The organism is Crossiella sp. SN42, from assembly GCF_023897065.1.
Classification (GTDB): Bacteria; Actinomycetota; Actinomycetes; order Mycobacteriales; family Pseudonocardiaceae; genus Crossiella.
Genome location: NZ_JAMHIV010000035.1, coordinates 1 through 55,691, shown reverse-complemented (window position 1 = coordinate 55,691; position 55,691 = coordinate 1). Strand labels below are relative to the sequence as shown.

Sequence of the window (55,691 nt, the reverse complement as noted above, 5' to 3'; positions counted from 1 at the left end):
CCAGCGCCCGCAGCACCTCCCGCTCCCGGTCGGTCAGCGTGGCCAGCTCCGGGCCGGGCGGCGCGGGGGCCAGCTCGGCGAAGCGCCGGATCAGCCCGCTGGTGACCTTCGGGTCGATCAGCCCGTGCCCGCCGTGCACGGCCCGGATCGCCGTGGTCAGCAGCTCGGGATCGTTGTCCTTCAACAAAAATCCGGCCGCGCCTGCCCGCAGCGCGCGGTAGAGGTAGTCGTCCAGGTCGAAGGTGGTGAGCACCAGGATGCGCGCCGAACTCCCGGCCAGCTCCTCGATCGCGGTCAGGCCGTCCTGGTGCGGCATCCGGATGTCCATCAGCACCACGTCCGGCCGCCGCCAGCGGGTCAGGTGCACCGCCTCCGCGCCGTTGGCCGCCTCGCCGACGACCTCGATGTCGGGCTCGGCGTCCAGCAGCAGGCGCAGCGCCGCGCGCACCGGCTGCTGGTCGTCGGCCAGCAGCACCCGGATCATCGCGGCTCCCAGGGCAATACGGCCCGCACCAGCCAGCCGTCGCCGGTCGGCCCGGCGGTGCAGGTGCCGCCGAGCAGTGCGGCCCGCTCGGTCAGCCCGCGCAGACCGTGGCCGGGCCGGGGCTCGCCCGCGCTCCGGCCGTTGTCGCGCACCGTGATCACCAGCTCCGTCCCGGTCCGGCGCAGCTCCACCTCGACCTCCGTGGCCGCGGCGTGCCGCAGCACGTTGGTCAGCGCCTCCTGCACGATCCGGTAGGCGTGCCGCCCCACCAGCTCCGGCACTCCGATCTCCAAGCCCCGCACGGTGATCCGCGGCCCGCCCCTGGCCAGCCGGGCGGCCAGCTCGGTCACCTGGCCCAGCCCCGGGTCCTCGCGCAGCTCGGCCAGCAGGCCCCTGGTCTCGGTCAGCGCGGTGGCGGACAGGTCGGTGATCAGCGTCAGCGCGGCGGGCGCGGCCTCGGGCACCCGCCGGGCCGCCATGGCCTGCAACCGGATCGCGGTCAGGTGGTGGCCGACCGCGTCGTGCACGTCCCTGGCGATGCGCAGCCGCTCGTCCGCCACCACCCTGGCCAGCTCCGCCTGCCGCAGCGCGACCGCCGAGCGCACCCGTTCCCGGTGCAGCCGCAGCGCCACCCCGGCCGCGACCGGCGCCAGGCCCAGCAGCACCGCCTCGGTGAGCACCGGTGTGCTGGGCGGCGCGGGCGCGCTGAGCCCGTAGAGCACCGTCCAGCCCACCGACAGCGCCACCACCGGCCCGAACCGCTCGCCGCGGTGGTAGACCGCCGAGCAGAACGCGGCCGCGGCCACGGTGCGTCCCGACCAGCCGGGCAGCCCGGTGCCGACGAAGGCCACCGCCGCGCAGGCCACCGCCACCGCCACCGGGTACCGGCGGCGCAGCACCAGCGGCAGGCTCAGTGCCAGGCTGAGCAGCACCGGCGGCCAGGACAGCTCGCCGCGTTCCAGCAGCACCCCGCCGAGCAGGGCGAGGAAGGCGATGCCGGCCAGCGTGGCGTCGTTCATGCGGCCAGTCTTCAGGTGTTCGCCGGACAGGTCAGGCCGGCCGGCGGCAGCGCGCCGGTGGTGAGGTAGCGGTGCACGTGCCCGCGCAGGCAGTGGTTGCCCGCGTAGAGGTAGTTGGCGTGCCCGCCCACCACCGCGATGTGCCGGGAACCGGGCAGCTGCGCGGTCACCCGCCGCCCGTAGTCCACCGTGGTCACCGAGTCGTGGATGCCGTCGGCGAGCAGCGCGGGCGGCCGGTGCGCGGGCGGGATCGGTTGCGGGGCAAAGCCGCTGACCTCGGGCAGCCCGGCGCACTTGAGCACGTTGACCCAGGCGTGCCGCCAGCCCAGCAGCGGGGCCACGGTGGCCCTGATCCCGGCCACGATCCGGCTCACCTCGCGGTAGTCGGTGGCGTAGGGGAAGTCCGCGCAGTTGATCTGCCGGTTCACATCGGTCTCCACCGGGATCTCGGGCACGCCGACCAGCTTGCTGGCATCACCGGCGTCCGCCTCGGCGATCGCCTGGGCCAGTCGCGGCCAGTCCCGCTCGAAGTCCGAGTGCGTGCTGGAGACGATCCGCGCCGCGGTGCCTGGCCCGCCGAACTTCGCGCCGGGCGCCGGGATCGGCTGCCGCTCGGCCCGCGCCACCAGGTCCGTCCACACCTTGACCAGGTCGCGCCCGTGCAGCGCGCAGTCCGGCGTGCGCGCGCACCAGTCGCCGAAGCGGTGCAGGTTCCGCTCGGCCACCTCGGCCCGCGAACTCACCCAGTCCCGCTGCGAGCGGTTGGTGTGGTCGTACACGCTGTCCAGGAAGAACCGCCCGGACCGGTGCGGGAACAGGGACAGGTAGGCCTGGCCGAACACGGTGCCGTAGGAGTTGCCCAGGTACCGCAGCTTGGACTCGCCCAGTGCGGCCCTGATCGCGTCCAGGTCGTGCGCGACCTGCCTGCTGTCCAGCTTCCCGGCCAGCGGCCCGGCGGCCTCGGCGCAGCCCGCGCCGAACTCCCGGCTGCGCGCCACCTGCGCGCGGTAGGCGGCCTCGTCCGGGAAGGCCCACTCCAGCGGGATCGGCGCGCCGGTCGGGCAGGTGATCCCGGCGCTGCGCCCCATCCCGCGCGGGTCGAACAGCACCACGTCGAACCACTGGGTCAGCTCGGCGAACTGCCCGCCCAGCTGCGGCAACAGGTGCAGGTAGGCGCCCGGTCCGCCGGGGTTGACCACGATGGAGCCGAGGCGGGTGGCCGGGTCCTTGGCGGGATAGCGGGCCAGCGCGAGGTCGAAGCGGGACCCGCGCGGGTTGGCGTGGTCAGCAGGTACGGACAGCTCGGCGCACTGGACGCCGGAGTCGCAGTCCCGCCAGGTCAGCGCGGGTGTGGCGGTCGCGGGCGGGGCGTGCAGGACGGCCACGGCCGCACCGGCCGCCACCGCGAGCAGGCGAAGTGTCTTGGTCACCGGCCCAGGCTCGCGCCGGGGACCGGCCCGCCGCGTCTGCAATCCGGCAGACGCCAAGCCGCGCCGCAGGCGCTACCGGGCCGCGTGACCGCCGGTCAGCCCGCGTTAGTCGGGCAGGACCACCGCGACGATCCCGGCCAGGTGCGCCAGCCGCGCCACCTCGGCCGCCCGGAACATCGGCCCGCCCGGCCGCCCCACCAGCAGCACCCGGTCCGGGTTGCCCAGCGGGGTGGCCGCCAGCTCGGTGCCCAGCTCCTGCCAGGTCTCGGGCACCCACGGCTCCTCGCCGTCCAGGATGGTCGCCTTGGCCAGCGGCAGCCAGGGCAGGTCGATCGCCTTGGTCTCCGGGGCCGCGCTGCTGGCGGCCAGCCGGTACGGGCCGTCGCCGTTGTTGCCGACCACCACGGCCCAGCCGGCCCGGATGATCCGCGGCACGCCCTCGGTGAAGACCTCAAGGCCCTTGCGCGGCTCGGCGGCGATCTCCTCCACCAGCTCCAGCTCGCGGTGGGTGTTGAGGATGCCGGCGTAGGGCCGCACCGCGTCCACCTCGACGCCCTCGACCGACTCGGCCGCGGTGATCAGCACGTCCGGCAACCGGCCCGAGGGCAGCTCCACCACCAGGTCGTCGATGGCCACGCCGACACCGCGTTCGACCACGTCCACGCTCAGAATGTCGGCCCCGATCTCACCGAGCGCCGACGCGACCGCCCCCAGAGTGCCGGGACGGTCGGGAAGCTGCACGCGGATCAGGAAGGACACGGCCGCCGATTGTCGCAGACCCGGCCGACAACACCGACTCCGCCGTCCACATGTCGAGAGAACCCGTCCAGTTATCCACAGCGTGACGGCCAGACCAACAACCCGTTCGGGGCCGTGACGGCCCGCGCCATAGACTCAGCCCGCAACGAAGCCCCGCATCCGGGCAGCAACTTTCAGGGAGTCCACCAGTGCCCACCATCTCGCGCGACGAGGTAGCGCACCTGGCCAGGCTGGCCAGGCTCGCCGTCACCGATGCCGAACTGGACCTGTTCGCCGGCCAGTTGGACGGCATCATCCAGGCGGTGGCCAAGGTCGGCGAGGTAGCCGCCGAGGACGTCCCGCCGACCTCGCACTCCGTGCCGCTGACCAACGTCTTCCGCGCCGACGAGATCACCCCCTCGCTGCCCAGGGAGGACGCGCTCGCCGCGGCGCCCGCGGCCGAGGACGGCCGGTTCCGCGTGCCGCGCATCCTCGGGGAGGCCTGACATGACCGACCTGACCAGGCTCACCGCGGCCGAACTGGCCGGCAAGATCCACTCGCGTGAGGTCTCCGCGGTGGAGGTCGCCAAGGCGCACCTGGACCGCGTGGCCGCGGTCGACGGCGCCGTGCACGCCTTCCTGCACGTGGACTCCGAGGGCGCGCTGGCCGCAGCCGAGGCCGTGGACAAGTCCATCGCCGCGGGTGAGGCCCCGGCCTCGCCGCTGGCCGGGGTGCCGCTGGCGCTCAAGGACGTGCTCACCACCAAGGGCGTGCCCACCACCTGCGGCTCCAAGATGCTGGAGGGCTGGATCCCGCCGTATGACGCCACCGTCACCCGGCGGCTGCGCGAGGCGGGCGTGGTCATCCTCGGCAAGACCAACATGGACGAGTTCGCGATGGGCTCCTCCACCGAGAACTCCGCCTACGGCCCCACGCACAACCCGTGGGACCTCGACCGCATCCCCGGCGGCTCCGGCGGCGGCTCCTCGGCCGCGCTGGCCGCCTTCCAGGCCCCGCTGGCCATCGGCACCGACACCGGCGGCTCGATCCGCCAGCCGGGCGCGGTCACCGGCACCGTCGGCGTCAAGCCCACCTACGGCGGCGTGTCCCGCTACGGCCTGGTCGCCTTCTCCTCCTCACTGGACCAGGCGGGGCCCTGCGCCCGCACCGTGCTGGACGCGGCGCTGCTGCACGAGGTCATCGCCGGGCACGACCCGCTCGACTCCACCTCGCTGAACGTGCCGGTCCCGCCGGTGGTCGCGGCCGCCCGCCAGGGCGCCAACGGTGACCTCAGCGGCCTGCGCATCGGCGTGGTCAGCGAGTTCAGCGGCGACGGCTACCAGCCCGGCGTGCTGCGCTCCTTCGAGGCCGCGGTGGCCACCCTGGAGAAGCTGGGCGCGGAGGTCGTGGAGGTCTCCTGCCCGAACTTCACCTACGCGCTGCCCGCCTACTACCTGATCGCGCCGAGCGAGTGCTCCTCCAACCTGGCCCGCTTCGACGCCATGCGCTACGGCCTGCGGGTCGGCGGCGAGGACCCGGCGCTGGACGCCGAGCAGGTCATGTCGCTCACCCGTGAGGCCGGCTTCGGCCCCGAGGTCAAGCGCCGGGTGATCCTGGGCACCTACGCGCTCTCCGCCGGGTACTACGACGCCTACTACGGCTCGGCGCAGAAGGTCCGCACCCTCATCTCGCGCGACTTCACCAGCGCGTTCGAGCAGGTCGACGTGCTGATCTCGCCGACGACGCCGACCACGGCGTTCCGGCTCGGCGAGCGCACCGCCGACCCGATGGCGATGTACCTGGCCGACCTGTGCACCATCCCGTCCAACCTGGCGGGCAACGCGGCGATGAGCGTGCCCAGCGGCCTCTCCGACGAGGACGGGCTGCCGGTCGGCTTGCAGATCATGGCGCCCGCGCTGGCCGACGAGCGGATGTACCGGGTGGCCGCGGCCTACGAGGTCGCGCGCAACGACGCCGAGGGCGGTGCGCAGATCCACCGGGTGCCGGACCTCGCGGCGGGCGTGCGGTGAGCGAACGCAGTGAGCGGGAGGACACCCGCCAATCGGTCGGCCAGGTGCTGCGGGGACTCGAACTGTTCCCGCTGCCCGACGGCTGGACCCCGATCGAGGCACTCGCCGTGGTGAAGTGCCTGGACGCCAGTGGCACGCCCACCTGGTGCACCCGGCGCACCGCCGGGATCAACGACGAGGAACTGCTCGGCACGATGGTGCTCCAGTCCGAGCTGCTCAAGCGGGACATCCTGTCCGACTGGGAGGACGACGGCGATGACGACTGACGTCACGGCAGAACTGCTGCCCTACTCCGACGTGGTCGAGCGCTTCGACCCGGTGCTGGGGCTGGAGGTGCACGTCGAACTGCACACCAACACCAAGATGTTCTGCGGCTGCCCCACACAGTTCGGGGCCGAGCCCAACACCCAGGTCTGCCCGACCTGCCTCGGCCTGCCCGGCGCGCTGCCGGTGGTCAACGGCAAGGCGGTCGAGTCGGCCATCCGGATCGGTCTCGCGCTCAACTGCGAGATCGCGGAGTGGTGCCGGTTCGCGCGGAAGAACTACTTCTACCCCGACATGCCGAAGAACTTCCAGACCTCGCAGTACGACGAGCCGATCGCCTTCAACGGCTACCTGGACGTGGTGCTCGACGACGGTGAGATCTTCCGGGTGGAGATCGAGCGCGCGCACATGGAGGAGGACACCGGCAAGTCGCTGCACGTGGGCGGCGCGACCGGGCGCATCCACGGCGCCGAGTTCTCCCTGCTGGACTACAACCGGGCGGGCGTGCCGCTGATCGAGATCGTCACCAAGACGATCCACGGCACCGGCGAACGCGCGCCCGAGGTGGCCCGCGCCTACGTCAGCGCGCTGCGCGACCTGCTCAAGGCGCTGGACGTCTCGGACGTGCGGATGGACCAGGGCTCGCTGCGCTGCGACGCGAACGTCTCGCTGATGCCCAAGGGCAGCAGCGTGCTCGGCACCCGCTCGGAGACCAAGAACGTCAACTCGCTGCGCAGCGTCGAGCGGGCCGTGCACTTCGAGATGCGCAGGCACGCCGCGGTGCTGACCAGCGGCGGCGAGGTCGTCCAGGAGACCAGGCACTTCGACGAGTCCACCGGCAGCACCCGGCCGGGACGGCGCAAGGAGACCAGCGAGGACTACCGGTACTTCCCGGAGCCCGACCTGGTGCCGATCGCCCCGTCCCGGGAGTGGGTGGCCGAGCTCGCGCAGACCCTGCCCGAGCTGCCCTGGCAGCGCCGCAAGCGGATCCAGGCCGAGTGGAAGCTGTCCGACCCGGAACTGCGCGACCTGGTCAACGCGGGCGCGCTGGAGCTGGTCGCGGCCACCGTCGAGGCGGGCGCCGCCCCGGACGAGGCCCGCTCCTGGTGGGTGGCCTACCTCTCCCAGCAGGCCAACACCCAGGGCGTCGAGCTGGCTGACCTGGCCATCACCCCGGCCCAGCTGGCCAGGGTGATCGCCATGGTCACCGAGGGCAAGCTGACCAACAAGCTGGCCCGCCAGGTCGTCGACGGCGTGCTGGCAGGCGAGGGCGAGCCCGACGCCGTGGTCGAGGCCCGCGGCCTGGTCGTGGTCTCCGACGACTCGGCCCTGCTCGCCGCGGTCGACGAGGCCCTGGCCGCCCAGCCCGACATCGCCGAGAAGATCCGCTCCGGCAAGGTCGCCGCGGCAGGCGCCGTGGTCGGCGCGGTCATGAAGGCCACCAAGGGCCAAGCCGACGCCAAACGCGTCCGCGAACTGGTCCTGGAACGCTGCGGGCAGTAACGCCACCAGCGACAACAGCAGCACCGCGGCCCGTGCCGCCCGGGACATCCACCCCGGGCGACACGGGCCGCGCCATACTCGCCCGCTGCCCGCTGCCCGCTGCCCGCTGCCCGCTGCCCGCTGCCCGCTGCCCGCTGCCCGCTGCCCGCTGCCCGCTGCCCGCTGCCCGCTGCCCGCTGCCCGCTGCCCGCTGCCCGCTGCCCGCTGCCCGCTCGACTCGCGCGACCGCGCGCTTGGCCGGCGCAGCCCCCGCCATACTGCACCGTATGGCCATCACCCAGCAACTGGTCCGCATCCCCGCCACGCGACTGGCCGCCTGCCGCCAGTCGGTGGCGGCGCTGGATGAGCTCTGCTCGTTCACGTCGACGCCGGATGAGGACCGCCTGGATCTGAACTGGTGGCCGGGCGCGCTGACACGAGCGTGGGCGCTGGCCGGGGTCGATGCCCGGACCCTGGCGGTTCTCCGGCGCGGGTTCGACGGTGACGGAGAAGTGAACCCGGCCTACCGGGAACATCCCGGCACGATCTGGGAACACCCGGTTGTGGCGCTGGAGGCATCGAGGGTTGGCGAGGTTGCCGAGGCGTTGCGCGCCGTGCCACCCACGACGGTCCAGGCCGCGGTGCCGTCGAACGCGGAGGAGGCCGAAGCCGCGCTGGGTGGGATCGCGCGCGAAGCAGTCGGCGATCTGGCTGGACAACTGGCCAGGCAGCACGCCATCCTGCGCGACTTCTACGGCGAGGCCGCACGTCGCGGACTTGCCGTCGTGCTGTGGTGGGACTGACCCGGCTAGTCGTTCCCGCCGGTGCCACCGCCCTGCGGCGGCAGCACGAACACCCGGTCGTCGCTGCTCACCGGCTTGCCGCCGGCCTTGTTCAGCGTGCCCACCCAGGCGTTGCCGTCCGGGCCCAGGTCCACGCCGCCGAGTTGGCCGTAGGTGCCCTTCAGGGTGGTTTCCGGGCGGCCGGTGAAGGCGCCGGTGTTGCTCACGGCCAGGTTGAACATGCCGGCGCCGGTGGTCAGCGCGACTGACAGGCGGTCGCTGTAGGCGGCGCAGCCTGCCACGCCGGGGCGGTCCGGCCAGGTCCAGGCCGGGGTGCCCAGGGGCTTGCCCAGGGCGAACTTGTAGACCACGTCCTGCTTGTCCGTACGGTCGGTGACCCAGGTGGTGCGGTGGTCGGTGGTGCTGCAGATGCCGCCGGGGCTGGTCAGGCCGGTGGCCACCACCGTGCTGCCGGCGTTGGGGTTGCCGTCGGCGGGCTTGCCGGAGGTGGTGATCCGCAGGACCTTCCCGGCCAGGGAGTTCGGATCGCTCGCCGCGCCGCCGTTGCCCGCGTTGCCGGTGGCCACCAGCAGCGCCCCGGTCCGGTCCCTGGCCAGCGCGCCGCCGTTGTTGCGGCCGCCGCGCGGGATGCCGGTGAGCACCGGCTTGGGGCCGTCGCCCTTGGCGATGCGCACCACCCGGTTGTCCGAGCCGGTGGTGACGTAGGCGAAGACCAGCCCGTCCTCGGCGTAGCTGGGCGAGAGCGCGAGCCCGGTCAGCCCGCCGCCGCCGGCCCCGTCCACCGGGATCCGGGCGAACTCCTCCGGCGACTTGCCCGGCTGCACCTTCAGGATCTTCCCGCTGACCCGCTCGGCGGCCAGCGCGGACTGCCCGTCTGGCAGCACCGCGACCGCGGCCACCTGGTCCAGGCAGGTCGCGACCACCGAGGGGTCGAAGTCCTTGCAGCCGTCCGGCGGCGGCACCGGGGTGTTCGGCCGGGTCGGGGGCTGCTGGCCGCCGCCCCCACCGCCGCCACCGCCACCGGGTGGCGGCGCGCCCTGGGGCTGTAGCCGGGGCTGCTCGGTCCAGTCGGCCTGCCGCACCTCGGGGAAGCTGGCGCACCCGGAGACCAGCAGGGCGAGCGCCACCATCCCGATGAGGGACGTCCGTCGCTTCGAACCCGGGGCTGGCATGGGCTCCAGGGTAGGTGGCCGCAGGTGAACCCGAGGTTAGAGTGCCGATGTGAGCCTGACTGTGCTGCTGCCCGACTACCCAGGGGCCGCCGACCTGGTGTCCGCGATCGAAGGTGTGCGGGTGGTCACCTACGACCCGCACGACCAGCTCAACATGCCGGCCGAGGCGGTGGAGGCCGAGGTGTTCGTGCCGCCGTTCCTGGCCTCTCGGGACCTGGTGCCGCTGGCCGAGTCGCTGCCAAGGCTCCAGCTGGTGCAGCTGCTCAGCGCGGGCGCGGAGGCCTGGATCGGCGCGCTGCCCGAGCGGGTCAAGCTGTCCAACTGCCGGGGCGCGCACGGCGGCAGCACCGCGGAGTGGGTGGTCGGCGCGCTGCTGTCGATCTACCGCGACTTCCGCGAGTTCGACGCCGCCCAGCGCGCCGGGAAGTGGGCCTACCACCAGACCGACACCCTCCAGGGCAAGCGGATCCTCGTGGTCGGCGCCGGTGACCTGGGCAGGCAGCTGGAGCGCAGGCTCATCCCGTTCGACACCGAGGTCACCCTGGTCGGGCGCAGCGCGCGGGAGGGGGTGCGCGGCGAGGAGGAGCTGCCCGAGCTGCTCGGCGAGTACGACGCGGTGGTCGTGGTGGTGCCGATGACCGAGGACACCCGGCACCTGGTGGACGCTAAGTTCCTGGCCCGGATGGCCGACGGCGCGATCTTCGTCAACGGCGCCCGCGGCCCGGTGGTGGACACCGACGCGCTGCTGGCCGAGCTGACCAGCGGCAGGCTGCGCGCCGCGCTGGATGTCACCGACCCGGAACCGCTGCCCGAGGGCCATCCGCTGTGGCGCGCGCCGAACCTGCTGCTGACTCCGCACGTGGCAGGCAGCGTGGCTGGTCAGCACCAGCGCGCCTTCCGCATCGTGGCCAGGCAGATCGCCCAGTTCGCCGCCGGCAAGGACCCGGAGAACCTGATCCGCGGCAGCTACTGACCGCCGGGAAAGGCGCGCCGCCACGCCGCCCGGGTCGCCGAAGTGGCTCGGATCACCTAGCCTGCGTGGGCGTGAGCACTCACGACAGCGGCCCCGGCACCAGCGGGGGCGCGCACCACTTCGACGACGCGGGGTATTCCGCCACCGGCACCACGGCGGCACTGCCCGTTGACCAGGCCGACGGTGCGGACACCGTGCGGCGCAAGCCCTTCGCCTGGAACGGTGGCACCGACCTCGGCCTGCTCGTCCTGCGGCTGGTGCTCGGTGGCACGTTCATCGCGCACGGGGCGCAGAAGCTCTTCGGTGTGTTCAACGGACCCGGCATCAACGGGTTCGCCAAGGTGCTGGAGTCCTTCGGGTTCCAGCAGACCCGGATCCTGGCCTACGTCGCCGGGATCGCCGAACTGGGCGGCGGCGTGCTGGTCGTGCTGGGCTTCCTGACCCCGCTCGGCGCGGCAGGCCTGCTCGGCGTGATGATCAACGCGGTCACGCTCAAGTGGAACAACGGTTTCTTCCTCGGCCAGAACGGCTTCGAGTTCGACCTCGTGCTCGGCGCCCTGGCGGCCGCGCTGCTGTTCCTCGGGCCCGGCCGCGCCGCCCTCGACAACAGGCGCTCCTGGGCGCGCGTCCCACTCCCGTGGGGCGTGCTCTTCCTCCTGGTCGCGGCGGGCGCCGCGGTGATCACCCTGGTGGTCCTGCGCTGACGCCACAACAACCAGCGCGGGCCCGGCTCACCACGAGCCGGGCCCGCGCTGCTGTGTCACTTGTTCGGGTCGCGGACCGCGCCGGTGGCCGCTGAGGTGGCCAGGCGGGCGTAGGCGCGCAGGGCCTTGGACACCGGGCGCTGGCGGTCCACCGGCTGCCACGGGTTCTCGCTGGCCTCCATCTTGGCCCGCCGCTCGGCCAGCACCGCCTCGTCCACCAGCAGCTCCAGCTTGCGCCGGTGCACGTCGATGACGATCTCGTCCCCGTCCTGCACCAGCCCGATCAGCCCGCCCTCGGCCGCCTCCGGCGAGATGTGCCCGACCGAGATGCCCGAGGACCCGCCGGAGAACCGGCCGTCGGTGATCAGCGCGCACACCTTGCCCAGGCCCGCGCCCTTGAGGAACGCGGTGGGGTGCAACATCTCCTGCATGCCGGGGCCGCCTGCCGGGCCCTCGTACCGGACCACCACGACCTCACCCGGCTGCACCTGCTTGCCCAGGATCGCCGAGACCGCCTGCTCCTGGCTCTCCACCACCCTGGCCGGGCCGCGGAAGACCCACAGCTCCTCGTCGATCCCGGCGGTCTTGATCACCGCGCCGTCCTCGGCCAGGTTGCCGTGCAGCACCGCCAGGCCGCCGTCAGCGGTGTAGGCGTGCGCGCGGTCCCTGATGCAGCCGCCCGCCGCGTCGGTGTCCAGCGAGGACCACCGGTTGCTGGTGGAGAAGGCCTGCGTGGTGCGCACCCCGCCGGGCGCGGCGTGGAACAGCTCGACCGCCTCCGCCGAGGGCGACTCCGCCCGGATGTCCCAGGTGCCCAGCCACTCGTCCATGCTCGCGCTGTGCACGGTGCGCACGTCCCGGTTGAGCAGCCCGGCCCGGTCCAGCTCGCCCAGGATGGCCGGGATGCCACCGGCCCGGTGCACGTCCTCCATGTGGTAGTCGGAGTTCGGGCTCACCTTGGCCAGGCAGGGCACCCGGCGGCTGACCGCGTCGATGTCGGCCATGGTGAAGTCGAGCTCCGCCTCGTGCGCGGCGGCCAGCACGTGCAGCACGGTGTTGGTCGAGCCGCCCATGGCCACGTCCAGCGCCATCGCGTTCTCGAACGCGGCCCGGTTGGCGATGTTGCGCGGCAGCGCGGACTCGTCGTCCTGCTGGTAGTAGCGCTTGGCCAGCTCCACCACGGTGGTGCCCGCCCGCTCGAACAGCGCCCGGCGGGCGGCGTGCGTGGCCAGGGTGGACCCGTTGCCCGGCAAGGAAAGCCCGAGCGCCTCGGTGAGGCAGTTCATCGAGTTCGCGGTGAACATGCCGGAACAGGAGCCACAGGTCGGGCAGGCCGAGCGCTCCACGATGGACAGGCCCTCGTCGTCGACGTCCGGGCTGGCCGAGGCGGCGATCGCGGTGATCAGGTCGGTGGGCGCCTGCGCGACCCCGTCCACCACCACGGCCTTGCCTGCCTCCATCGGCCCGCCGGAGACGAAGACCACCGGGATGTTCAGCCGCAGCGCGGCCATCAGCATGCCGGGGGTGATCTTGTCGCAGTTGGAGATGCAGACCAGCGCGTCCGCGGCGTGGCCGTTGACCATGTACTCCACCGCGTCCGCGATCAGCTCGCGGGAGGGCAGCGAGTAGAGCATCCCGCCGTGCCCCATGGCGATGCCGTCGTCCACCGCGATGGTGTGGAACTCCCGGGCCACGCCACCGGCCTCGCGCACCGACTCGGCCACGATGTCACCGAGGTCACGAAGGTGCACGTGCCCCGGCACGAACTGGGTGTAGGAGTTGGCGATGGCCACGATCGGCTTGCCGAAGTCGGAGTCGGTCATACCGGTGGCGCGCCAGAGTGAACGGGCGCCCGCGGCGTTGCGGCCGTGGGTGGTCACGCGGGAGCGGAGCGGGGGCACAGCTCCTCCTTAACGGGGTTCGTCAGTGGGGTCCGGCTTGGCGGGCCCGGTCTCGGCGGCGGCCTCGGGTTCGCCGAAGCGGCCGCCGCTGGCCCGCGCCAGCGCGTCGAGATCGCGCACCCGCACCGCGGGCAGCGTGACCTCGGAGTCGTCGGTGAGCACCGCCTTCACCCCGGAGGCCTTGGTCAGGCGCAGCGCGGCGATGTCCGACCAGGCGATGCTGCGAGCGCCGAACAGCGTGCGGATGCGCACCTGTTCGGCGTCGACCACGGTCCTGGTGCGGATCACCCACAGGACCAGTGCGAGCGGCACCAGGTAGACCACCTGGAGACCGGGCGCGCCGAAGGCGAGTGGGGTCGCGCACACGAACAGCAGCGCCGCCGGAATCATAGCCGCAGTGGGGATCCGGAAAATCAGTCCGCTCACGTCCTCGATCCTTCCACTTGCGCGAACGGGTGTTCGCGACGGTGCGGTGTCCCTCGGTCGTGTCCAACATCCGGGAGTACCGTCCCGCAGAGTTGACGCCTGTCCCGGCCAAGGGCTAGCGTCGGCAGGGTGCAGCGCAAGACTTTCCTCCTCGTACTTCCCAGGCGCGTCGACGCCTAGGAAGCACTCGTCGACGCGCAACCCTCGTACGGCCAACCTAGGCCGACGAGGGTTTTTTGTTGCCCGTAGCTTGCTCACACCGAACACGAGGCAGACCCGATGACCCAGGTGAGGCCCACGCCGCCGCCCCAGCCGTCCCAGGGGGCAAGACCCCGCCCGACCCCGCCTGCCGGCGCTCCGGTCAGGGTGACCGGCGCGCAGTCGCTCGTGCGCTCGCTCGAGTCGGTGGGCTGCGAGATCGTCTTCGGTATCCCCGGCGGGGCCATCCTGCCCGCCTACGACCCGCTGCTGGACTCCACCAAGGTGCGGCACATCCTGGTCCGGCACGAGCAGGGCGCGGGCCACGCCGCCTCCGGCTACGCGCACGCCACCGGCCGGGTCGGGGTGTGCATGGCCACCTCGGGTCCCGGCGCGACGAACCTGGTCACCCCGATCGCCGACGCCTACATGGACTCCATCCCGATGGTCGCGATCACCGGCCAGGTGGCGCGCTCCTCGATCGGCACGGATGCCTTCCAGGAAGCCGACATCTGTGGCATCACCATGCCCATCACCAAGCACAACATCCTGGTGACCGACGCCGCGGAGATCCCGCGCGCGATCGCCGAGGCCTTCCACATCGCCAGCACCGGCCGGCCCGGCCCCGTGCTGGTGGACCTGCCCAAGGACATCCTGCAGGCCACCACCTCCTTCAGCTGGCCGCCGGAGATGCGGCTGCCCGGCTACCGGCCGACCACCAAGCCGCACGGCAAGCAGGTGCGCGAGGCGGCCAAGCTGATCGCCTCGGCCAAGCGCCCGGTGCTCTACGTCGGCGGCGGCGTGGTGCGCGGCAAGGCATCCGCCGAGCTGCTGGAGCTGGCCGAGCTGACCGGCATCCCGGTGGTCACCACGCTGATGGCCCGCGGCGCCTTCCCCGACTCCCACCGCAGCCACCTGGGCATGCCGGGCATGCACGGCACGGTCGCCGCGGTGGCCGCGCTGCAGCGCTCGGACCTGCTGATCACCCTGGGCGCGCGCTTCGACGACCGGGTCACCGGCCAACTGGGCACCTTCGCGCCGGACGCCCAGGTCATCCACGCCGACATCGACCCGGCCGAGATCTCCAAGAACCGCAAGGCCGACGTGCCGATCGTGGGCGACGTCAAGGAGATCATCGCCGACCTGGTGCCCGCGGTGCGCGCGGAGTACGAGGGCGGGGTCCGCGCGGACATCTCCGCGTGGTGGACCATGCTCGACGGCATCCGCGGCTCCTTCCCGCTGGGCTACGACTGGCCCGCCGACGGCACGCTGTCCCCGCAGTACGTGATCGAGCGGATCGGCAACCTGGTCGGCCCGGAGGCGATCTACACCGCGGGCGTCGGCCAGCACCAGATGTGGGCCGCGCAGTTCGTCAAGTACGAGAAGCCTGCCACCTGGATCAACTCCGGCGGCCTGGGCACCATGGGCTTCGCCGTGCCGGCGGCCATGGGCGCCAAGGCGGGCATGCCGGACAAGCAGGTCTGGGCGATCGACGGCGACGGCTGCTTCCAGATGACCAACCAGGAGCTGGCCACCTGCGCGATCGAGGGCATCCCGATCAAGGTCGCGGTGATGAACAACGGCAACCTGGGCATGGTCCGGCAGTGGCAGAACCTCTTCTACGCCGAGCGCTACTCCAACACCGACCTGGGCACGCACAAGCACCGCATCCCGGACTTCGTGCTGCTCGGTGAGGCGCTGGGCTGCGCCGGTCTGCGCGCGGAGACCAAGGAAGAGGTCGACAAGGTCATCCAGCAGGCGATGGAGATCAACGACCGCCCGGTGGTCATCGACTTCGTGGTCGGCAAGGACGCCCAGGTGTGGCCCATGGTGGCCGCGGGCACCGGCAACGACGAGATCATGGCCGCGCGCGGCATCCGCCCGCTGTTCGACGAAGACGAGGTGTGAGGCGATGACTCGGCACACGCTGAGCGTGCTGGTGGAGAACAAGCCCGGTGTGCTCGCCAGGGTCGCGGGCCTGTTCTCCCGGCGGGGCTTCAACATCGAGAGCCTCGCGGTGGGTCCGACCGAGCACCCCGAGGTGTCCCGGATGACCATCGTGGTCGCCGTGGAGCTGCTGCCGCTGGAGCAGGTCACCAAGCAGCTCAACAAGCTCGTGCACGTGATCAAGATCGTTGAGCTGGACGCCTCGGTGTCCGTGCGCCGCGAGCTGCTGATGGTGAAGGTCCGGGCGGACGCCACCGTGCGCAGCCAGGTGCTGGAGACCGTGCAGCTCTTCCGCGCCAAGGTGGTCGACGTCTCCCCGGAGGCGCTGACCATCGAGGCCACCGGCACCACCGACAAGCTCGACGCCCTGCTGCGCATGCTGGAGCCCTACGGCATCAGGGAGATGGTCCAGTCCGGCATGGTGGCCATCGGCAGGGGCGCTCGTTCCATCACCGCGACCGCGGTTCGCTAGTACACATATAGGAGAAGCAAGAGCATGAGTGTCGAGATCTTCTACGACGACGACGCCGACATCAGTGTCATCCAGGGTCGCAAGGTCGCGGTGATCGGCTACGGCAGCCAGGGCCACGCGCACGCGCTGAGCCTGCGCGACTCGGGCGTCGACGTGCGGATCGGCCTGCCGGAGACCAGCAAGTCCCGGGCCAAGGCCGAGGAGGAGGGCCTGCGCGTCCTCACTCCCGCCGAGGCCTCCGCGGAAGCCGACCTGATCATGATCCTGGCGCCGGACACCGCGCAGCGGCACATCTACGCCCAGGACGTCGCGCCGAACCTCAACGACGGCGACGCGCTGTTCTTCGGCCACGGCTTCAACATCCGCTACGGCCTGATCACCCCGCCGTCCAATGTGGACGTCGCCATGGTCGCGCCGAAGGGCCCCGGCCACCTGGTCCGCCGCCAGTTCGTCGACGGCAAGGGCGTGCCCTGCCTGATCGCGGTGGAGCAGGACGCCTCCGGCAACGCCCAGGCGCTCGCGCTCTCCTACGCCAAGGCCATCGGCGGCAGCCGGGCCGGCGTCATCAAGACCACCTTCACCGAGGAGACCGAGACCGACCTCTTCGGCGAGCAGGCGGTGCTCTGCGGCGGCGCCAGCGCGCTGGTGCAGGCCGGCTTCGAGGTGCTGACCGAGGCGGGCTACGCCCCCGAGGTCGCCTACTTCGAGTGCCTGCACGAGCTGAAGCTGATCGTCGACCTGATGTACGAGGGCGGCATCGCCCGGATGCGCTACTCGATCTCCGACACCGCCGAGTACGGCGACCTGACCCGCGGCCCGCGCGTGATCACCGCCGCGGTCAAGGAGGAGATGAAGAAGATCCTGGGCGAGGTCCAGGACGGCACCTTCGCCCGCGAGTGGGTGGCCGAGGACGACAACGGCCGCGCCAACTACCGCAAGCTCCAGCAGGAGGGCGAAGCTCACCCGATCGAGGAGACCGGCAAGAAGCTTCGGGCGCTCATGTCCTGGGTCGACCGGCCCATCACCGAGACCGCCTGACGTCTGCAACCAGCACAGAGCGAACGCCGTCCACCCTGGAGTGGGCGGCGTTCGCGCTGTTCAGGGGGTTACGGAGGGTCATCCGTGATCCCACCCGATCGGTTCATTTCACTCAGTAATTTGCCTATTTAGCATTGACCTAACAGTGATCCGCGGTCCGCCGGCGGGGCTTGGGACCCCAGCTCGGCAGCAGGGAGACGGCGGAAGCGCCGCCTCATGACGACGCGGGGAGCGTGCAAAGCCATGACCGGCAACATGACCGGTGGGCTGGACGAGTCGGTCCGGACCCACCTGGCCAAGTTGTTCACCTTGATCCACACCCTCGACGACCTGGACGTGGCCGAACTGGCCAGGGCCGAGATGCCCCGTCTGATCTCCGCGCTGAAGCTGGTGCTGGACGCGCACGAGCCGGACGAGTACGGCCACTGCCGCCAGTGCCAGCCCGGCAAACGGCGCCACCGGCTGCCCTTCGAGCCCTGCCGCGCCTACGACAGCGCCCAGCGCTTCCTGGCGGTGGAACGCGGCCTGCCGCAGATGCTGGTGCAGGCCCAGCAGGCCGCCTTCGCCGAGCACCGCCCGAGGCACGCCCTGCACTGAGCACGGGCCGGGACAGGGGTTGGGGGCGTCCGGTCAGGCCCCCAACCCCCAGAGCCATTCCGCCAGTTCGGCCGCGCCACGCGCCGCCGCCAGCTCCGGCCGCCGCTCCAGCAGCGGGCCCAGCAGCTCGAAGTCGTGGCACAGGCTCATCCCCAGCAGGTCCTCCGGCGGCCCCAGCAGCCCTGGATCGCCGTATCCGGCCGCGAACGCCCGCAGCATCCGCACGTCGCCCTCGAACGCGCCCAGGTGCAGTGAGGCCACGTCGTAGCGGCGGTCCCCGGTCTGCGCCTCGCCGAAGTCGATCAGCCCGGTCAGCAGGCCCGCCGAGACCAACAGATGCTCGCCGCTGAGATCCCCGTGCACCAGCACCGGTTCCGGTGGCCGCCAGGACCCGACGAAGGTCGCTTGCCACTCGGTCAGCTCATCGAGCAGGCTGCGGCGCAGCGGGACCGCGGCTCGTCGTTCGCGGGGCGCCTCCGCCAGCCGCCGGTGCAGTAACCCGGTCATGGTCGATGAACTGGCCGCCAGCCGCCCTGAACTTGGTAACGCAAGTTGATGCAACCTGCACAAGACCGCTCCGACGTGTTCAGCGAACCTGGTCCGTTCGGCCGCAGAAAATTGCCACCTGTCACTCAGCGTAGTCAGCGGCAGGCCGGGCATCCGGCGGCAGACCAGGTAGCTCCAGCCGGGAGCCAGCTCGCCGTCGGCCACCAGCTCCGGCACCGGCAGCGCCGGGTCCGCGGCCAGCAGGCGGTAGGCGGCTCGCTCGGCCTCGATGCTGTCCGGGCCGTGCCAGAACGGCGTGAACAGCTTCACCACCAGGCCCGAACCGGTCAGCGCGGTGGGATAGGTGCTGCGCCCGGCCAGCCACATCCGCGCTGGTGGCGGCAGGTTAGCGGCGGCCAGCGCGGCCCGGTGCACGGGTAACCAGACCGCCGGGTCGCCCAATGCCTGGGCATATTCCTCTTCGGTGGACAGGCTAGGCAGCATGATCGGCACGGACCTGAGCGTGGTCCGTGCCGACCGTGTTCCGCCAGCGAGTTCTAGGCCACCTGGTCGGGCGCCAGCCGCAGCCGGTGGCGGGCGCGCTGCACGGGGATGTCGTCCTGGCCCGGCGGGGGGCTACCAGACCAGGACGACAGCTCAGGGGAAGGGGACGGCGCGTCCTCCACCAGGCACAGCTGGACGTAGGCGATCCGCCAGGTCGGGCAGGGCCACTCGCCGCCAAGGCCCCAGCTGGGCCTGCACAGGCGGCACCGCCTGCGCTTCTTGCGGCCCACCGAGCGGTGCTGGGCGAGCAGGAACTGCCAGCCGCGGACCGTGCGCAGCAGCGCGTTGCGGGCGGCCGGGTCGGTCTGCTCCTCGGCCAGCTCCGCCAGTTCGGCGAGGCGGGAGGCCACCGCGCGGTAGCACTCGCGGCCGCGGGTCGTGCAGCGGTCGGGCGCCTCGTGCACATCCAGGATGGGCCTGCCTGACGACCACACGGTCTCCACCGCCCCTAACGTGAGTACTGTGTCACCGATCGCTTACCGTCGGTGTCTGCGCCCGATTTCGGAGAGCGACGGCGCGGGTACCTAGCGTGCAAGACGGACCATCGAAAATGCAACGTACATACTGCGAAAGACACGATCGGGTGAGAGTGTCGTCCTGCAAACCACAAGCGATTGCAGGTAGCTAGCCTGGACGGGCACACTGCGCAAGTTCCTTCTCACTGCGTGTCACGGCGGGCGGCCGGCACCGCACCGCGGACACGCCGCGATCTCGCGAACTTGCCCGGAGGCCAGGAGATGTCCACCAGTCACAGCCCGACCGTGCGCAGAAGGCGACTGGCCTCCGAACTACGACGACTCCGTGAGAGCTCCAACCTCACCTGTGAGGAGGTGGCGGCCCATCTTGAATGCTCAGCGGCCAAGGTCAGCCGGATCGAGACCGGCCGCACCGGGGTCAACCCGAGGGACGTGCGCGACATGCTCGTTCTCTACGGCGTCGAGGGCGACCGGCAGAACGCGCTGATCGACCTGGCCCGGATGGCCAAGCTCAAGGGCTGGTGGCACAACTACGGCGACGTGCTCACCGGTGGCTTCGCCGGGATGGAGGCGGAGGCGTCCTCCATCCGCACCTTCGAGTCGCTGGTCGTGCCGGGTCTGCTGCAGACCGAGCGGTACGCGCTGGCGGTCTTCCGCGCGGTGCGGCCCAAGGCCGCGCCCAACGAGGTCGAGCGCCGGGTCTCCGCCCGGATGGCCCGCCAGGGCCTGCTCTCGGCCGACCACGGGCCCAAGTACTGGGCGGTGCTGGACGAGGGCGCGTTGCGCAGGCGGGTGGGCGACGCCGACGTGATGCGCGAACAGCTCGACCGGCTGGTGAAGATGAGCTCGCTGCCGAACGTGGAGATCCAGGTGCTCCCGTTCACCGCGGGCGCGCACGCGGCCTCCGACGGCCCGTTCGTCATCCTCGGCTTCCCCGATCCGCTGGACCCGACCGTGGTCTACGTGGAGAGCCTCACCAGCGCGCTCTACCTGGAGAAGCCGGAGGAGATCCGGTTGTACAGCACCGTTTTCGACCATGTCCGCGCCGCGGCGCTGGGCACCGAGGAGTCGGTGGCCCTGATGGCCGCCATGGCGGAGGAACTGGCATGAGCAGGAGGCAGGCCATCCGGCGCTGCGCTCAGGAATCGCACCATCTGTTATCCGGCAAGGAGCAAGTCATGTTCGCCAGCAACCACACCGAATCGCTGTCCTGGCGGGTCAGCAGCTACAGCGGCGGCGGCAACAACTGCGTCGAGGTCGCTCTACCCGCGGCCGTCGCGGCGGTCCGCGACACCAAGAACCGCGCGGGCGGCGCGCTGGTGTTCAGCCGCGCCCAGTGGCACGGTTTCCTCACCGCGGCCCCTGCCTTGCGCGGGACCGGCGAGTGACCGAGCAGCACCCCAGCACCAAGGTCCCGGTCTACGACGACAAGGCGGAGATCAGGGACACGCTCGACTTCTCCGGGGCCCGGTGGCTCTCCAGCGAGGACGACCCGGACGGCACCGGCAAGGTGGAGATCGCCTTCGTCGACTCCGGCGGCGCCACCTACATCGGGATGCGCAACAGCGCGCAGCCCGAGGGACCCATCCTGGTGTTCACCACCAGCGAGTGGGAGGCGTTCCTGGCCGGGGCCAAGGACGGGGAGTTCACCGAGCCCTGGTGAACAGCGGGTGGAGCGGGGGTGACCAAGCTCGCCCCCGCCACCTGAAACATGGCGGTAACACCGCAGCTAGACTGCGGCTTTCCCGCTCGGGGCACAACGCGGTGACCCGGACCAAGGCAATCCGTCCTCTCAGGAGCGCACCGGTGACCAACCCCAACCGCCCCGTCGTGCTGATCGCGGAGAAGCTCGCGCCCTCGGTGCTCGACGTGCTCGGCGACGACGTCGAGATCCGTCACGTCGACGGCACCGACCGCCCCGCACTGCTGTCCGCGGTCGCGGACGCCGACGCGCTGCTCGTGCGCTCGGCCACCAAGGTCGACGCCGAGGTCTTCGCCGCCGCGGGCAAGCTCAAGGTGGTCGCCAGGGCCGGTGTCGGCCTGGACAACGTCGAGGTGCCCGCCGCCACCGCGCGCGGCGTGATGGTGGTCAACGCGCCCACCTCGAACATCGTCTCCGCCGCCGAGCACGCGGTGGCCCTGCTGCTCGCGGTGGCCCGCAACATCGCCCCCGCCGACGCCAGCCTGCGCAACGGCCAGTGGAAGCGCAGCGCCTACGGCGGCGTGGAGCTCAACGGCAAGACCGTCGGCGTGGTCGGCCTCGGCAAGATCGGCCAGCTGTTCGCCCAGCGGATCGCCGCCTTCGGCACCAACCTGATCGCCTACGACCCGTACGTGGCCCCGGCCCGCGCCGCCCAGCTCGGCATCGAGCTGGTCAGCCTGGAGGAGCTGCTGGAGCGCGCCGACGCGATCTCCATCCACCTGCCCAAGACCCCGGAGACCCTCGGTCTGATCGGCAAGGAGCAGCTGGCCAGGACCAAGAAGGGCGTGCTCATCGTCAACGCCGCCCGCGGCGGGCTGATCGACGAGGCCGCGCTGGCCGACGCCATCCGGGAGGGCCAGGTCGGCGGTGCCGGCATCGACGTCTTCGTCACCGAGCCGTGCACCGAGAGCCCGCTGTTCGAGCTGCCCAAGGCCGTGGTGACCCCGCACCTGGGCGCCTCCACCGCCGAGGCGCAGGACCGCGCGGGCACCGACGTGGCCCGGTCCGTGGTGCTCGCGCTGCGCGGGGACTTCGTGCCGGACGCGGTGAACGTGCAGGGTGGCGGCGTGGTCGGCGAGGAGGTCCGCCCGTACCTGCCGCTGACCCAGAAGCTGGGCGCCGTGCTGGCCGCCTTCGGCGCCAACCGCGCGCCGGTCTCGGTCACCGTCGAGGTGCGCGGCGAACTGTCCACTGAGGACGTCCGGGTGCTGCCGCTGGCCGCGCTGCGCGGGGTGTTCGCGCACCTGGTGGACGAGCAGGTCACCTTCGTCAACGCGCCCAAGCTGGCCGCCGACCTCGGCGTGGACGTGCGCGTGGTCACCGAGTCCGAGAGCGCCAACCACCGCAGCCTGGTCACCGTGCGCACGGTCGGCGCGGACGGCACCGCGCACAGCGTCTCCGGCTCGCTCAGCGGCCGCAACCAGGTGGAGAAGCTGGTCGAGGTCAACGGCCGCAGCTTCGACCTGCGCGCCGAGGGCCACGTGCTGCTGCTGGAGTACCCGGACCGCCCCGGCGTGATGGGCACCGTCGGCACCCTGCTCGGCGAGGCCGGCGTCAACGTGGAGGCCGCGCAGATCTCCCAGACCCGCGACGGCCAGGACGCCACCATGCTGCTCCGGGTGGACCGCCCGGTCGACGCCGGCGTGCTGGAGCCCATCGGCGCCACCGTCGGCGCCCGCACGGTGAAGGCCATCGCCTTCTGAGCCGATCCTGACCACGATGCCCCGGTGCGCGAGCGCGCCGGGGCATCGTCGCGTTGGTCGATATGGGCGGGACCGACGGATGGCCGTGGAGTCCTGGGGGTTCTGGTGGCAGCATTCGGCGTATGTGGATCTCCAGGGGTCGGGATGCTCTCCGGCGCGGGTGACGGCGCCGGGGACTACGCGTGGCTGGCCGAGCTGCCGCTGGGCGCGGCGTTCGCGCTGGCCTTCGTGCGCGGGGTGGACGAGGCCGAGGTGCTGCGCCGGTTCGGGGCCGACCCGGACAGCGCGCGGGCCATGACGCTGGAGGAGATCGACCGGGCGCAACAGGACGCGCTGCCCGAGTCGCTGCTGCTGGCCGCGGTGACCAAGGTGGGGGACTGGGTGCTGGTGGTGGAGCCCAACGGGTTCCAGTCCACTTTGGACGAGGTGCTCTCGGTGGTCTCGCACGGCGGCGAGGTGCTCTCGGTCTACCGCAACCTGGACGCGGTCGGGCAGATCAGCCACGCGGTGGACGGCGCCCTGCGCACCGCCTTCGACCAGCTGGTGCCGTACCTGCGCTGGGGCAGCCTGCCGGACGCGCTGCTGCCGGTGATGCTGGCCGTCGGGCTGGATCCGGATGGTGGGACCGCGCCCGACCCGGACGCCGCCGCGCTGGCCCTGGCCGAGCGGGTCACCGGCGTCCGGCTGACCCAGGAGACCCTCTCCGGAACGCTGCCGACGGTGGTCCTCTCCGCGCGAGAACCGGAGTGAGACTTTGTCTCCGGTTCACCCGGACGGGTGGACTTTCCCCAACTTCCGGCCACGCCCCGCTGGCGGCCGGTTTGGGCCCGGTGAGCCCGGTTAGGCTGCCATCCTCCCGCCCCAGGACGGGACTTCGTCGGTTGAGACGGGCTTTCCACCCTTCGAAACGGCCAAAATCGGGCTCCCTTGACGGGGGAAACCCGATCGGGTGTCCCGCAGTACGGGAGAGATCGGTGGGAAAGCGTGTCCGGACTGCGTTTTCCGGCCCCTCAGCCGGTAACCTGCGCGCAACGGTTTGTCCCTGTAGGTGGGGCAACTAGCCAGGAGGTGTGTGCATGCGGCTCGCGGTGATCCCAGGAGATGGGATCGGCCCCGAGGTGATCGCTGAAGCGCTCAAGGTGCTCGGTGAGGTCCTTCCGACCGCGGAGATCACCCGCTTCGACCTCGGTGCGGCTCGCTGGCACGCCACGGGGGAGCTGTTGCCTGAATCCGTGCTCGGCGAACTGCGCCAGCACGACGCGATCCTGCTGGGCGCGGTGGGCGACCCGTCGGTGCCCAGCGGCATCCTCGAACGAGGGCTGTTGCTGCGCCTGCGGTTCGAGCTCGACCACCACGTCAACCTGCGGCCTGCCCGGCTCTACCCGGGCGTGCGCAGCCCGCTGGCCGACTCGCCAGAGGTCGACATGGTCGTGGTGCGCGAGGGCACCGAGGGCCTGTACGCGGGCAACGGTGGCCTGCTGCGCAAGGACACGGTGCACGAGATCGCCACCGAGGTCAGCATCAACACCCAGTTCGGGGTCAACCGGGTGGTGCGGGACGCCTTCGCCAGGGCGTCCAACCGCCCGCGCAAGCACCTGACCCTGGTGCACAAGACCAACGTCCTCACCCACGCCGGCCAGCTGTGGTCGCGGGTGGTGGAGGAGGTTTCCCTGGAGTACCCGGACGTCTCCGTGGCCTACCAGCACGTGGACGCCACCACGATCCACATGGTCACCGACCCCGGCCGGTTCGACGTGATCGTCACCGACAACCTCTTCGGCGACATCATCACCGACCTGGCGGCCGCGGTCACCGGTGGCATCGGCCTGGCGGCCAGCGGCAACCTGGACGTGACCCGGCGCAACCCGAGCATGTTCGAGCCGGTGCACGGCAGCGCGCCGGACATCGCGGGCCAGGGCGTGGCCGACCCGACCGCGGCGGTGCTCTCCGTCGCGCTCATGCTCGACCACCTCGGCGAGACCGAGTCCGCCCGCCGGATCGAGGCCTCCGTGGCCTTCGACCTGGCCACCAGGGACCACGCGGCGCCCGGCGCGACCTACGCGGTCGGCGACCGGCTGGCCGCACTGGTCAGCTCGGGCCAGCGCACCGGAGCCTGACACCACGCAACGGGCCCCGATCGTCCACTTCGGACGGTCGGGGCCCTTGCCGTGGTTGGGGTGAAGCCCCCCGCATTGACGGGCAACACGGGGGGCTCCGGGGTCGTCCGGCGGGCTGGCGGGCCGCACCGGACGACGGGCAGGCCGTCTCGAGTCCTGGGGGTGACCGTCGACGGCCGAGCTTGCCGGGCTAGAGGTCGATGCCCTTGAACTCCGCCACCCGCGCGGTGATCGCCAGCTCGGTGGGTAGTCGTTCCATCGAGGAGGCGCCGAAGAACCCGGCGACCCCCTCGGTGCGGGAGAGCACGTAGGCCGCGTCCGCGGGCTCGGCGATCGGGCCGCCGTGGCAGAGCACCAGGATCTCCGGGTTCACCGCCACCGCCGCGTCCCGCATGGCCTGCACCCGCTCGACCGCCTCGTCCAGGGACACCGCGGTGGCAGCCCCGATCGAACCCTTGGTCGTCAACCCCATGTGCGGCACCAGCACATCCGCGCCCGCCGCGGCCATCGCGGCCGCCTGGTCCGGGTCGAAGACGTACGGCGCGGTGAGTAAGTCGCGTTGCGCGGCAAGGCGGACCAGCTCGACCTCCAGGTCGTAGCCCATCCCGGTCTCCTCCAGGTTGGCCCGGAAGTTGCCGTCGATCAGGCCGACCGTGGGGAAGTTCTGCACCCCGGCGAAACCCAGCGCGGCCAGCTGGTCCAGGAAGTGCGGCATGACCCGGAACGGGTCGGTGCCGCACACACCGGCCAGCACCGGGGTGTGCCGGACCACCGGCAGCACCTCGCCCGCCATCTCCAGCACGATCGCGTTCGCGTCGCCGTAGGGCATCAGCCCGGCCAGCGAACCCCGGCCGTTCATCCGGTAGCGGCCGGAGTTGTAGATGATCAGCAGGTCCGCGCCTCCGGCCTCCGCGCACTTGGCGGAGAGGCCGTTGCCCGCGCCCGCGCCGATGACCGGCCTGCCCCGCTCCACAGTGGACCGCAAGGCGGCCAGGATCTCGTTGCGGCTCATCGGGGCGGCCCTCCCGCGAGCGCCGCGTTCCCGGACCGGGCGCCCGCTGTGATCAACTCGTGCAGCCGGTCGGCCATCGCGACGGCGAACTCCGGGTCGTTGATGTGCGCGTCGTGCTCGTGCAGCTCCACGGTGCTGCCCGCGAGCGAGGTGCGCAACACCCCGAACAGCGCGGCGTCGGCCACCCGGTCGTCGAAGGGCCCGCCCGCGGTGTCGATCGCGGACACCCCGCGCAGCGGCACGAACAGCGCGGTCGGCCCGGTGGCCGCGCGCAGCTTGGCCGCGAGCCGACGGCCCAGCTCCCGGTTCTCCGCGGGCGTGGTCCGCATCAGCGTCACGGTCGCGTTGTGCACGTACAGGTTCCGCTCGGCGAAGCGCTCCGGCACGGTCTCCCGGGGACCGAAGTTGACCATGTCCAGCGCGCCGAGGCTGACCACCTGGGGCAGTCCGGCCCGGCCCGCCGCGGACAGCCGCTGCGGCCCCGCGGAGAGCACCCCGCCGACCAGGTCGTCGGCCAGCTCGGTGGTGGTCAGGTCCAGCACCCCGGCCAGGAGTCCGCTACCGGCCAGGGCTTCCAGCGACTTGCCGCCGGAGCCGGTGGCGTGGAAGACCAGCACCTCGTAGCCCAGCTCGGTCAGCCGCTCCCGCGCCGCGTCCACCGCGGGGGTGGTGACGCCGAACATGGAGGCGGCCACCACCGGCCGGGGCGCCTCGGCCTCCGGGTCGGGGTTGTTCAGCGCGTGCTCGTACCCCTGGGCCATGCCGGCGATCCCGTTGGCCGCGTTGCGCAGGATCAGCTCGGAGACCGAGTTGAGCCCGGCGATGTCCACGACGCTGTACATCATGGTCACGTCCAGCGCGTCCACGTACGGCGAGGTGTCCCCGCTGGCCATGGTGGAGACCAGCAGCTTGGGCACGCCGACCGGCAGCGCGCGCATGGCCGCGCTGGCCACCGCCGACCCGCCGGAGCCGCCCAGCCCGACCACGCCGTGCAGCAGGTTCTGCCGGTGCAGGCAGGTCACGATCGCGGCCACCCCGCGCGCCATCACCGCCAGCGCCGCGCCCCGGTCGCCTGCCGCGCGCAGCTGGGCCAGCTCCGCCCCGGCCGCCGAGGCGACCTCTCTGGAGCTGATGTCCGCGCGGGTCAACGGATCGCCGAGCACACCGGCGTCCACCAGCAGCACCGAGCAGCCGGCGGCGGTGATCCGCTCAGCGAGCCAGGCGTACTCGGCCCCCTTGGTGTCCAGGGTTCCGACCAGCACCACGGTCGCCAAGGCAGGCGGCTCCTTCCAGGGCACAGCAGCGTGAAGTAACGTCGAAAGAGGTCTGAGCGACAACCGAGATGATCATTCCGATACGTTGCGGCCCATCAGATCAGAGACTGCTCCGGTCCGATCGGGCCTGAGCAGGCCAATTCCGCGGAGGTGGACTGCGGGTGTCCGCTCGTCTGGGCAAATCGGCGATCAGCGTCACCCGTCTGGCTGGACTACTCCAGGGCTGGACAGACGAGTCCGGTTCCCTGCACCGCAGGCTCGCCAAGGCGGTCAAGCAGTTGGTGGAAAGCGGCGAGCTGCCGGAGGGCACCCGGCTGCCCGCCGAACGGGCGATGGCGGTCGCGCTCGCGGTGAGCCGGTCCACCGTGGTCGCCGCCTACGACGACCTGCGTAGCGCGGGCTGGCTGGCCAGCCGCCGGGGCAGCGGCACCTGGGTGCGGCGGCCCGGCATCGACTACCCGGTGCCCGAGCCGAGGGCGGGCGCGCTCGGCCTCGGCCGCCGTGGCGCGGTGCCCGCCCCGCTCACCGGCGCGCACCTGCCCAACCCGCCGGACACCGTGGACCTGTCCACCGGCGCGCTGCCCGGCCTGCCGATGGTGGCCCAGGTCGCGGCCACCCTGGGCGCGGCGGACTACGCCGGGCTGCTGGACCACCACGGCTACTTCGTCGGCGGGCTGCCCGAGCTGCGGGTGGCGCTGGCCGGGCAGCTGGCCGAGCGCGGGGTGCCCGCCGCGGCCGAGGACCTGATCGTCACCAGCGGCTCGCAGCAGGCGGTGGACATGCTCGCCCAGGGCCTGCTGCAACCCGGTGATGAGGTGGTGCTGGAGGAGCCCACCTACCGCGGCGCGCTGGAGGCCTTCCGGGCCAGGGGCGCCAAGGTGCTCTCGGTGCCGGTGCGCACCGGGCGGCGCGGGCCCGGCGGGGTGGACATCGAGGTGCTGGAACGGCTGCTGGACTCCCGCCGCCCGAAGCTGCTCTACCTGCTGCCCACCGCGCACAACCCGACCGGGGCCACCCTCGGCCTGGCCGACCGGCTGCGGGTGGTGCGCGCGGCCGCGGCCACCGGGGTCGCGGTGGTGGACGACGGGTCCACTGTGGACACCTCGCTGAGCTGGCCGCCGCCCGCGCCGCTGGCCGCGGTGGCCGCCGAGCACGGCGTGGCCGCCACCGTGTTCTCCGTCGGCTCACTGTCCAAACTGTTCTGGGGCGGGCTGCGGGTCGGCTGGGTGCACGGGCCCAGCGACCAGATCACCAGGCTGAGCCGGGTGAAGAACGCGGCCGACCTGGGCAGCTCGGTGCCCAGCCAGCTGCTCGGGCTGAAGCTGCTGCCGCACAGCGACCACGCGCGGCGGCTGCGGATGGCCCAGCTGGCCGCCGGACTGGCCGCGGCCGAGCAGGCGGCGCGGGACCACCTGCCTGGCTGGGAGTTCGCCCGGCCGCTGGGCGGCGCGGCGCTGTGGCTGCGCGCGCCGGGCCGGGACGCGGTCGCGCTGGCCGCCCGCGCACGCAAGTGCGGAGTGCTGGTGGTGCCGGGGCCGGCCTACTCCGCGGCCGAGGGACTGCGCGAATGCATGCGGGTCGGTTACTCGCTGTCGCCCGATCGAGTCAGGGAAGGCATCCGGCGGCTGGCCATGGCCACGGAATGAGCTGGGGGTTCCCGGGATCTGGGAGCACTCGTCCGGGTCCTGGATATTCAGGGCCGGGTTGTGGCAGCATCGACGCCGTGACTTCACGGTTCGTGATCATTATTGACGAGCGCGTCGGGTAGTGCCTGCCTCTCCAGCACCCGGCGCGCAGACCTCTCGCATTCGCGGGGGGTCTTTTTGTTTGGCCTTCCGACTGTCGAAACCCATAGTGCGACCCGCCACATGGAGCGCCCCGTGACCCGCACCAGCCCGGCCGAGACCCCGCTCGGCGACAGCTTCCACGTCTACGACACGACGCTGCGCGACGGCGCGCAGCGCGAGGGCGTCACGTACTCGGCCACCGACAAGCTCGCGGTGGCCCGGCTGCTGGACTCGCTCGGGGTGGGTTTCATCGAGGGCGGCTGGCCGGGCGCGATGCCCAAGGACACCGAGTTCTTCGCCCGCGCCGCCGCCGGTGAGCTGGAGCTGCGGCACGCGGCGCTGGTCGCCTTCGGCGCCACCCGGCGGCCGGGCAACCGGGCCGAGTCGGACCCGCAGGTGCGCGCGTTGCTGGACTCCCAGGCCCCGGTGGTCACGCTGGTGGCCAAGTCCGACCGGCGGCACATCGAGCGCGCGCTGCGCACCAGCGTGGCGGAGGCGGCCGCGATGGTCGCCGACACGGTGTCCTTCCTCACCGGCGAGGGCCGCCGGGTGTTCCTGGACGCCGAGCACTTCTTCGACGGCTACGCCTACGACCCGGACTGCGCGCTGCGCGTGCTCGGCGCCGGGGTCGAGGCCGGGGCCGACGTGGTGGTGCTCTGCGACACCAATGGTGGCCAGCTCCCGCTGGGCATCGCCAAGACCGTCGCCGAGGTGGTGGCGCGGACCGGTTTCCGGGTCGGCATCCACTGCCAGGACGACACCGCCTGCGCGGTGGCCAACAGCGTCGCCGCGGTACAGGCAGGCGCCAGCCACGTGCAGTGCACCGCGAACGGCTACGGGGAACGGGCAGGCAACGCCGACCTGTTCGCCGTGGTGGCGAACCTGGTGACCAAGCTCGACATGCCGGTGCTACCCGCCGCAGCGCTGTCCGAGCTGACCCGCGTTTCCCATGCCCTAGCCGAGATCGCCAACATCGCACCCAACGCCCACCAGGCGTACGTAGGGACTGCGGCATTCGCTCACAAGGCGGGTCTGCACGCGAGCGCGATCAAGGTGGACCCGGATCTGTACAACCACATCGATCCGGTCACCGTCGGCAACGGCATGCGGGTCCTGGTCACCGAGATGGCCGGCCGGGCCAGTATCGAGCTCAAGGGAAAAGAGCTCGGACTGGACCTGGCCGGCCAAGGGGAAGCGGTCACCCGCGCGGTGCGCAAGGTCAAGGACCTGGAGGCCCGCGGCTGGTCCTTCGAGGCCGCGGACGCCTCGCTGGAACTGCTGCTGCGCGGCGAGATGTCCACTTCGGACGGTCCACGTGAGACGGTCTCGCCGCCGTTCACCCTTGACTCCTACCGGGTTGTGCTCGACCACCGCCCGGACGGCGTGGTGATCTCCGAGGCCACGGTGAAGGTGCACGTGTGCGGCGAGCGAGTGATCGCCACCGCGGAGGGCAACGGCCCGGTGCACGCGCTGGACGCCGCGCTGCGCAAGGCGCTGCTGCCGCACCTGCCCTGGCTGGAGTCGGTGGAGCTGATCGACTACAAGGTGCGCATCCTCACCGAGCAGCACGGCACCGACGCGGTGACCAGGGTGCTGGTGGAGTCCTCCGACGGCGAGACCGAGTGGACCACCGTGGGCGTGCACGGCAACATCGTGGAGGCCAGCTGGCTGGCCCTCTGCGACGCGCTGGCGCACAAGTCGATGCGCGTGCAGGCCCTGGCCGCACACTGATGGCCTAGCGTTCTGCCTCTAGGGAGAAGTCGGATCCCGTTGCGGGACAACGACTTCTGCCTCTGCTTAGCATTCGGCGGCGGCCCGGGGAGGGCTGGCAGTCGAGCTAGGGGAGGACAGAGTGCGCCCTCAGGACCGGAAAGACTGGCCAGTCCGGTCGCGCCGGTCACCGCGCAGGGGCCTGATGCCGAGCAAGCGTTGTACTCCACGACCAACGGCAAGCTGACCTACGACCTCTCCGACGGCAACAACGGCGCGTGCTCGGCCAGCTCGGTCAACAGCCCGAGCGGCCGGGTGGTGCTGACCGCGGCGCACTGCGTGCACCGGCTCGGCCCGCAGCCCTCGAACTTCGTCTACCACCCCGGCTACCAGCGGGGTGACCGGCTGCCCTCCTTCACCGTGCGGAACTACCAGCCCAGCGGGCTCGGTGACGTGATCAGTGTGACCAGTTCCAACGTGGAGAAGGTGAACCGCGGGCCGTACCTCGGCCCGGAGGCACGGGATCTCTGCAACTACGTCAAGGACCGGTAGCCGGACCGGCAGCGCGCGCCGCGCAGTCCACACAGGATTGTGCGGCGCGCTCGCTTTCCCGGCCCCGGTTGGCCGACACTGTCCGGATGACGGAGGGCGCGCGCATCCTGGTCGTCGACGACGAGCACTACCTGGCCGACCTGGCCGCCAACGCCTTGCGCCGGGCGGGGTTCCAGGCCGAGGTCGCGGGCACCACGGGCGCGGCGCTGGCCATGGGCCTGAGTCGGCGGCCGGACCTGCTGGTGCTCGACCTGCGGCTGTCCAGGGGACCGGGCGGGCCGGTCGGCGAGGAGCTGGCCCGGTTCGGCTGCCAGGTGCCGGTGCTGTTCCTGCTGGGCCGGGAGGACACCCAGGACAAGATCGCCGGACTGTCCGTGCCCGGCGCGGACTACCTGGGCAAACCATTCAGCCTCGGCGAGCTGGTGGCCCGCTGCCGCGCGCAGCTGCGGCGCAGCAGCGGGCACGGCTCGCCGCTGCTGTGCTGCGCCGGGCTGGAGCTGGACGAGGACGCGCACCTGGTGCACCGGGACAACACCAGGGTGGACCTGAGCCCGACCGAGTTCCGGCTGCTGCGGCACCTGCTCACCCACCAGAACCGGGTGCTCACCAAGCAGCACATCCTGGACCACGTGTGGGAGTACGACTACGCGGGCGAGGACTCGGTGGTGCCCACCTACATCAGCTACCTCCGCCGCAAGGTCGACGCCCGGCGCGAGCCGATGATCCACACCATCCCGCGCACCGGCTACGTGCTACGTCCCCCGACGGGCGCGGCGGGCTCGTCGTAGGGTTGGGGCGTGCGTATTGCTCGTATAGCCCACCCCGAGGGCATGGCCTTCGTCTCGATCGAAGGTGACCTGAACGGATCGCCCGAGTCGCTGACCGTGGCGGAGATCGCCGAACACCCCTTCGGCCAGGTCCAGCTGACCGGCCGTCGCTGGCCGCTGGCCGATGTCCGGCTGCTGGCGCCGATGCTGCCCAGCAAGGTGGTCTGCGTCGGCCGCAACTACGCCGACCACGCCAAGGAGATGGGCGGCGAGGCCCCGGCCAGCCCGATCATCTTCCTCAAGCCCTCCACCACGGTGATCGGCCCGAACGTGCCGATCAAGCTGCCGGCCAGCTCCGAGCGGGTGGACTTCGAGGGCGAGCTGGCCGTGGTCATCGGCCGCCCCTGCAAGGACGTGCCTGCCGCGCGGGCCAAGGACGTGATCCTGGGCTACACCATCGCCAACGACGTCACCGCCCGCGACCAGCAGAAGGCCGACGGCGGTTTTGGCCGGGCCAAGTCCTACGACACCTTCTGCCCGCTCGGCCCCTGGGTGGAGACCACCCTGGACTCCGCCGACGTGGAGATCCGCACCGAGCTCGACGGCGAGCTCAAGCAGGACGGCCACACCGCGCAGATGGTGCACGACGTGCCCGCGCTGATCGAGTTCATCTCGCACATCATGACCCTGCTGCCCGGCGACGTGATCCTCACCGGCACCCCCGCCGGGGTCGGCCCGATGCGTCCCGGCCAGACGGTGTCGGTCACCGTCGAGGGCCTGGGCACGCTGACCAACCCCGTGGCCGCCAGGTAAACCGCCTCAGCGCTTGGCCGGTCGGCGGGCGAAGGCCGGGGCGTGCTCGGGCAGCGGGCCGATGCCGATCAGGTAGGCCGGGATCCGCTGCAGGCGCGGGAAGCGTTGCAGCAGCCGGATCGGCTTGGGCACGGTGCCGCCGGGGTTGATCTGGCCGGCCAGCACCCGGCCCAGCAGTCGCTTGTGGATGAAGCGCTGGGCGCCCTGGATCAGCGCCGTCGGGAACCACCGGCGGCGCTGCACCTTGGCCAGGTCCGCGGTGCTGACCCGGCCGCGGCGCAGCGGGGCGGCGAGCAGCCGGGCGGTGGCCACCGCGTCCTGCACGGCCAGGTTGATGCCGACCCCGGCCACCGGCGACATGGCGTGCGCGGCGTCGCCGATGCACAGCAGGCCGTCGGTGTGCCAGCGGCGCAAGCGGTTCAGCCGGACGTCGAGCAGTTTCACGTCCTCCAGTGCGGTCAGCGTGTCCATCCGGTCGGCCAGCCAGGGCAGCAGGGCGGCGAACCGGTCCCGGAAGGCCTGCACGCCCTCGGCGCGGACCTGGGCGTCCGAGCCCTTGCGGATCAGGTAGGCGCACTGGAAGTACTCGCCGCGGTCGATGAGCACGCCGGCCTGGCCGCTGCTGAACCGGCCCATCGCCCCGGCCGGGTCGTCCTCGTGGCGGGGCAGCCGGAACCACCACACGTCCATCGGCACGCCGAACTCCCTGGTCCTCAGCCCGGCCGCGGTCCTGGCCAGGGAGTTGCGGCCGTCGCAGGCCACGGTCAGCCCGGCCCGCAACTCGCCAGCCGTGCCGCTGTCCCGGTCCCGGTAGCGCACGCCGGTGACCCGGCCGTTCTCCCGGATCAGCCCGGTGACCTCGGTGTTCATCCGCAGCTCGAACCCGGCCTCGCGGCGGCCCGCCTCGGCCATCAAGTCGAGGAAGTCCCACTGCGGCACAAACGCGATGTGCGGGTGCGGGCGCAGGTGGCGCAGGTCGCCGATGGGCACCAGCCCGGTGTCCAGCTGCACCTGCAGCCGGTCCACCAGGCGGTGCGGCACCTTGGCGAACTCCTCGCCAAGGCCCAGCTCGTCCAGCAGCGTCAGCGTGGACGGGTGCACGGTGTCGCCGCGGAAGTCCCGCAGGAAGTCGCCGTGCTTCTCCAGCACCGTCACCCGCACCCCCGCGCGGGCCAGCAGCAGCCCCAGCACCATCCCGGCCGGGCCGCCGCCGATCACGACGCAGTCCCTGGTGTCAGTCATGGTGATCACCCCTCTTTTCAACGCCTGTTGAATAAACTCAGCTTCCTCCAGGGCAACCGGTTCGTCAACCACCTATCGGATGAGTAACCTCTCCGCCGTGAGTGAGGTCCGCGTTCGCTTCTGTCCTTCCCCCACCGGCACCCCGCACGTGGGGTTGGTCCGCACCGCCCTGTTCAACTGGGCCTACGCCCGCAACCAGGGCGGCAAGCTGGTCTTCCGCATCGAGGACACCGACGCCGCGCGCGACTCCGAGGAGTCCTACGAGGCCCTGCTGGACGCGCTGCGCTGGCTCGGCCTCGACTGGGACGAGGGCCCCGAGGTGGGCGGCCCGCACGCGCCGTACCGGCAGAGCCAGCGCCGCGAGATCTACCGCGAGGTGATCGAGAAGCTGCTCGCGGCCGGCGAGCTGTACGAGTCCTTCTCCACCCCGGAGGAGGTCGAGGCGCGGCACCGCGCGGCCGGGCGCGACCCCAAGCTGGGCTACGACAACTTCGACCGGACGCTCACCGAGGAGCAGAAGGCCGCCTTCCGCGCCGAGGGCCGCGAGCCGGTGCTGCGGCTGCCCATGCCGGATGCGGACATCACCTTCACCGACCTGGTGCGCGGCGAGATCACCTTCCCCGCGGGCAGCATTCCGGACCAGGTGCTGGTGCGGGCCAACGGTGATCCTCTTTACACGTTGGTGAACCCGGTGGACGACGCGCTGATGCGGATCACGCACGTGCTGCGCGGCGAGGACCTGCTGCCGTCCACGCCCCGGCAGATCGCGTTGTACGCGGCGCTGAAGCGGATCGGGGTGGCGGAGCGGACGCCGGAGTTCGGGCACCTGCCGTTCGTCATGGGCGAGGGCAACAAGAAGCTGTCCAAGCGGGATCCCTCGTCGAACCTGTTCCACCACCGGGACCGCGGTTTCCTGCCCGAGGGGCTGCTGAACTACCTGGCGCTGCTCGGCTGGTCCATCGCCGAGGACCGGGACGTGTTCACCATGGCCGAGATGATCGAGGCCTTCGACATCGGCAAGGTCTCGGCCAACCCGGCGCGGTTCGACCTGAAGAAGGCCGAGGCGATCAACGGCAGCCACATGCGGCTGCTGGCGCCGGAGGACTTCCGGGCGCGGCTGGTGCCGTATCTCGTTGCGGCGGGCGTGCTGCCGGCGGAGCCGAGCGCGGAGCAGCTGGAGCTGCTGGCCGGCGCTGCTCCGTTGGTGCAGGAGCGGGTTGGGTTGCTGGGCGAGGCGGCCGGGATGCTGGCGTTCCTCTTTGCGGATGAAGACAGTTTCGCGGTGGAGCCGGAGTCCGCGGCCAAGGCGCTGGGCGCGGACGCCGAGCCGGTGCTGCGGGCCTCGGTCGAGGCGCTGGCCGGGGTTTCCGAGTGGCGCACCGAGGCGATCGAGGCCGCGCTCAAGGGCGCGCTGATCGACGGGCTCGGGCTCAAACCGCGCAAGGCGTTCGCGCCGGTGCGGGTGGCCGTGAGCGGTCGCACAGTGTCACCGCCGCTGTACGAGTCCCTCGAACTGCTGGGCCGGGACCGCTCGCTCGGGCGGCTGGAGCGGGCGCTGGAGGCCGTGCCGACCGCGTCCTGATTACGCAGGATTACTGACTTGACCGTGCCAGCCGGGCAAATGTCACCTCTTTAGCAGAATCGAACACGGCAGGTACGCGTCTAACCTCACCGGGTGACATCCGCCTTGGCGTTCGAACCTGCCTCACAGAAGGTTGGACAAATCCGGGCAGTGTGCTTCGACATCGACGACACACTGGTCGACTATGCGACTTCGGCCCGGCTCGGTTTGGCCGCGTTACTCGGTCACGACAACGGCTGGGCCGCTTGGGAACGCGCAACCGAATGCCAGTTGGCCCGCCTCATTGCCGGCGAGATCGACTACGACACCATGCGCAAGGAGCGTTCCCGCACCTTCTTCGCCGATCTCGGTGAGTTCATCTCCGACACCGAGGCAATTGCCCGCGAGGAACGCCGGGTGGCCGCCATGCGCCGCGCCTGGCGGCTCTTCGATGACGCCGGACCCTGCCTGGAGTGGCTGCGCGGGGCCGGGCTGCGGATGGCCGCGATCACGAATGCCAGCGGAGCCCTCCAACGGGTGAAGCTGGCCGACTGCGGGCTGGCCGAGTACTTCGAGGAAGTGGTCATCGCGGGTGAGCTCGGGGTGGCCAAGCCGGACGAGGTGATCTTCCACACGACCTGTGCCGCGCTGGGGATCGCGCCGGAACAGGCCGTCCACGTCGGGGACCGGTTGGATCTTGACGCGGTCGGCGCCAGGGATGCCGGGATGTACGGCGTGTGGCTTGATCGGAGTGGCGCCGGGGTGGCGGAGCTGCCCGAGCGGGTGTCGGTCATCGGGGGTCTGGAGGAGCTTCCGGAGCTGTTGGTGTGCGAGCTCGCCGAGGTGCCCGTAGAGGTGCGTTGAGCTGGGCAAAAGGGGGTCGCGGGGGGTCGATTAGGTATTCGCTGGGATCGTGGTCTAGTATTCATCTCAGCACGGAGGACAGCGACAGAGACCCCCGCGGGGGCCCCTGGAGTTGACCGACAGCTGATGGGGTATGGTGTAATTGGCAGCACAACGGATTCTGGTTCCGTTAGTCTAGGTTCGAGTCCTGGTACCCCAGCAGGAGGAAGCCTAACAATCGGAATCCTCTTAGCTAGGCCCCGTCGTCTAGCGGCCTAGGACGCCGCCCTCTCAAGGCGGTAGCGCGGGTTCAAATCCCGTCGGGGCTACATCGGTGGAAGCGGTCTGATCCGGAAGAACTTGGATCAGGCCGCTTTCGCATTTTCACCGGGGGGCCGAGCCCCCCGGACCCCCACGGTGCGGGTGGTGCTGAACCAGCGGGGTTCTTTTGCGCTTTCTTTCGCGTTTGTATTGGCCTCGCCCTTTGGGCTGGCCTTCGCTAATTGTTCTCCTTCCTCTTGTGGGGATGGTCACCTGTGGGCTTGCGGCCTGGGGGCCGCGTCGCTGGGGTGTTGTGGGTTTGCAACGTGGGCGTGATGTGGGTCACGGACGGCCCTGGCCCCAGCTGCTAGGGCAGCTGGGGCCAGGGGCGTGTGTTGGCCGTTGTTGGGCGGCGTGTTGGCCGCTGTGGGGTGTTTCGGGGTGGCCTGGGGTCTCTTGTTCAGAGGCGGGACTGGAGGGCTTCTGCGGCGGCTAGGAGGTCGGCGGCCCAGCGGGCGCCTGGGCGGCGGCCGATTCGGTCTACTGGGCCGGAGACTGAGACTGCTGCCACTACCTGGCCGGTGCTGTCTCTGACCGGGGCGCTGACGCTGGCTACGCCTGGCTCGCGTTCTGCGACGCTTTGGGCCCAGCCTCGGCGTCTTACGTCCAGGAGGGTTCGTTCGCCGTAGACGGCGTCGGCCAGGACTGCGCGTTGGGTGGTGGGGTCGGACCAGGCGGCTAGGACCTTGGCGCCGGAGCCTGCGGTCATGGGGAGTCTGGAGCCGATGGGGACCGTGTCGCGGAGGCCTGCGGGGGGTTCGGCGGAGGCGACGCAGACTCTTTGGGTTCCGTCTCGGCGGTAGAGCTGGACGCTTTCGCCGGTGATGTCGCGGAGGCGGGGGAGGACTGCGCTGGCGGCGTCCAGGAGGGGGTCGGTGACTCCTCCTGCTAGTTCGGCCAGGGCGGTGCCTGGGCGCCAGCGGCCGTCGGGGCCTCTCTGGAGTAGGCGGTGGACTTCCAGGCCTACGGCGAGGCGGTGGGCTGTTGCCCTTGGCAGGCCTGTTCTTTGGCACAGCTCAGCCAGGCCGCAGGGGTCGGTGGCTACTGCGTGCAGTACTGCCACTGCCTTGTCGAGTACTCCGATGCCGCTATGCTGTCCCACGAGCCGATACTAACTTCCCGGTATTTGGGAAGTCCAGGATTGTTTTCTTACCTCGACGCGGAGGAGCGATGGGACGCACGCTCGCGGAGAAGGTGTGGGACGCGCATGTTGTGCGTCGTGGCAGTGGGGCCGAGCCGGACCTGCTCTACATCGATCTCCACCTGGTGCATGAAGTGACTAGCCCGCAGGCGTTTGACGGTCTGCGGTTGGCGGGGAGGCCGGTGCGGAGGCCGGATCTCACGATCGCGACTGAAGATCACAACGTGCCGACGGTGGACATCGACAAGCCGATCGCGGACCTGGTGTCGCGGACGCAGGTGGACACGCTTCGGAAGAACTGCGCGGAGTTCGGGGTTCGGCTCCACCCCATGGGGGATCTGGATCAGGGCATCGTGCACGTGGTGGGGCCGCAGTTGGGTCTTACCCAGCCGGGGATGACTGTGGTGTGCGGGGACAGTCACACGTCTACGCACGGGGCCTTTGGCGCGCTTGCTTTTGGGATTGGCACTTCTGAGGTTGAGCATGTGCTGGCCACGCAGACGTTGCCGTTGCGGCCGTTCAAGACCATGGCCATCACGGTGGAGGGCGAGCTGGCGGAGGGGGTCACGGCGAAGGACGTGATCCTGGCTGTCATCGCGCAGATCGGTACCGGTGGGGGGCAGGGGTATGTCCTGGAGTACCGGGGGAGCGCGATCACGGCGTTGTCCATGGAAGCCCGGATGACCGTGTGCAACATGTCGATCGAGGCCGGCGCGCGGGCCGGGATGATCGCGCCGGATGAGACGACGTTTGAGTACCTGAAGGGGCGGCCGCACGCTCCGGAGGGGGCTGAGTGGGACGCGGCGGTGGAGTACTGGAAGTCGTTGCGGACTGATGACGACGCGGTTTTCGACGAGGAGATCGTGCTGGACGCGGGCTCGTTGTCGCCGTTCGTGACCTGGGGGACGAACCCGGGGCAGGGACTGCCGCTGTCGGGGTCGGTGCCGGATCCGGAGCAGATCCTCGATGAGGGGGAGCGGACCAGCGCGGAGAAGGCGTTGGCCTACATGGGGCTGACCGCGGGGCAGCCGCTGCGCGAGATCGGCGTGGACACCGTCTTCCTCGGGTCCTGCACCAACGGGCGGATCGAGGACCTGCGGGCCGCGGCGGCCGTGCTCAAGGGGCGCAAGGTGGCCCAGGGCGTGCGGATGCTGGTGGTGCCCGGCTCGATGCGGGTGCGCGCGCAGGCCGAGGCCGAGGGGCTGCACGAGGTGTTCAACGCGGCGGGCGCCGAATGGCGGCAGGCCGGGTGCTCGATGTGCCTTGGCATGAACCCGGATCAGCTCAAGCCGGGGGAGCGGTCGGCCTCGACCTCCAACCGGAACTTCGAGGGGCGGCAGGGCAAGGGCGGCCGGACGCACCTGGTGTCCCCCTTGGTGGCCGCCGCAACGGCCGTGACCGGACACCTGTCCTCGCCCGCGGATCTGGACTGAGAGGGGTTCTGACATGGGTGCGATGAAGCCGTTCACCACGCACACGGGTGTCGGGGTGCCGCTGCGACGGTCCAACGTGGACACCGACCAGATCATCCCCGCGGTGTACCTGAAGCGGGTCACCCGGACCGGGTTCGAGGACGGGCTGTTCGCCGCCTGGCGCAACGACCCGGAGTTCATCCTCAACCAGGAGCCCTACCGGAACGGGTCGGTCTTGGTGGCCGGACCCGACTTCGGCACCGGCTCCTCCCGGGAGCACGCGGTGTGGGCGCTGGGGGATTACGGCTTCCGGGCGGTCATCTCCTCCCGGTTCGCCGACATCTTCCGCGGCAACTCCGGCAAGCAGGGCCTGCTGGCCGCCCAGTGTGAGCAAAGCGACGTCGAGCAGCTGTGGAAGCTGCTGGAGGCGGAGCCGGGCACCGAGGTCACTGTGGACCTGGAGTCGAAGACGGTGCGAGCCAAGGAGTTCCAAGCGCCCTTCCAGGTGGACGACTACACCCGCTGGCGGCTGCTGGAGGGGCTCGACGACATCGGTCTGACCCTGCGACACGCCGAAAGTGTTGATGCGTTCGAAAAATCGCGGCCAAGTTGGCTGCCGAGGACTCTTCCGGCCCGCAGCGGCTGAGGAATCTCACTGCGCCCGACCTGAATCCCCTGGTAGAGAAGGGGATTCAGGTCGGGAAACGGTGGGGCCGGACCCCGCCCATTCCACCGCTCGGCGTACCTCGGACGGGCGGATCACCGCGCGTCGCAATGGATTTTCGGGCGTGGCGCGTGGAAAGTATTGGCGTTTGGCCTTACCGTTGCCTTCTAGTCGGCCTGAGTTGTAGGGCCGTAAGCGTCCTGGGAGGGACTGAAGGTGAACAAGGCCCAGCTCATCGATGCGCTCGCCGAGCGTCTTGGCGACAAGAAGACCGCCGGCACCGCAGTCGACGGCATCGTCGACGTCATCGTCCGCGCTGTCCACAAGGGTGACAAGGTCACCATCACCGGCTTCGGTGTGTTCGAGAAGCGGGCCCGCGCGGCCCGCACCGCTCGCAACCCGCGCACCGGTGAGACCGTGAAGGTCAAGAAGACCAACGTCCCCGCGTTCCGCGCCGGCACCACGTTCAAGAACGTGATCAGCGGCACCACCAAGCTGCCCAAGGCGGTGGCCCCCAAGGCTGCCCCGAAGGCCGCTGCGACCGCGAAGACCGCTGCCGCGGCCAAGACCACGGCCACGCGCACCGCGCGGGCGACCGCCGCCACCAAGGCGCCGGCCACCAAGGCCGCCGCCAAGCCGGCGACCACCCGCAAGACCGCGGCCGCGAAGCCCGCTGCTGCCAAGGCTGCCGCCCCCAAGGCCGCCGCGGCGAAGAAGCCGGCGGCCGCTGCCAAGGCCACCACGGCCAAGGCCACCACCGCCAAGGCAGCCGCCCCCAAGGCTGCCGCGGCGAAGAAGCCGGCGGCCGCGGCAAAGAAGCCCGCTGCCGCCAAGGCGCCGGCCGCCAAGAAGCCGGCCGCTCGCAAGAAGTGAAGCCACGCCTGAGGCGGCCCTGACACCCAGGCCGCTTCGGGAAGGCTGAGAAAAGGCCCCGCCGGGACGCCGGCGGGGCCTTTCTTTTTGTCTTCGCGGTCGAAACGCGGTCAGCGCAGCGGGGGCAACGGGCTTTCGCAGTAGTCGGCGGCCAGCAGGGTGGGAGCGGCCGGGTCCGCGTCGAAGGTGAGGATCCAGATGCTGCCCTTGCGGCTGGGGAACTCGGTCAGCGGCAGCCCGGCCTTGACCGCCAGCCGCTGCACGAGCTCCGGGATGACCCCGCCCTGGCTGGAGACCACCGCCACGCCCTGGCCCGCGGTGATGGCCAGGAAGCGGCGCACGCCCGCGTCCGGGTCCGGCCAGAAGCCCTCCTCGGCCAGCAGCCACTCCTCGGTGATGGCCAGCGGCAGCCGGGCGGCCAACGGCTCCAGGGTCTGCACGCAACGCACCCTGGGCGCCGCGTAGAGCCGCGCCGGGGCGAACGGTGGCAGCCAGGCGGCCAGGCAGCGTGCCTGGTGCAGTCCGGAGGCGGTGAGCGGGCGCAGCTCGTCGGGGCCGTCCCACTTGCCGCGCTTGCCCGCCTTGGCGTGCCGCACCAGCAGCACCGTCCTGGTGCGGGCGGGCAGCTCGGTGAAGGCGTCCAGCACGGTGCGGTCGTGCGGGTAGGAGAGCAGCTCGCGGGCCTGCGCGGGCGGCAGCCAGCGCAGCTCGTCGACCTCCTCGTTGGCGGCGAACTCGCCGGAGACGGCCTCGGCGCTGTAGTAGGTGACCGTCTTCGGCCGCCTGCCACCGTCCTCTGTGGACACCTCGTAGTGCGCGGCGGGCAGCAGCCTGCCCAGCACCGCGCGGTAGCCGGTCTCCTCGGCGATCTCCCGGACCGCGGTCTCCGGCAACGGCTCGCCGGGGTCGACCTTGCCCTTGGGCAGCGACCAGTCGTCGTAGCGCGGCCGGTGCGTGACGGCCACCTCCACCCCCGCGGCGGTCTCCCGCCACAGTGCCGCGCCCGCGGCGTGGATCCGGGTCATGCCTTGGCCCCGTGCCGCCGCAGCATCTCCTCCTGGTGGTCCAGCACCCTGCTGCCGGCCTGCGGCGAGGGACTCCAGTGCCCGTTGGGTTCCAGCTCCCAGCAGCGGGTGGCCGGGTCCATGCAGGAGTCGAACATCACGTCCAGGTCGTGGGTGAGCTTGGGATCGGCCACCCGGACCATCACCTCGATCCGGCGGTCCAGGTTGCGGTGCATCATGTCCGCGCTGCCCACCCAGTGCTCGTCGGCGCCCCGGAAGTGCACCAGCCGCGAGTGCTCCAGGAAGCGGCCGAGGATCGAGCGCACGGTGATGTTCTCGCTCAGGCCGGGCACCTTCGGCTTCAGCGCGCAGATGCCGCGCACCACCACCTCCACCGGCACCCCCGCCTGGGAGGCGCGGTAGAAGGAGTCGATGACCTGTTCGTCCACCAGTGAGTTGACCTTCAGCCGGATCCCGGTCGGCTTGCCCTGGCGGGCCAGCGCGATCTCCCGCTCCACCCGCTCCACGATGCCCCGCCGCACGCCGTAGGGCGCGACCAGCAGGCTGCGGTAGGTGTGCTGGCGGGAGTAGCCAGTGAGCACGTTGAACAGGTCGGTGAGGTCCTGGCCGATCGAGGGTTCGGCGGTGAGCAGGCCGATGTCCTCGTACAGCCTGGCCGTCTTCGGGTTGTAGTTGCCGGTGCCGATGTGGCAGTAGCGGCGGATGGTGGCGCCCTCCTGCCGCACCACCAGCGCGGTCTTGCAGTGCGTCTTCAGGCCCACCAGGCCGTAGACCACGTGCACGCCGGCGCGTTCCAGCTGCCGGGCCCACTTGATGTTGGCCTGCTCGTCGAAGCGGGCCTTCAGCTCCACCAGCGCCACCACCTGTTTGCCCGCCTCGGCCGCGGTGATGAGCGCGTCCACGATCGGCGAGTCACCCGAGGTGCGGTACAGGGTCTGCTTGATGGCCAGCACGTGCGGGTCGGCCGCGGCCTGCTCGATGAAGCGCTGCACGCTGGTGGAGAAGGAGTCGTAAGGGTGGTGCACCAGCACGTCGCCCTCGCGCAGGGTGGCGAACACGCTCTTGGGCGTCTCCCCCTCGCTGAAGGCCGGGTGCGTGGCGGGCACGAAGGGCTTGTCCTTCAGCTCGGGGCGGGCCAAGGCGTAGAGCTGCCACAGGCAGGACAGGTCCAGCAGGCCGGGCACCTCGACCACGTCGTGCGGGTCCACCTCCAGCTCGCGCAGCAGCAGCTCCAGCATGTGCTCGCTCATGGTGTCGGCCACCTCCAGCCGCACCGGCGGGCCGAAGCGGCGGCGGGCCAGTTCCCGTTCCAGCGCCTGCAGCAGGTCCTCGTCCCGGTCCTCCTCGACCTCCAGGTCGGCGTTGCGGGTCACCCGGAACACGTGGTGCTCCAGCACCTCCATGCCCGCGAACAGGTCTGTCAGATGCGCGGAGATGAGCTCTTCCAGCGGCAGGTAGGTCGCGGTGTCGGCGTCCCGGTCCAGCTCCACCCGCACCAGCCTTGGCACGTTGTCCGGCACCTTGACCCTGGCGAAGCGCTCCTGCCCGCCCTGCGGATCCCGCACCGTGACGGCCAGGTTCAGGGACAGGCCGGAGATGTAGGGGAAGGGGTGCGCCGGGTCCACCGCGAGCGGGGTGAGCACCGGGAAGATGTGGTCGCTGAAGTAGTTGGTCAGCCGCAACCGGTCCGGGTCGTCCAGGTCGTCCCAGGCCACGATGCGCACCTGGTACTTCTCCAACTCCGGCTGGATCTGGTCCAGGAAGGTGCGCGAGTGCAGCTCCACCAGGTCCTGCGCGCGGGTGGTGATCCGGGCCAGTTGCTCGCGCGGGGACAGGCCGTCGGCGCTGCGCACGGACAGCCCGGTCTCCTCGCGGCGCTTCAGCCCGGCCACCCGGACCATGTAGAACTCGTCCAGGTTCGAGGCGAAGATGGCCAGGAACTTGGCCCGTTCCAGCAGCGGCTCGGAGACGTCCTCGGCCAGGGCGAGCACCCTGGCGTTGAAGTCCAGCCAGGACAGTTCCCGGTTGAAGTAGCGGTCGTCCGGCAGGTCGGTGATCGTGGGTGGCGCGGTCACCGCGGGCGGCGCGGCCGGGGAAGCCTTGGGCGGCGCGGGCTCGGCGCGCCGGGTGGGTGGGGCAGGCGGTTCGGTGGGCGTGGCCTGGCCCTCGGCCGGGACCGCGGTCTCCGCGGGCGGCTGCGGCGCCGCCTCGGCCGGGGTCGCCGCGGCGGTGGCGCTGGGGGTGCGGCGCTGGGCGGCGGCGGTGCGGCGGGCCGTGGTGGGCTTGGCGGCCGCGGCCTTGGCCGGGGTCTTGGCCGGTGTGGCCGGGGTCTTGCGGGGCGGGGACGGCGTGCGGCGCGTGGTGACCGGTTTGGCCGGGGGCGGCGGCGCGGGCTCGGCCTGCGGGGCGCTCACGGCCGGCTCGGCGGGCGCGGGCTGCTTGCGCCTCCTGGGCTGGCTGGCCGGTGGTGGCTCGGCCGCCTCGGCCGGCTTGCGGGTGCGCCGGGCCGCCGGGGCGGCGGTCTCGGGCGCAGGCGAGTCGGGGGGCGTGGCGGGGGTGGCCCTGCGCCGGGAGGTGGCGGCCTTCGCGGTGGTGTTCCGAGTGGACGGTCGGGGGCGACCCGCCCGTGCCGTCGGTTCGGTCGGCTTGTCCTCACTGCGGTCCGTGCTCACCCAGCCATTGTCGCTGACCGGGACGGTTGTCGCGCCCCGCACGTGGCGGGATCGCCCGCTACGGCGTGAACTTCCGATTAAGCCGGCGGAACCGGTGGGCGTACCGCGACGACCTGGCCGTCCACCCGTTCCAGGGTCACCCGCTGCCCAGGGCGCGGGGCGAGCCAGCCGCCGGCCAGCACCGCGGCGGCCGGGGCGTCCACCAGCAGGCCGTCATCGCGCAGCACGGTGAGCGAGCCGTCGGCGTGCCTGGTGTGCACGGTGGCCTGTTCCGCCATGCCGAACAGCCTACGACTAACGGCTGTTGCCGCTGGCCTGGGCCACTGCGAGGGTGCGAGGACAGCTGTTCAGGAAGAGGGGTTCCGCACGATGAAGACACTCGTGGTGCTGACCGCCGCGCTCGCGACCGCGCTGACCGGGGGTGGATTCGCCGCCGCGAACCCGGCTTCGCCGGTCGCGCCGCCGTCCGCCGCGCAGTCCGCCGCCGAAGACCTGCCAGAGCTGCCCGCCGCCTCGGCCAACGTCGAGGTGGTCGACCGCCTGCCCGAGACCAAGGGCGCGATCTCCATCAACTACTCCACCTACCGCACCGGCTGGCGGCAGCGGGAGGTGATGTTCGTCAGTGGTGAGTTCGGTCTCAAGTCCTACGATGTGTCCAATCCGGACAAGCCGGTGTTCCTGGACCACCTGGAGAACTCGGCGCTGGCGCTGCCCGGCGACGACGTGAGCAAGCGGTTCTGGGAGAACGAGGACGTCGACGTCGACCACAAGCGCAAGCTGGTCTTCATGGCCCGTGAGCGCACCGCGTTCGGGCGCCAGCCCAGCGGGCCGCGGCCGACCGGGGTCTACATCCTGGATGCCAAGGACCCGGCCGACCTCAAGCTGGTCAGCTTCGCCGAGATGGGCACCGGGCACACCACGACCTGCATCAATGACTGCCAGTACCTGTGGACCGCGGGCTACGACGGCACGCCCCCGACCGATCCCGACCTGTACAAGCGGTCCGGGAAGATCTTCGTCACCGACATCAGGGATCCGCGCAACCCCAAGACCGCGACCACCTACGTCGACCTGAACCGCAACCAGGGCAAGACGCACATGACCCACGACGTCCAGGTGGACGCCGCGGGCATCGCCTGGGTCGCGGGCACCGGTGGCACCCGCGGCTACCGCACCTCCGGCTGGCACTTCGACCCGCTGACCAAGAAGTTCCGCGAGGCGACCGCGGTCAACCCGATCCCGTACGCCGGTGGCGGCGTGCCCAGCAAGGACATGCCGACCGCGTTCAGCCACAACTCGATCCGCCCGGTCGGCTCGCGGCTGGCCGACGGCCCCAAGCCCTCGGCCAAGCACCCGGCGGGCAGCCTGCTGCTGCACACCGAGGAGGCCTTCGGCTCGCCGACCTGCGCCAACCAGGGCCGGTTCGTGATCTCCTCGCTGAAGGGCTCCGGCAAGGGCGAGTCCTGGCAGGCCAGTGAGGCCAAGCCGTTCCACCTGGAGACGGTCAGCGTGTGGAGCCCGCACGACCAGGAGGGCACCATCACCGACGCGGGCTGCTCCGCGCACTACTTCGACATCCACGACCGCGTGGTGGCCTACTCCTTCTACGGCCAGGGCACCCGGTTCCTGGACGTCAGCGACCCGGCGCGGCCGTTCCAGATCGCCTACTACCGGCCGGAGGCTGCGGTCTCCTTCTCGCCGTACTGGCACAAGGGCCGGGCCTACATCGCCGACATCGCCCGCGGCGTGGAGATCGTCAAGCTGACCAAGGGCGCGGACCAAGCCCGCGAGGCCGGTCAGGAGGTGGTGCTCAAGACCACCAAGCCGGTCGACGACGCGGTGCTGACCACCACCAACCGCTCCAACCGGCTGCCGCTGGCCCCGGACCCGGACTACGGCTGGGCCTGCCCGATGGTCCTGCGCCGCGGCGGCCAGGGCTGCACCGAGGGCGCGGCCAGCTGCTGCTGAGGCGTCACCACTGACGAGGGCGGTCCCGGCCGGGGCCGCCCTCGCGGCTATGCGGCCGGGGCCAGCAGGCGGGCGGTGTGCTCGCCGAGGCCGAGCGCGGCGGCGGCGACCAGGTCCTCGGCGGTGTCCACGTCGCAGCGCAGCGAGGGCCACGGGCCGAGCAGCTCCGCCGCGCCGGAGGCCGCGTGCGCGGCGGCGGAACCGGGGCCGAAGCGCGGGTCCAGCGGGCCGAGACCGGCCAGCAGCAGCGTGGTGCCGGTGCCCTGCCGGTCCGGCACGAAGGCCCGTTCCGGGGCGGCCGCCAGCGCGGCGTCCAGCTCCTCGGGGCGCAGCGCGGGCAGGTCGGCCTGGAGCGCGCCGATCCGGGCGCCGGGGTGGTCCTGGCGGAGCAGGTCCGCGCCGTAGGCCAGCGCCGCGTTCAGGCCGCCCGGCACGTCCGGCACGGTCTCCACGCCGAGGCCGGTGAGCACCTCGGCCACGTTCGGATCCGAGGTGATGGCCAGCAGGCGGCGCACCCGCTCGGCCGCGCGGGCCGCGGTCATGGTGTCGGTGACCAGGGCAAGGGCCAGGCGTTCATGCGCGGTCCGGTCGCCTGCGCCGTTGTCAGCGGCGCCCAGCAACCTGGACTTGGCCCGGAGCAGCACCTTCACCGGGACCACGAGATCGACACGGTTGGACACCCCACCATCCTCCCAACTGGACCTTCCCCACCCTCGCGGGGAAGACTCGCGGCAGCAAGACGAGGCAACACGGCATCGGTGAGACGAAGGAGACATCAGGGTGGCCAAGAAGGAGAAGGGCGGCTTCTGGGTCGGGCTGGCCGCGGCGATCTTCTTCCCGCTGACCAGGATCCTGGCCAGGCGGAAGTTCGTCGGACTCGAGCACATCCCGTTCGACAAGCCGGTGCTGGTGGTGGCCAACCACATCTCCTACCTGGACCCGGTCTACACCGCGGTGTTCGTGCGCTGCGCCCGCCGGGTGCCCCGGTTCCTGGCCAAGGCCAGCCTGTGGAAGGTCCCGGTGCTCGGCGCGATCCTCAAGGGCTCCGGCCAGATCCCGGTGCACCGCGGCTCGGTGGACGCCCGCCGCAGCCTGCAGTCCGGACTGGAGGCCCTGGGCGAGGGCAAGGTGGTGGTGATCTACCCGGAGGGCACCATCACCCGTGACCCCGAGGTCTGGCCGATGCACTCGCACGTCGGCGTCGGGCGGCTCGCGGTGGACCGCTGCCTCAACGGCGAGGCGGTCTGCGTGCCGGTGGTGCACTGGAACACCCACCTGGTCTTCGACCGGTACAAGAAGAAGCTGAGCCTGTTCCCGCGCAAGACCGTCACGGTGAAGGCCGGTCCGCCGCTGGACCTGTCCCGTTACCAGGGCCGCGAGGTGGATGGGGACCTGCTGCGCGAGGTGACCGACCACCTGATGGGCGAGGTGCGCTCGCTGCTGGCCGAGGTGCGCGGGGAGACCGCGCCGACGGAGTTCTACACCGTGCGCAAGAAGAAGGACGACGAGCCCCAGGACGGCGAGAAGTGATGCCGCAGCGGATCGCGGTGCTCGGCGCCGGATCCTGGGGCACCACCTTCGCCAAGGTGCTCGCCGACGCCGGCCGGGACGTGGTGCTGTGGGCCCGCCGCCCCGAGGTGGCCGCGGCCATCACCGAGCGCGGTGAGAACCCCGACTACCTGCCCGGCATCCCGTTGCCCGCCACGCTGCGCTCCACTGTGGACCCGCTGGCCGCGCTGAACGGCGCGCAGGCGGTGGTGCTGGCGGTGCCCAGCCAGACCCTGCGGGAGAACCTGGCGGGCTGGCGGCCCGCGCTGCCGCCGGGCGCGACCCTGGTGAGCCTGGCCAAGGGCGTGGAACTGGGCACGCTCAAGCGGATGAGCGAGGTGGTGGCCGAGGTCGCGCAGGTGCCCGCCTCGCAGGTCGCGGTGGTGTCCGGACCGAACCTGGCCCGTGAGATCGCCGCCGAGCAGCCCACCGCGAGCGTGGTGGCCTGCCCGGACGCCGAGCGCGCGGTGGCCTTCCAGCGGGCCTGCTTCACCAACTACTTCCGCTCCTACACCAACACCGACGTGGTGGGCTGCGAGCTGGGCGGCGCGTGCAAGAACGTGATCGCGCTGGCCTGCGGCATGGCGGGCGGTCTGGGCTACGGCGACAACACGATGGCCGCGCTGATCACCCGCGGCCTGGCCGAGACCGCGCGGCTGGGCCTGGCGCTGGGCGCGGACCCGCTCACCTTCTCCGGCCTGGCCGGGCTCGGCGACCTGGTCGCCACCTGCGCCTCCCCGCTGTCCCGCAACCGTTCCTTCGGCGACCGGCTGGGCAGGGGCGAGACCCTGGTCCAGGCACAGGAGGCCACTCATGGACAGGTCGCCGAGGGCGTGAAGTCCTGCTCCTCGATCCGCGAGCTGGCCGCGCGGCACGGGGTGGACATGCCGATCACCGATGGCGTGTACCGGGTCTGCCACCAGGGCCTGGAACCGCTGAAGATGGCAGCCGAGTTGCTGGGCCGGGCGCAGAAGGACGAACGCCAGTGAATGAAGAGTGGGGGGACGGGACCCGCTGTGTGCACGCGGGTGTGCCGACGCCGGTGCCGGGTCAGCCGTTGGTGCCGGGACCGGTGTTCTCCTCGGTCTACCACCTGCCGGACACCCCGTCCGGCAACACCTACGGCCGCGCGGAGAACCCGACCTGGGAGCTGCTGGAGGAGGCCATCGGCGCGCTGGACGGCGGCCGCAGCCTGGTCTACCCCTCGGGCATGGCCGCCATCGCCGGACTGCTGCGCGCCACCCTGCGCTCGGGCGACACGGTGGTCCTGCCCGCCGACGGCTACTACGCCACCCGGCAGTTGGTGCACTCGGAGCTGGCCCAGTTCGGCGTGCGGGTGCGCGAGGTGGCCACGCCGGGACCGTGGCCGGCCGAGGTGTTCGAGGGCGTGCGGCTGGTGCTGCTGGAGACCCCGTCCAACCCGCTGCTGGACGTCTGCGACCTGCGCGTGCTCAGCGACCTGGCGCACGAGACCGGCGCGGTCGTGGCCGTGGACAACACCACCGCCACCCCGCTCGGCCAGCGCCCGCTGGAGCTGGGCGCGGACGTGGTGGTGGCCAGCGACACCAAGGCGCTGTCCGGGCACAGCGACCTGCTGCTGGGCCACCTCTCCACCAACGACCCCGAGCTGTACGCCCGGCTGGCCCAGGGCCGCAAGCTCAGCGGCGCGATCCCGGGCCCGTTCGAGACCTGGCTGGCCCACCGCGGCCTGGGCACCCTGGACCTCCGGCTGCGCAGGCAGGCCGACAACGCCCACGCGATCGCGACCGCGCTGCGCGCGCACCCGGCGATCACCGACCTGCGCTGGCCCGGACTGCCCGAGGACCCCGCGCACGAGATCGCCAAGCGGCAGATGAGCCGGTTCGGCGGCGTGCTCCGGTTCACCTTGCCGGACAAGGAGACCGTGCACCGGTTCCTGGCCGCCAGCGAGCTGGTCTCGGCCACCACCAGCTTCGGCGGCCTGCACACTACCGCGGACCGGCGCGCCCAGTGGGGCGACGCCGTGCCCGAGGGGTTCGTGCGGCTGTCCGCGGGGTGCGAGGACACCGCGGATCTGGTCACCGACATCGTGGTGGCGCTGGAGATGGCGACCAGCTAGGTCGTGTCCGCTCCGCGGACACGACCTTGATCCTTTGTGGAGGATCAGGCCAGCTTCGTGGCGAACGCCTTCGCGGTGTCCACAGTGGACTGCGGGTTCTGTCCGGTGACCAGGTTGCCGTCCACCACAACGTTGTTGCTCCACGGCTCGCCCGCCTCGACCACCGCGCCGCGCTCGCGCAGCGCGCTCTCCAGCCACCACGGGGTGCGCTCGCCGAGGACCTGCCGCTCCTCGGCGTCGGTGAACACGGTCAGCCGCCGCCCGGCGAAGGCCTCGCCCGCGCTGAGCAGTCCGGCCAGGCCGTGGCAGAGCGCGCCGATCGGCTTGTCCGCGGCCAGCGCCTGGGTCAGCAGCGCGCCAAGGTGGCTGTCGGCGGCCAGGTCGGTCATCGGGCCGTGGCCGCCGGGCAGGTAGATCGCGTCGTAGTCCGCCAGGGACACCGCGGCCAGGTCCAGTGGCTTGGTCAGCGCCTCGCCGAGGCCGTCCAGGTAGGCCACCAGCTCCTCTTGGCCGTCCTTGCTGCCGGGGTCGGCGGTCGGGGTGACGCCGCCGGGGGTGGCGATGTCCACCTCGATCCCGGCCGCGCGGAACACCCGGTGCGAGGCGGCGGCCTCCTCCACCCAGTAGCCGGTGGGGTGCGCGGAGCCGTCGGCGAGGGTGAGGGTGTCGGCGCCGGTCAGCACCATCAGGATCTTCTTCGTCATGCCCGCCAAGTTAGGCCCGGAGCGCCTGCTCGCGCATGCTGTCGCCATCACGAAACTTATGGCTGGAGGAGCCGTGCCCGAACTGGACCTGCTGGCCACCTTCCTGGAGATCCACCGCACCGGTTCGTTGACCGCGGCCGCCGCCCGGCGCGGCCTGTCCCAGCCCGCGGTCAGCGGGCAGCTGGCCCGGCTGGAGCGGCAGCTCGGCGAGCAGCTGTTCGAGCGGACCAACCAGGGCGTGCGGGCCACGGCCAGGGCGGACACCCTGGCCAGCCAGATCGCGCCGCACGTGGACAAGCTGCGCGGCGCCTTCGACCCGGCCGACGAGGCCTGCCTGGCCCGGCACGGCCTGCTCCGGCTGGGCGGACCGGCCGAGCTGACCACGTTGCGGGTGCTGCCCGCGCTGGTCCCGCTGACCACTCGCGGCCTGCGGCTGCGGGTGCAGTTCGGGCTGGCCGCCGACCTGCTCACCGCGCTGCTGGAGGAACGCCTGGACCTGGTGGTCTCGGCGGTCCGGCCGACCCAGCGCGGCCTGGCCGCGACCCCGTTCGTGGACGAGGAGTTCCTGCTGGTGGGCCCGCCCGCGCTGGCCAGGACGGTGCGCGCGGAGGCGCTGGCGCAGGACCCGGTGCGCGCGCTGGCGCACCTGCCGCTGGTCGCCTACGCCGAGGAACTGCCGATCATCCGCCGGTACTGGCGCAGTGCCTTCGGCAGGCGGCCGCCGAACGAGCTGGCCGTGGTGGTGCCCGACCTGCGCGCGGTGCTCACCGCGGTGGTCGCCGGGATGGGCGTCTCGGTGCTGCCCAGGTACGTGGCCGAGCCCGCGCTGGCCGCCGGGTCGGTGGAGCTGCTGCACGAGCCGGAGGTGCCGCCGCTGAACACCGGGTTCCTGGCCACCAGGGTGGGCGGGCTGGCCGACCCGGTGGTGGCGCTGGCCTACCGGCAGCTACTCGACCGGGCGAAACTGTGGCCCACCCTGTGAGATCCCGTCGTTCGGCTTGACCCCGCTCCGGCCCTGCTGGTTCCATTCTCCGCGTGACCAGTCGCGCATCCTCGCACCGGAGGGGTCCCATCGACCTCCTGCGGGTAGCCAGCGCGCTCTGTCCTTCCTGCTGAAAGACCCCGCCGCAGTGCACTTCTCGGCGTGATCGCGGCCGTCTGCCGCCCGCCGACCACCCTCAGCTCGAAGGATCTCGTCGTGTTCGCTGTTCCGCCCAACACCGTTGCCCTTGACGCCACCCGCGCCGCCGCGCACCCGGCCCGCATCGCCATGAACGTGGCCGCCGACCGCTCCCGCTGGGGACACCAGCTCCGCTACGACCCCATCGAGCGCTACACCGCGCTGCTGGAGCGCACCGACTACCACGAGATCTGGCTGATGAGCTGGCTGCCCGGCCAGCGCACCGAGCTGCACGACCACGGCGGCACGAGCGGCGCCTTCACCGTGGTCACCGGGGTGCTCGCGGAGCGGGTCGCCCGGCTCGGCGAGAACGGCCGCCCAGTGGAGCTGGTGCACGCCCTCACCGCCGGTCAGACCAGGGTCTTCGGCCCGCAGTACGTGCACCAGGTGATCAACGACGGGCCCGATCCCGCGGTGAGCGTCCACGTCTTCGACGGCCGGCGCCGGGACATGCCGCGCTACCGGATGGACTACGCGATCGGCCCGGTCCGGGACTGAACGTGCGCCGGGGGCACGGCATCCGGTGACAGCAGCGGGCAGGGCTCCGGCTCGCCCCAGGCGCGGCGCAGCGGCAGCACACCGGCCCACACCCCCGGCGTGCCCAGGTCGGCCTCGTCGTCGCCGGGCGGGCCGGAGCGCATCTTCACCGCGGCCTCGCCCAGGTCCAGCGCGAGCACCGTGGTGGCGGCCAGCTCCCGGCGGTTCGGCAGGCGGGCGTGGTCCCAGGAGCCGGGGGCGACCTGCTCGGTGAGCGTGCGCAGGCCGTGCAGCCGGGCCTGGTCCCCGGTCACCGGCACCGCGCGACCGTGGATCACCGCGCTGCGGTAGTTGACCGAGAAGTGGAACACCGAGCGGGCGTAGACGATGCCGTCCAGCTCGGTCACGGTCACGCACACCTCGGTGCCCTCAGCCGCGCGCAGGCTGGCCGCGCCGGAGGATCCGTGCAGGTAGAGGGTGTCGCCGTCGCGGCCGTAGCAGGTGGGCAGCACCAGCGGCGCGCCGTCGAGCACCACGCCGAGGTGGCACAACATGCCGCCGTCGAGCAGGGCGTGCAGCTCGGCGCGGTCGGTGCGGGCTCGCTCCTTGCCGCGGCGGATGGTGCTGCGGCCGGTCGGGGACAGCGCGTCAGTGGTCACGGCACCTAGTATTCGAGGCGTAACTGGCATGCTCACAGTGCCAATACCGGGTGAACCTGAGAGGCCACTCACCGTGCTCGACTCCGCGCTGCCCGCCGAACTGCCCATCGTGCTGGACCGGGGCAACGGCACCCCGCTGGCCGTGCAGCTGGCCGACGCGCTGCGCAGGGCCGCGGCCACCGGCCAGCTCCGGCACGGCGACCGGCTGCCCTCCACCCGCGCGCTGGCCGGCCGCCTCCAGGTCAGCCGCACGGTCACCGCGGCCGCCTACGAGCAGCTGCACGCCGAGGGCTGGATCGGCGGCCGCCGCGGCTCCGGCACCTACGTCACCACCACCCCGCCCGCGGTCACCCCCAGCGCGGGCCCGGCCAGAGCGGCCGAGGCCGAGGACGCCGGCCTGATCGACCTGGTGCCGGGCGCCTCGCTGGCCGGTGGCGTGGACCGGGCGGCCTGGCGCCGCGCCTGGCGAGCCGCCGGGGATGTGCCGGTCATGCCGCGCCCGGAACGCGCGGGCCTGCTCGCCTACCGGGAGATCGTGGCCGAGCACCTGCTCCGGCACCGCGGCCTGGTGGTCGGCGCGGGCGACGCCCCCGCCGAGGCGGTGCTGGCCACCCTGGGCACCTCGGCCGCGGTCACCGAGCTGGCCGGCGCGCTGTTCTCGCCGGGTGACACGGTGGCCATCGAGGAACCCGGCTACCAGCGCGCGGTCGGCGCGCTGCGCGCCGCGGGCATGCGGGTGGTCCCGGCCGAGGTGGACGCCGACGGCCTGGTGGTGGACGCGCTGCCCAGCGGCATCCGCGCGGTCTACTGCTCGCCCGCGCACCAGTACCCGCTGGGCGGACGGCTGCCGGCCGCGCGCCGGGTGGAGCTGGTCCGGCGGGCGCGGGCGGAGGGCTGGCTGGTCATCGAGGACGACTACGACGGCGAGCTGCGCTACGACGTGGCCCCGCTGCCGCTGCTGGCCGCGCTGGCCCCGGACGTGGTGGTGCACCTGGGCACCACCAGCAAGATCCTCTCCGCCGGCCTGGGCGTCGGCTGGATGGTGGCCCCGCCCGAGGTGGCCCGCGCGGTGCTGGACCACCGCAACCTGTGCGGCATCTGCCCGGCCGCGGCCGGCCAGCAGGTCATGGTCCAGCTCGCCCGCAACGGCGACCTCGGCCGCCACCTCCGCCGCCTGCGCCGGGAGCTGGCCGAGCGGCGCGAGCTGGTGGTCTCCGCACTCTCCGTGGCCGGCGCGCCGATCTTCGGCGACTCCGCGGGCGGTCACGTGGTGGTGCTGCTGGACTCCCTGGACACCGAGCGCGCGGTGCTCGCGGCGGCCCGCACCCGCGGCCTGGCCCTGGACGGCCTGGCCCGCCACCACCAGGCCACCCCGCGCTGGCACGGCCTGGCCGTCGGCTACACCAACTGCACCCGCGCCCAGCTCACCACCGCCCTGCCCACCCTGGTCGACCTGCTCAGTCAGCCGCACGCGATGTGGGCGGATCGGTCGCCCTGAGTGCGCGGGTAGGGTCGGGGCCCATGACGCAGCGCAAGACCAGGGTTGCGGTCGTCTTCGGCGGCCGCAGCACTGAGCACACCATCTCCTGTGTGTCCGCGGGCAGCATCCTGACCCACCTGGACCGGGACCGGTTCGAGGTCATCCCGGTGGGCATCTCCCGGGACGGCGCCTGGGTGCTCGGCGCCAGCGACCCCACGGCGCTGGAGATCAAGGGCCGGGTGCTGCCCGAGGTGGACGGCTCCAGCGGCGCGCTCGCCCTGCCCGCCGACCCCACTCGCCCTGAGCTGGTGCACCTGTCCGCGGACCGGGCCGGCGAGGTGCTCAGCGCGGTCGACGTGGTCTTCCCGGTGCTGCACGGGGCCTACGGCGAGGACGGCACCATCCAGGGCCTGCTGGAGATGGCCGGGCTGCCCTACGTCGGCGCGGGCGTGCTGGCCAGCGCGACGGGCATGGACAAGGAGTTCGCCAAGAAGCTGCTCGCCGCCGAGGGGCTGCGCAACGGCGAGTACGTGGTGCTGCGCCGCGGCGACAAGACCCTGACCGAGGAACAGCGGGAGCGGCTCGGGCTGCCGGTGTTCGTCAAGCCGGCCCGCGCGGGCTCCTCCATCGGCGTGTCCAAGGTCAGCGACTGGGAGGAGCTGGAGGCGGCCATCGCGCTGGCTCGGGAGACCGACCCCAAGGTGCTGGTGGAGGCCGGGATCGCGGGCCGCGAGATCGAGTGCGGCGTGCTGGAGTTCCCGGACGGCCGGGTGGAGGCGTCCCTGCCCTCGGAGATCCGGGTGGTCGGCGACGTGGAGTTCTACGACTTCGAGTCCAAGTACATCGACGCGGACAAGGCGTGCGAGTTCGACTTCCCGGCCAAGGTCGACGACGAGGTCTGCGAGGAGATCCGCCGCCAGTCGGTGGCCGCCTTCCACGCGCTGGACTGCCAGGGCCTGGCCAGGGTGGACTTCTTCCTCACCGAGGACAACCAGCTGATCGTCAACGAGGTCAACACGATGCCGGGCTTCACCCCGGTCTCGCAGTACCCGCGGATGTGGGCGGTCACCGGCGTGGACTACCCGACCCTGCTGAGCACCCTGATCGACACCGCGATCGCGCGCGGCACCGGCTTGCGCTGACGGATAGGCCGTGTCGTCAAAGCCCCGCCCGCGGTAGCC

At 71.8% G+C, this 55,691-nt stretch carries 54 protein-coding genes and 2 tRNA genes (1 of these 56 running past the window's edge); 37 read left to right on the top strand and 19 right to left on the bottom strand.

Going from position 1 to position 55,691, the window contains the following annotated elements:
• From M8C13_RS34605 to M8C13_RS34590, 4 genes are all read right to left on the bottom strand, one after another.
• A protein-coding gene (locus M8C13_RS34605) for a response regulator transcription factor (RefSeq protein ID WP_252484995.1) crosses the window boundary here: on the bottom strand, nucleotides 1-484 show its 5' portion. The gene continues 149 nt to the left of window position 1, outside the view; 484 of the gene's 633 nt are visible here — the first part of the coding sequence; the start codon lies at nucleotides 482-484; its stop codon lies off the left edge, out of view.
• Nucleotides 481-1,503: a sensor histidine kinase gene (locus M8C13_RS34600; RefSeq protein WP_252484994.1), complete on the bottom strand. Its 1,023-nt coding sequence runs from the start codon at nucleotides 1,501-1,503 to the stop codon at nucleotides 481-483. Before M8C13_RS34600 ends, M8C13_RS34605 begins: the two co-directional genes overlap by 4 nt.
• An 11-nt stretch (nucleotides 1,504-1,514) precedes the next feature.
• A complete protein-coding gene (locus tag M8C13_RS34595) occupies nucleotides 1,515-2,933 on the bottom strand; it encodes an alpha/beta fold hydrolase (RefSeq protein ID WP_252484993.1) in 1,419 nt (472 codons plus the stop codon).
• A gap of 105 nt (nucleotides 2,934-3,038) precedes the next feature.
• Nucleotides 3,039-3,692 carry an ACT domain-containing protein gene (locus M8C13_RS34590; RefSeq protein ID WP_252484992.1) on the bottom strand — a complete coding sequence of 218 codons (654 nt, stop codon included), beginning with the start codon at nucleotides 3,690-3,692 and terminating at the stop codon, nucleotides 3,039-3,041.
• 188 nt (nucleotides 3,693-3,880) lie between these two features.
• Here M8C13_RS34590 and gatC point away from each other — a divergent pair, with 188 nt between their 5' ends.
• The 5 genes from gatC (at nucleotide 3,881) to M8C13_RS34565 (ending at nucleotide 8,251) form a co-directional block, all read left to right on the top strand.
• Nucleotides 3,881-4,177 carry an Asp-tRNA(Asn)/Glu-tRNA(Gln) amidotransferase subunit GatC gene (gatC, locus tag M8C13_RS34585; RefSeq protein ID WP_252484991.1) on the top strand — a complete coding sequence of 99 codons (297 nt, stop codon included), beginning with the start codon at nucleotides 3,881-3,883 and terminating at the stop codon, nucleotides 4,175-4,177.
• A 1-nt stretch (nucleotide 4,178) separates the two neighbouring features.
• Nucleotides 4,179-5,702 carry an Asp-tRNA(Asn)/Glu-tRNA(Gln) amidotransferase subunit GatA gene (gene gatA / locus M8C13_RS34580; RefSeq protein ID WP_252484990.1) on the top strand — a complete coding sequence of 508 codons (1,524 nt, stop codon included), beginning with the start codon at nucleotides 4,179-4,181 and terminating at the stop codon, nucleotides 5,700-5,702.
• Entirely contained in the window at nucleotides 5,699-5,968 is a 270-nt protein-coding gene (locus tag M8C13_RS34575; RefSeq protein ID WP_252484989.1) for a hypothetical protein, read from the top strand. The genes gatA and M8C13_RS34575 overlap by 4 nt, the downstream gene beginning before the upstream one ends.
• Complete coding sequence (gene gatB / locus M8C13_RS34570) at nucleotides 5,958-7,469, top strand: Asp-tRNA(Asn)/Glu-tRNA(Gln) amidotransferase subunit GatB (protein ID WP_252484988.1); 1,512 nt, start codon at nucleotides 5,958-5,960, stop codon at nucleotides 7,467-7,469. Before M8C13_RS34575 ends, gatB begins: the two co-directional genes overlap by 11 nt.
• Before the next feature lie 266 nt (nucleotides 7,470-7,735).
• Entirely contained in the window at nucleotides 7,736-8,251 is a 516-nt protein-coding gene (locus M8C13_RS34565) for a YfbM family protein (RefSeq protein ID WP_252484987.1), read from the top strand.
• Nucleotides 8,252-8,256: 5 nt separating this feature from the next.
• On the opposite strand, the gene M8C13_RS34560 is transcribed toward M8C13_RS34565, so the two are convergent.
• Nucleotides 8,257-9,381: a sorbosone dehydrogenase family protein gene (locus tag M8C13_RS34560; RefSeq protein ID WP_252484986.1), complete on the bottom strand. Its 1,125-nt coding sequence runs from the start codon at nucleotides 9,379-9,381 to the stop codon at nucleotides 8,257-8,259.
• A 91-nt stretch (nucleotides 9,382-9,472) separates the two neighbouring features.
• Here M8C13_RS34560 and M8C13_RS34555 point away from each other — a divergent pair, with 91 nt between their 5' ends.
• Both M8C13_RS34555 and M8C13_RS34550 read left to right on the top strand, forming a co-directional pair.
• Nucleotides 9,473-10,396, top strand: coding sequence for a 2-hydroxyacid dehydrogenase (locus M8C13_RS34555; protein WP_252484985.1), 924 nt, complete (start codon nucleotides 9,473-9,475; stop codon nucleotides 10,394-10,396).
• 71 nt (nucleotides 10,397-10,467) lie between these two features.
• Nucleotides 10,468-11,100 (top strand): DoxX family protein, encoded by a 633-nt coding sequence (locus M8C13_RS34550; RefSeq protein ID WP_252484984.1) that lies wholly within the window; start codon nucleotides 10,468-10,470, stop codon nucleotides 11,098-11,100.
• A gap of 56 nt (nucleotides 11,101-11,156) precedes the next feature.
• Here the strand turns inward: M8C13_RS34550 and ilvD are convergent, their stop codons facing one another.
• Both ilvD and M8C13_RS34540 read right to left on the bottom strand, forming a co-directional pair.
• On the bottom strand, nucleotides 11,157-13,001 hold the full coding sequence (gene ilvD, locus M8C13_RS34545) for a dihydroxy-acid dehydratase (protein ID WP_252484983.1): 1,845 nt from the start codon (nucleotides 12,999-13,001) through the stop codon (nucleotides 11,157-11,159).
• A 9-nt stretch (nucleotides 13,002-13,010) separates the two neighbouring features.
• Nucleotides 13,011-13,427, bottom strand: a complete 417-nt coding sequence (locus M8C13_RS34540; RefSeq protein WP_252484982.1) for a PH domain-containing protein — start codon at nucleotides 13,425-13,427, stop codon at nucleotides 13,011-13,013.
• 279 nt (nucleotides 13,428-13,706) lie between these two features.
• Between M8C13_RS34540 and M8C13_RS34535 the strand changes: the two genes are divergently transcribed.
• The 4 genes from M8C13_RS34535 (at nucleotide 13,707) to M8C13_RS34520 (ending at nucleotide 17,679) form a co-directional block, all read left to right on the top strand.
• Entirely contained in the window at nucleotides 13,707-15,533 is a 1,827-nt protein-coding gene (locus tag M8C13_RS34535; RefSeq protein WP_252484981.1) for an acetolactate synthase large subunit, read from the top strand.
• A gap of 4 nt (nucleotides 15,534-15,537) precedes the next feature.
• The gene (gene ilvN / locus M8C13_RS34530; protein ID WP_252484980.1) at nucleotides 15,538-16,044 is read left to right on the top strand and encodes an acetolactate synthase small subunit; all 507 of its coding nucleotides are present in this window, start codon (nucleotides 15,538-15,540) and stop codon (nucleotides 16,042-16,044) included.
• Nucleotides 16,045-16,068: 24 nt separating this feature from the next.
• Nucleotides 16,069-17,082, top strand: a complete 1,014-nt coding sequence (gene ilvC, locus M8C13_RS34525; RefSeq protein WP_252484979.1) for a ketol-acid reductoisomerase — start codon at nucleotides 16,069-16,071, stop codon at nucleotides 17,080-17,082.
• Nucleotides 17,083-17,325: 243 nt separating this feature from the next.
• Nucleotides 17,326-17,679: a hypothetical protein gene (locus tag M8C13_RS34520; protein ID WP_252484978.1), complete on the top strand. Its 354-nt coding sequence runs from the start codon at nucleotides 17,326-17,328 to the stop codon at nucleotides 17,677-17,679.
• A gap of 33 nt (nucleotides 17,680-17,712) precedes the next feature.
• On the opposite strand, the gene M8C13_RS34515 is transcribed toward M8C13_RS34520, so the two are convergent.
• Nucleotides 17,713-18,669: a phosphotransferase family protein gene (locus tag M8C13_RS34515; protein WP_252485052.1), complete on the bottom strand. Its 957-nt coding sequence runs from the start codon at nucleotides 18,667-18,669 to the stop codon at nucleotides 17,713-17,715.
• Between the two features lie 53 nt (nucleotides 18,670-18,722).
• The gene (locus tag M8C13_RS34510; RefSeq protein WP_252484977.1) at nucleotides 18,723-19,172 is read right to left on the bottom strand and encodes a hypothetical protein; all 450 of its coding nucleotides are present in this window, start codon (nucleotides 19,170-19,172) and stop codon (nucleotides 18,723-18,725) included.
• Between the two features lie 294 nt (nucleotides 19,173-19,466).
• Here M8C13_RS34510 and M8C13_RS34505 point away from each other — a divergent pair, with 294 nt between their 5' ends.
• The 6 genes from M8C13_RS34505 (at nucleotide 19,467) to M8C13_RS34480 (ending at nucleotide 24,727) form a co-directional block, all read left to right on the top strand.
• A complete protein-coding gene (locus M8C13_RS34505; RefSeq protein WP_252484976.1) occupies nucleotides 19,467-20,315 on the top strand; it encodes a helix-turn-helix transcriptional regulator in 849 nt (282 codons plus the stop codon).
• 68 nt (nucleotides 20,316-20,383) lie between these two features.
• A complete protein-coding gene (locus tag M8C13_RS34500) occupies nucleotides 20,384-20,593 on the top strand; it encodes a DUF397 domain-containing protein (RefSeq protein ID WP_252484975.1) in 210 nt (69 codons plus the stop codon).
• Nucleotides 20,590-20,868 (top strand): DUF397 domain-containing protein, encoded by a 279-nt coding sequence (locus tag M8C13_RS34495; RefSeq protein ID WP_252484974.1) that lies wholly within the window; start codon nucleotides 20,590-20,592, stop codon nucleotides 20,866-20,868. Before M8C13_RS34500 ends, M8C13_RS34495 begins: the two co-directional genes overlap by 4 nt.
• A 143-nt stretch (nucleotides 20,869-21,011) precedes the next feature.
• Nucleotides 21,012-22,610, top strand: a complete 1,599-nt coding sequence (gene serA, locus M8C13_RS34490; protein ID WP_252484973.1) for a phosphoglycerate dehydrogenase — start codon at nucleotides 21,012-21,014, stop codon at nucleotides 22,608-22,610.
• Nucleotides 22,611-22,754: 144 nt separating this feature from the next.
• On the top strand, nucleotides 22,755-23,360 hold the full coding sequence (locus tag M8C13_RS34485) for a DUF6461 domain-containing protein (protein WP_252484972.1): 606 nt from the start codon (nucleotides 22,755-22,757) through the stop codon (nucleotides 23,358-23,360).
• A gap of 326 nt (nucleotides 23,361-23,686) precedes the next feature.
• Nucleotides 23,687-24,727: a 3-isopropylmalate dehydrogenase gene (locus M8C13_RS34480; protein WP_252484971.1), complete on the top strand. Its 1,041-nt coding sequence runs from the start codon at nucleotides 23,687-23,689 to the stop codon at nucleotides 24,725-24,727.
• 190 nt (nucleotides 24,728-24,917) lie between these two features.
• Here the strand turns inward: M8C13_RS34480 and M8C13_RS34475 are convergent, their stop codons facing one another.
• Together M8C13_RS34475 and M8C13_RS34470 are read right to left on the bottom strand one after the other, a co-directional pair.
• Nucleotides 24,918-25,739 carry a phosphoenolpyruvate hydrolase family protein gene (locus M8C13_RS34475; RefSeq protein WP_252484970.1) on the bottom strand — a complete coding sequence of 274 codons (822 nt, stop codon included), beginning with the start codon at nucleotides 25,737-25,739 and terminating at the stop codon, nucleotides 24,918-24,920.
• A complete protein-coding gene (locus M8C13_RS34470; RefSeq protein WP_256510190.1) occupies nucleotides 25,736-27,013 on the bottom strand; it encodes a Tm-1-like ATP-binding domain-containing protein in 1,278 nt (425 codons plus the stop codon). The genes M8C13_RS34475 and M8C13_RS34470 overlap by 4 nt, the downstream gene beginning before the upstream one ends.
• A gap of 161 nt (nucleotides 27,014-27,174) precedes the next feature.
• Between M8C13_RS34470 and M8C13_RS34465 the strand changes: the two genes are divergently transcribed.
• The 5 genes from M8C13_RS34465 to M8C13_RS34445 all read left to right on the top strand — a co-directional run bounded on the left by M8C13_RS34465 (nucleotide 27,175) and on the right by M8C13_RS34445 (nucleotide 32,642).
• Nucleotides 27,175-28,659, top strand: coding sequence for a PLP-dependent aminotransferase family protein (locus tag M8C13_RS34465; protein ID WP_252484969.1), 1,485 nt, complete (start codon nucleotides 27,175-27,177; stop codon nucleotides 28,657-28,659).
• A gap of 234 nt (nucleotides 28,660-28,893) precedes the next feature.
• On the top strand, nucleotides 28,894-30,531 hold the full coding sequence (gene cimA / locus M8C13_RS34460; protein WP_252484968.1) for a citramalate synthase: 1,638 nt from the start codon (nucleotides 28,894-28,896) through the stop codon (nucleotides 30,529-30,531).
• Nucleotides 30,532-30,729: 198 nt separating this feature from the next.
• Nucleotides 30,730-31,062 (top strand): hypothetical protein, encoded by a 333-nt coding sequence (locus M8C13_RS34455; protein ID WP_252484967.1) that lies wholly within the window; start codon nucleotides 30,730-30,732, stop codon nucleotides 31,060-31,062.
• Nucleotides 31,063-31,148: 86 nt separating this feature from the next.
• Nucleotides 31,149-31,850: a response regulator transcription factor gene (locus tag M8C13_RS34450; protein ID WP_252484966.1), complete on the top strand. Its 702-nt coding sequence runs from the start codon at nucleotides 31,149-31,151 to the stop codon at nucleotides 31,848-31,850.
• 9 nt (nucleotides 31,851-31,859) lie between these two features.
• Nucleotides 31,860-32,642 (top strand): fumarylacetoacetate hydrolase family protein, encoded by a 783-nt coding sequence (locus tag M8C13_RS34445; RefSeq protein ID WP_252484965.1) that lies wholly within the window; start codon nucleotides 31,860-31,862, stop codon nucleotides 32,640-32,642.
• Nucleotides 32,643-32,648: 6 nt separating this feature from the next.
• On the opposite strand, the gene M8C13_RS34440 is transcribed toward M8C13_RS34445, so the two are convergent.
• Nucleotides 32,649-33,884, bottom strand: coding sequence for an FAD-dependent oxidoreductase (locus M8C13_RS34440; protein WP_252484964.1), 1,236 nt, complete (start codon nucleotides 33,882-33,884; stop codon nucleotides 32,649-32,651).
• Between the two features lie 79 nt (nucleotides 33,885-33,963).
• Here M8C13_RS34440 and gltX point away from each other — a divergent pair, with 79 nt between their 5' ends.
• From gltX to M8C13_RS34420, 4 genes are all read left to right on the top strand, one after another.
• Nucleotides 33,964-35,466, top strand: a complete 1,503-nt coding sequence (gene gltX, locus M8C13_RS34435) for a glutamate--tRNA ligase (protein ID WP_252484963.1) — start codon at nucleotides 33,964-33,966, stop codon at nucleotides 35,464-35,466.
• A 93-nt stretch (nucleotides 35,467-35,559) separates the two neighbouring features.
• Nucleotides 35,560-36,309, top strand: a complete 750-nt coding sequence (locus tag M8C13_RS34430) for an HAD family hydrolase (protein WP_252484962.1) — start codon at nucleotides 35,560-35,562, stop codon at nucleotides 36,307-36,309.
• 127 nt (nucleotides 36,310-36,436) lie between these two features.
• Nucleotides 36,437-36,508 (top strand) — tRNA-Gln (locus M8C13_RS34425).
• Between the two features lie 36 nt (nucleotides 36,509-36,544).
• Nucleotides 36,545-36,617 (top strand) — tRNA-Glu (locus M8C13_RS34420).
• Nucleotides 36,618-37,009: 392 nt separating this feature from the next.
• Here M8C13_RS34420 and M8C13_RS34415 read toward each other — a convergent pair.
• Entirely contained in the window at nucleotides 37,010-37,711 is a 702-nt protein-coding gene (locus M8C13_RS34415; RefSeq protein WP_185009215.1) for an IclR family transcriptional regulator, read from the bottom strand.
• A gap of 68 nt (nucleotides 37,712-37,779) precedes the next feature.
• Here M8C13_RS34415 and leuC point away from each other — a divergent pair, with 68 nt between their 5' ends.
• From leuC to M8C13_RS34400, 3 genes are all read left to right on the top strand, one after another.
• Nucleotides 37,780-39,183, top strand: a complete 1,404-nt coding sequence (leuC, locus tag M8C13_RS34410) for a 3-isopropylmalate dehydratase large subunit (protein ID WP_252484961.1) — start codon at nucleotides 37,780-37,782, stop codon at nucleotides 39,181-39,183.
• 22 nt (nucleotides 39,184-39,205) lie between these two features.
• On the top strand, nucleotides 39,206-39,808 hold the full coding sequence (gene leuD / locus M8C13_RS34405; RefSeq protein WP_252485050.1) for a 3-isopropylmalate dehydratase small subunit: 603 nt from the start codon (nucleotides 39,206-39,208) through the stop codon (nucleotides 39,806-39,808).
• Nucleotides 39,809-40,042: 234 nt separating this feature from the next.
• Nucleotides 40,043-40,699: an HU family DNA-binding protein gene (locus tag M8C13_RS34400; RefSeq protein ID WP_252484960.1), complete on the top strand. Its 657-nt coding sequence runs from the start codon at nucleotides 40,043-40,045 to the stop codon at nucleotides 40,697-40,699.
• A 110-nt stretch (nucleotides 40,700-40,809) separates the two neighbouring features.
• Here the strand turns inward: M8C13_RS34400 and M8C13_RS34395 are convergent, their stop codons facing one another.
• The 3 genes from M8C13_RS34395 to M8C13_RS34385 form a co-directional block, all read right to left on the bottom strand.
• Nucleotides 40,810-41,724 carry an NUDIX hydrolase gene (locus tag M8C13_RS34395; RefSeq protein ID WP_252484959.1) on the bottom strand — a complete coding sequence of 305 codons (915 nt, stop codon included), beginning with the start codon at nucleotides 41,722-41,724 and terminating at the stop codon, nucleotides 40,810-40,812.
• On the bottom strand, nucleotides 41,721-44,396 hold the full coding sequence (locus tag M8C13_RS34390; protein ID WP_374213252.1) for an RNA degradosome polyphosphate kinase: 2,676 nt from the start codon (nucleotides 44,394-44,396) through the stop codon (nucleotides 41,721-41,723). The genes M8C13_RS34395 and M8C13_RS34390 overlap by 4 nt, the downstream gene beginning before the upstream one ends.
• 77 nt (nucleotides 44,397-44,473) lie before the next feature.
• The gene (locus M8C13_RS34385) at nucleotides 44,474-44,674 is read right to left on the bottom strand and encodes a hypothetical protein (protein WP_252484958.1); all 201 of its coding nucleotides are present in this window, start codon (nucleotides 44,672-44,674) and stop codon (nucleotides 44,474-44,476) included.
• A gap of 91 nt (nucleotides 44,675-44,765) precedes the next feature.
• Between M8C13_RS34385 and M8C13_RS34380 the strand changes: the two genes are divergently transcribed.
• Nucleotides 44,766-46,364 carry a hypothetical protein gene (locus M8C13_RS34380; RefSeq protein WP_252484957.1) on the top strand — a complete coding sequence of 533 codons (1,599 nt, stop codon included), beginning with the start codon at nucleotides 44,766-44,768 and terminating at the stop codon, nucleotides 46,362-46,364.
• A 47-nt stretch (nucleotides 46,365-46,411) separates the two neighbouring features.
• On the opposite strand, the gene cofC is transcribed toward M8C13_RS34380, so the two are convergent.
• Complete coding sequence (gene cofC, locus M8C13_RS34375) at nucleotides 46,412-47,044, bottom strand: 2-phospho-L-lactate guanylyltransferase (RefSeq protein ID WP_252484956.1); 633 nt, start codon at nucleotides 47,042-47,044, stop codon at nucleotides 46,412-46,414.
• Nucleotides 47,045-47,144: 100 nt separating this feature from the next.
• On the opposite strand from cofC, the gene M8C13_RS34370 reads away from it, so the two are divergent.
• Genes M8C13_RS34370 through M8C13_RS34360 form a run of 3 tightly spaced genes read left to right on the top strand, consistent with a single transcriptional unit; the run spans nucleotide 47,145 to nucleotide 50,010 of the window.
• A complete protein-coding gene (locus M8C13_RS34370) occupies nucleotides 47,145-47,894 on the top strand; it encodes a 1-acyl-sn-glycerol-3-phosphate acyltransferase (protein ID WP_252484955.1) in 750 nt (249 codons plus the stop codon).
• Nucleotides 47,894-48,901, top strand: coding sequence for an NAD(P)H-dependent glycerol-3-phosphate dehydrogenase (locus M8C13_RS34365; protein WP_252484954.1), 1,008 nt, complete (start codon nucleotides 47,894-47,896; stop codon nucleotides 48,899-48,901). Before M8C13_RS34370 ends, M8C13_RS34365 begins: the two co-directional genes overlap by 1 nt.
• Complete coding sequence (locus M8C13_RS34360) at nucleotides 48,898-50,010, top strand: cystathionine gamma-lyase (protein ID WP_252484953.1); 1,113 nt, start codon at nucleotides 48,898-48,900, stop codon at nucleotides 50,008-50,010. Before M8C13_RS34365 ends, M8C13_RS34360 begins: the two co-directional genes overlap by 4 nt.
• Before the next feature lie 44 nt (nucleotides 50,011-50,054).
• Here M8C13_RS34360 and M8C13_RS34355 read toward each other — a convergent pair whose 3' ends face one another.
• On the bottom strand, nucleotides 50,055-50,714 hold the full coding sequence (locus tag M8C13_RS34355; protein ID WP_252484952.1) for a type 1 glutamine amidotransferase domain-containing protein: 660 nt from the start codon (nucleotides 50,712-50,714) through the stop codon (nucleotides 50,055-50,057).
• A 73-nt stretch (nucleotides 50,715-50,787) separates the two neighbouring features.
• On the opposite strand from M8C13_RS34355, the gene M8C13_RS34350 reads away from it, so the two are divergent.
• Both M8C13_RS34350 and M8C13_RS34345 read left to right on the top strand, forming a co-directional pair.
• A complete protein-coding gene (locus M8C13_RS34350; RefSeq protein WP_252484951.1) occupies nucleotides 50,788-51,696 on the top strand; it encodes a LysR family transcriptional regulator in 909 nt (302 codons plus the stop codon).
• A gap of 216 nt (nucleotides 51,697-51,912) precedes the next feature.
• Nucleotides 51,913-52,392, top strand: coding sequence for a cysteine dioxygenase family protein (locus M8C13_RS34345; protein WP_252484950.1), 480 nt, complete (start codon nucleotides 51,913-51,915; stop codon nucleotides 52,390-52,392).
• Here M8C13_RS34345 and M8C13_RS34340 read toward each other — a convergent pair.
• Nucleotides 52,365-53,060 (bottom strand): pyridoxamine 5'-phosphate oxidase family protein, encoded by a 696-nt coding sequence (locus M8C13_RS34340; RefSeq protein ID WP_374213256.1) that lies wholly within the window; start codon nucleotides 53,058-53,060, stop codon nucleotides 52,365-52,367. The two genes, M8C13_RS34345 and M8C13_RS34340, sit on opposite strands and share 28 nt — an antisense overlap.
• On the opposite strand from M8C13_RS34340, the gene M8C13_RS34335 reads away from it, so the two are divergent.
• Together M8C13_RS34335 and M8C13_RS34330 are read left to right on the top strand one after the other, a co-directional pair.
• Nucleotides 53,059-54,528 carry a PLP-dependent aminotransferase family protein gene (locus M8C13_RS34335; protein WP_252484948.1) on the top strand — a complete coding sequence of 490 codons (1,470 nt, stop codon included), beginning with the start codon at nucleotides 53,059-53,061 and terminating at the stop codon, nucleotides 54,526-54,528. The genes M8C13_RS34340 and M8C13_RS34335 overlap by 2 nt on opposite strands.
• A gap of 23 nt (nucleotides 54,529-54,551) precedes the next feature.
• Nucleotides 54,552-55,652 carry a D-alanine--D-alanine ligase family protein gene (locus tag M8C13_RS34330; protein ID WP_252484947.1) on the top strand — a complete coding sequence of 367 codons (1,101 nt, stop codon included), beginning with the start codon at nucleotides 54,552-54,554 and terminating at the stop codon, nucleotides 55,650-55,652.
• Nucleotides 55,653-55,691 lie beyond the last annotated feature (39 nt).

Bases quoted from the DNA above. Each gene is read 5' to 3' on its own strand.
- M8C13_RS34475 (WP_252484970.1), bottom strand. From the start codon at position 25,739: ATGAGCCGCAACGAGATCCTGGCCGCCTTGCGGTCCACTGTGGAGCGG.
- leuD (WP_252485050.1), top strand. From the start codon at position 39,206: ATGAAGCCGTTCACCACGCACACGGGTGTCGGGGTGCCGCTGCGACGG.
- M8C13_RS34330 (WP_252484947.1), top strand. From the start codon at position 54,552: ATGACGCAGCGCAAGACCAGGGTTGCGGTCGTCTTCGGCGGCCGCAGC.
- gatA (WP_252484990.1), top strand. From the start codon at position 4,179: ATGACCGACCTGACCAGGCTCACCGCGGCCGAACTGGCCGGCAAGATC.
- M8C13_RS34335 (WP_252484948.1), top strand. From the start codon at position 53,059: ATGCTCACAGTGCCAATACCGGGTGAACCTGAGAGGCCACTCACCGTG.
- M8C13_RS34380 (WP_252484957.1), top strand. From the start codon at position 44,766: ATGAAGACACTCGTGGTGCTGACCGCCGCGCTCGCGACCGCGCTGACC.
- M8C13_RS34515 (WP_252485052.1), bottom strand. From the start codon at position 18,669: ATGCTGCCTAGCCTGTCCACCGAAGAGGAATATGCCCAGGCATTGGGC.
- M8C13_RS34480 (WP_252484971.1), top strand. From the start codon at position 23,687: ATGCGGCTCGCGGTGATCCCAGGAGATGGGATCGGCCCCGAGGTGATC.
- M8C13_RS34535 (WP_252484981.1), top strand. From the start codon at position 13,707: ATGACCCAGGTGAGGCCCACGCCGCCGCCCCAGCCGTCCCAGGGGGCA.
- M8C13_RS34565 (WP_252484987.1), top strand. From the start codon at position 7,736: ATGGCCATCACCCAGCAACTGGTCCGCATCCCCGCCACGCGACTGGCC.
- M8C13_RS34600 (WP_252484994.1), bottom strand. From the start codon at position 1,503: ATGAACGACGCCACGCTGGCCGGCATCGCCTTCCTCGCCCTGCTCGGC.
- M8C13_RS34450 (WP_252484966.1), top strand. From the start codon at position 31,149: ATGACGGAGGGCGCGCGCATCCTGGTCGTCGACGACGAGCACTACCTG.
- ilvC (WP_252484979.1), top strand. From the start codon at position 16,069: ATGAGTGTCGAGATCTTCTACGACGACGACGCCGACATCAGTGTCATC.
- gltX (WP_252484963.1), top strand. From the start codon at position 33,964: ATGAGTAACCTCTCCGCCGTGAGTGAGGTCCGCGTTCGCTTCTGTCCT.
- M8C13_RS34340 (WP_374213256.1), bottom strand. From the start codon at position 53,060: ATGCCAGTTACGCCTCGAATACTAGGTGCCGTGACCACTGACGCGCTG.
- M8C13_RS34395 (WP_252484959.1), bottom strand. From the start codon at position 41,724: ATGACCCGGATCCACGCCGCGGGCGCGGCACTGTGGCGGGAGACCGCC.
- M8C13_RS34385 (WP_252484958.1), bottom strand. From the start codon at position 44,674: ATGGCGGAACAGGCCACCGTGCACACCAGGCACGCCGACGGCTCGCTC.
- M8C13_RS34520 (WP_252484978.1), top strand. From the start codon at position 17,326: ATGACCGGCAACATGACCGGTGGGCTGGACGAGTCGGTCCGGACCCAC.
- leuC (WP_252484961.1), top strand. From the start codon at position 37,780: ATGGGACGCACGCTCGCGGAGAAGGTGTGGGACGCGCATGTTGTGCGT.
- M8C13_RS34485 (WP_252484972.1), top strand. From the start codon at position 22,755: ATGCTCTCCGGCGCGGGTGACGGCGCCGGGGACTACGCGTGGCTGGCC.
- M8C13_RS34500 (WP_252484975.1), top strand. From the start codon at position 20,384: ATGTTCGCCAGCAACCACACCGAATCGCTGTCCTGGCGGGTCAGCAGC.
- ilvN (WP_252484980.1), top strand. From the start codon at position 15,538: ATGACTCGGCACACGCTGAGCGTGCTGGTGGAGAACAAGCCCGGTGTG.
- M8C13_RS34505 (WP_252484976.1), top strand. From the start codon at position 19,467: ATGTCCACCAGTCACAGCCCGACCGTGCGCAGAAGGCGACTGGCCTCC.
- M8C13_RS34560 (WP_252484986.1), bottom strand. From the start codon at position 9,381: ATGGTGGCGCTCGCCCTGCTGGTCTCCGGGTGCGCCAGCTTCCCCGAG.
- M8C13_RS34365 (WP_252484954.1), top strand. From the start codon at position 47,894: ATGCCGCAGCGGATCGCGGTGCTCGGCGCCGGATCCTGGGGCACCACC.
- M8C13_RS34355 (WP_252484952.1), bottom strand. From the start codon at position 50,714: ATGACGAAGAAGATCCTGATGGTGCTGACCGGCGCCGACACCCTCACC.
- M8C13_RS34440 (WP_252484964.1), bottom strand. From the start codon at position 33,884: ATGACTGACACCAGGGACTGCGTCGTGATCGGCGGCGGCCCGGCCGGG.
- gatB (WP_252484988.1), top strand. From the start codon at position 5,958: ATGACGACTGACGTCACGGCAGAACTGCTGCCCTACTCCGACGTGGTC.